45 protein-coding genes and 4 tRNA genes (1 of these 49 running past the window's edge) are annotated in these 57,671 nt (G+C 73.1%); 29 read left to right on the plus strand and 20 right to left on the minus strand.

Annotation, left to right across the window (positions count from 1 at the left end; all coding sequences use genetic code 11):
• Positions 1 to 437: 437 nt before the first annotated feature.
• A complete protein-coding gene (locus tag ACFP6A_RS10645) occupies positions 438 to 935 on the plus strand; it encodes a PKD domain-containing protein (RefSeq protein ID WP_379603506.1) in 498 nt (165 codons plus the stop codon).
• Positions 936 to 1,165: 230 nt separating this feature from the next.
• On the opposite strand, the gene ACFP6A_RS10650 is transcribed toward ACFP6A_RS10645, so the two are convergent.
• From ACFP6A_RS10650 to ACFP6A_RS10665, 4 genes are all read right to left on the minus strand, one after another.
• Positions 1,166 to 2,563 (minus strand): DUF222 domain-containing protein, encoded by a 1,398-nt coding sequence (locus ACFP6A_RS10650; protein ID WP_379603507.1) that lies wholly within the window; start codon positions 2,561 to 2,563, stop codon positions 1,166 to 1,168.
• A gap of 90 nt (positions 2,564 to 2,653) precedes the next feature.
• Positions 2,654 to 2,729 (minus strand) — tRNA-His (locus ACFP6A_RS10655).
• 68 nt (positions 2,730 to 2,797) lie between these two features.
• Entirely contained in the window at positions 2,798 to 3,412 is a 615-nt protein-coding gene (gene orn / locus ACFP6A_RS10660) for an oligoribonuclease (protein ID WP_379603508.1), read from the minus strand.
• The gene (locus ACFP6A_RS10665) at positions 3,393 to 3,623 is read right to left on the minus strand and encodes a hypothetical protein (protein ID WP_379603509.1); all 231 of its coding nucleotides are present in this window, start codon (positions 3,621 to 3,623) and stop codon (positions 3,393 to 3,395) included. The genes orn and ACFP6A_RS10665 overlap by 20 nt, the downstream gene beginning before the upstream one ends.
• A gap of 58 nt (positions 3,624 to 3,681) precedes the next feature.
• Here ACFP6A_RS10665 and ACFP6A_RS10670 point away from each other — a divergent pair, with 58 nt between their 5' ends.
• The 5 genes from ACFP6A_RS10670 to ACFP6A_RS10690 all read left to right on the plus strand — a co-directional run bounded on the left by ACFP6A_RS10670 (position 3,682) and on the right by ACFP6A_RS10690 (position 9,546).
• The gene (locus ACFP6A_RS10670; protein ID WP_379603510.1) at positions 3,682 to 4,845 is read left to right on the plus strand and encodes a PrsW family intramembrane metalloprotease; all 1,164 of its coding nucleotides are present in this window, start codon (positions 3,682 to 3,684) and stop codon (positions 4,843 to 4,845) included.
• Between the two features lie 105 nt (positions 4,846 to 4,950).
• Complete coding sequence (locus tag ACFP6A_RS10675) at positions 4,951 to 5,835, plus strand: DegV family protein (RefSeq protein ID WP_379603511.1); 885 nt, start codon at positions 4,951 to 4,953, stop codon at positions 5,833 to 5,835.
• Positions 5,832 to 7,472, plus strand: coding sequence for a DAK2 domain-containing protein (locus ACFP6A_RS10680; protein WP_379603512.1), 1,641 nt, complete (start codon positions 5,832 to 5,834; stop codon positions 7,470 to 7,472). Before ACFP6A_RS10675 ends, ACFP6A_RS10680 begins: the two co-directional genes overlap by 4 nt.
• Positions 7,417 to 8,235 carry an alpha/beta hydrolase gene (locus ACFP6A_RS10685; RefSeq protein ID WP_379603513.1) on the plus strand — a complete coding sequence of 273 codons (819 nt, stop codon included), beginning with the start codon at positions 7,417 to 7,419 and terminating at the stop codon, positions 8,233 to 8,235. Before ACFP6A_RS10680 ends, ACFP6A_RS10685 begins: the two co-directional genes overlap by 56 nt.
• A 39-nt stretch (positions 8,236 to 8,274) precedes the next feature.
• Positions 8,275 to 9,546: an MFS transporter gene (locus tag ACFP6A_RS10690; protein WP_379603514.1), complete on the plus strand. Its 1,272-nt coding sequence runs from the start codon at positions 8,275 to 8,277 to the stop codon at positions 9,544 to 9,546.
• Here the strand turns inward: ACFP6A_RS10690 and ACFP6A_RS10695 are convergent.
• Both ACFP6A_RS10695 and ACFP6A_RS10700 read right to left on the minus strand, forming a co-directional pair.
• Positions 9,427 to 10,158: a glycerol-3-phosphate acyltransferase gene (locus ACFP6A_RS10695; RefSeq protein ID WP_379603515.1), complete on the minus strand. Its 732-nt coding sequence runs from the start codon at positions 10,156 to 10,158 to the stop codon at positions 9,427 to 9,429. The genes ACFP6A_RS10690 and ACFP6A_RS10695 overlap by 120 nt on opposite strands.
• 161 nt (positions 10,159 to 10,319) lie before the next feature.
• Positions 10,320 to 10,393 (minus strand) — tRNA-Arg (locus ACFP6A_RS10700).
• Between the two features lie 65 nt (positions 10,394 to 10,458).
• On the opposite strand from ACFP6A_RS10700, the gene ACFP6A_RS10705 reads away from it, so the two are divergent.
• The 5 genes from ACFP6A_RS10705 (at position 10,459) to ACFP6A_RS10725 (ending at position 17,669) form a co-directional block, all read left to right on the plus strand.
• Entirely contained in the window at positions 10,459 to 12,207 is a 1,749-nt protein-coding gene (locus tag ACFP6A_RS10705; protein WP_379603516.1) for a dynamin family protein, read from the plus strand.
• Positions 12,204 to 13,820, plus strand: a complete 1,617-nt coding sequence (locus tag ACFP6A_RS10710; protein ID WP_379603517.1) for a YfjP family GTPase — start codon at positions 12,204 to 12,206, stop codon at positions 13,818 to 13,820. Before ACFP6A_RS10705 ends, ACFP6A_RS10710 begins: the two co-directional genes overlap by 4 nt.
• A gap of 136 nt (positions 13,821 to 13,956) precedes the next feature.
• The gene (gene ssb / locus ACFP6A_RS10715) at positions 13,957 to 14,499 is read left to right on the plus strand and encodes a single-stranded DNA-binding protein (RefSeq protein ID WP_379603518.1); all 543 of its coding nucleotides are present in this window, start codon (positions 13,957 to 13,959) and stop codon (positions 14,497 to 14,499) included.
• A gap of 76 nt (positions 14,500 to 14,575) precedes the next feature.
• The gene (gene ettA / locus ACFP6A_RS10720; protein WP_379603519.1) at positions 14,576 to 16,258 is read left to right on the plus strand and encodes an energy-dependent translational throttle protein EttA; all 1,683 of its coding nucleotides are present in this window, start codon (positions 14,576 to 14,578) and stop codon (positions 16,256 to 16,258) included.
• Positions 16,259 to 16,283: 25 nt separating this feature from the next.
• The gene (locus ACFP6A_RS10725) at positions 16,284 to 17,669 is read left to right on the plus strand and encodes a DUF2254 domain-containing protein (protein WP_379603520.1); all 1,386 of its coding nucleotides are present in this window, start codon (positions 16,284 to 16,286) and stop codon (positions 17,667 to 17,669) included.
• 637 nt (positions 17,670 to 18,306) lie between these two features.
• On the opposite strand, the gene ACFP6A_RS10730 is transcribed toward ACFP6A_RS10725, so the two are convergent.
• Together ACFP6A_RS10730 and ACFP6A_RS10735 are read right to left on the minus strand one after the other, a co-directional pair.
• Positions 18,307 to 19,203 (minus strand): acyl-CoA thioesterase, encoded by an 897-nt coding sequence (locus tag ACFP6A_RS10730; RefSeq protein WP_379603521.1) that lies wholly within the window; start codon positions 19,201 to 19,203, stop codon positions 18,307 to 18,309.
• A gap of 45 nt (positions 19,204 to 19,248) precedes the next feature.
• On the minus strand, positions 19,249 to 20,325 hold the full coding sequence (locus tag ACFP6A_RS10735) for a phosphotransferase family protein (protein ID WP_379603522.1): 1,077 nt from the start codon (positions 20,323 to 20,325) through the stop codon (positions 19,249 to 19,251).
• 129 nt (positions 20,326 to 20,454) lie between these two features.
• On the opposite strand from ACFP6A_RS10735, the gene ACFP6A_RS10740 reads away from it, so the two are divergent.
• The 3 genes from ACFP6A_RS10740 to ACFP6A_RS10750 are packed head-to-tail and all read left to right on the plus strand — an operon-like array spanning position 20,455 to position 22,155.
• A complete protein-coding gene (locus ACFP6A_RS10740) occupies positions 20,455 to 20,925 on the plus strand; it encodes an acyl-CoA thioesterase (RefSeq protein ID WP_379603523.1) in 471 nt (156 codons plus the stop codon).
• The gene (locus ACFP6A_RS10745) at positions 20,922 to 21,593 is read left to right on the plus strand and encodes a hypothetical protein (RefSeq protein WP_379603524.1); all 672 of its coding nucleotides are present in this window, start codon (positions 20,922 to 20,924) and stop codon (positions 21,591 to 21,593) included. The genes ACFP6A_RS10740 and ACFP6A_RS10745 overlap by 4 nt, the downstream gene beginning before the upstream one ends.
• Positions 21,594 to 21,633: 40 nt before the next feature.
• The gene (locus ACFP6A_RS10750; RefSeq protein WP_379603525.1) at positions 21,634 to 22,155 is read left to right on the plus strand and encodes a DinB family protein; all 522 of its coding nucleotides are present in this window, start codon (positions 21,634 to 21,636) and stop codon (positions 22,153 to 22,155) included.
• An 18-nt stretch (positions 22,156 to 22,173) separates the two neighbouring features.
• On the opposite strand, the gene ACFP6A_RS10755 is transcribed toward ACFP6A_RS10750, so the two are convergent.
• From ACFP6A_RS10755 to ACFP6A_RS10770, 4 genes are all read right to left on the minus strand, one after another.
• Positions 22,174 to 23,835: an alpha-amylase family glycosyl hydrolase gene (locus ACFP6A_RS10755; protein WP_379603526.1), complete on the minus strand. Its 1,662-nt coding sequence runs from the start codon at positions 23,833 to 23,835 to the stop codon at positions 22,174 to 22,176.
• Positions 23,836 to 23,892: 57 nt separating this feature from the next.
• On the minus strand, positions 23,893 to 24,387 hold the full coding sequence (locus ACFP6A_RS10760; RefSeq protein WP_379603527.1) for a globin: 495 nt from the start codon (positions 24,385 to 24,387) through the stop codon (positions 23,893 to 23,895).
• Positions 24,388 to 24,674: 287 nt separating this feature from the next.
• Positions 24,675 to 25,883, minus strand: coding sequence for a mechanosensitive ion channel family protein (locus tag ACFP6A_RS10765; RefSeq protein ID WP_379603528.1), 1,209 nt, complete (start codon positions 25,881 to 25,883; stop codon positions 24,675 to 24,677).
• Positions 25,884 to 25,895: 12 nt separating this feature from the next.
• Complete coding sequence (locus ACFP6A_RS10770; RefSeq protein WP_379603529.1) at positions 25,896 to 28,073, minus strand: prolyl oligopeptidase family protein; 2,178 nt, start codon at positions 28,071 to 28,073, stop codon at positions 25,896 to 25,898.
• A gap of 70 nt (positions 28,074 to 28,143) precedes the next feature.
• Between ACFP6A_RS10770 and malQ the strand changes: the two genes are divergently transcribed.
• Complete coding sequence (gene malQ / locus ACFP6A_RS10775; RefSeq protein ID WP_379603530.1) at positions 28,144 to 30,303, plus strand: 4-alpha-glucanotransferase; 2,160 nt, start codon at positions 28,144 to 28,146, stop codon at positions 30,301 to 30,303.
• Between the two features lie 19 nt (positions 30,304 to 30,322).
• Here the strand turns inward: malQ and pepN are convergent, their stop codons facing one another.
• Positions 30,323 to 32,908 (minus strand): aminopeptidase N, encoded by a 2,586-nt coding sequence (gene pepN, locus ACFP6A_RS10780; protein WP_379603531.1) that lies wholly within the window; start codon positions 32,906 to 32,908, stop codon positions 30,323 to 30,325.
• Positions 32,909 to 33,074: 166 nt separating this feature from the next.
• On the opposite strand from pepN, the gene ACFP6A_RS10785 reads away from it, so the two are divergent.
• Genes ACFP6A_RS10785 through ACFP6A_RS10795 form a run of 3 tightly spaced genes read left to right on the plus strand, consistent with a single transcriptional unit; the run spans position 33,075 to position 35,026 of the window.
• A complete protein-coding gene (locus ACFP6A_RS10785) occupies positions 33,075 to 33,731 on the plus strand; it encodes a DsbA family protein (RefSeq protein WP_379603532.1) in 657 nt (218 codons plus the stop codon).
• Positions 33,732 to 33,753: 22 nt separating this feature from the next.
• A complete protein-coding gene (locus ACFP6A_RS10790) occupies positions 33,754 to 34,224 on the plus strand; it encodes a ribose-5-phosphate isomerase (RefSeq protein WP_379603533.1) in 471 nt (156 codons plus the stop codon).
• Between the two features lies 1 nt (position 34,225).
• Positions 34,226 to 35,026 carry an Fpg/Nei family DNA glycosylase gene (locus ACFP6A_RS10795; protein WP_379603534.1) on the plus strand — a complete coding sequence of 267 codons (801 nt, stop codon included), beginning with the start codon at positions 34,226 to 34,228 and terminating at the stop codon, positions 35,024 to 35,026.
• 7 nt (positions 35,027 to 35,033) lie between these two features.
• Here ACFP6A_RS10795 and ACFP6A_RS10800 read toward each other — a convergent pair whose 3' ends face one another.
• Positions 35,034 to 36,281, minus strand: coding sequence for a GNAT family N-acetyltransferase (locus ACFP6A_RS10800; RefSeq protein ID WP_379603535.1), 1,248 nt, complete (start codon positions 36,279 to 36,281; stop codon positions 35,034 to 35,036).
• A gap of 86 nt (positions 36,282 to 36,367) precedes the next feature.
• On the opposite strand from ACFP6A_RS10800, the gene ACFP6A_RS10805 reads away from it, so the two are divergent.
• Positions 36,368 to 37,411, plus strand: coding sequence for a PP2C family protein-serine/threonine phosphatase (locus ACFP6A_RS10805; protein WP_379603536.1), 1,044 nt, complete (start codon positions 36,368 to 36,370; stop codon positions 37,409 to 37,411).
• 3 nt (positions 37,412 to 37,414) lie between these two features.
• Here the strand turns inward: ACFP6A_RS10805 and ACFP6A_RS10810 are convergent, their stop codons facing one another.
• Positions 37,415 to 38,881, minus strand: a complete 1,467-nt coding sequence (locus tag ACFP6A_RS10810) for a putative bifunctional diguanylate cyclase/phosphodiesterase (protein ID WP_379603537.1) — start codon at positions 38,879 to 38,881, stop codon at positions 37,415 to 37,417.
• Positions 38,882 to 39,092: 211 nt separating this feature from the next.
• A tRNA-Gly gene (locus ACFP6A_RS10815) sits at positions 39,093 to 39,163 on the minus strand.
• Positions 39,164 to 39,262: 99 nt separating this feature from the next.
• On the opposite strand from ACFP6A_RS10815, the gene ACFP6A_RS10820 reads away from it, so the two are divergent.
• From ACFP6A_RS10820 to clpX, 5 genes are all read left to right on the plus strand, one after another.
• A tRNA-Pro gene (locus ACFP6A_RS10820) sits at positions 39,263 to 39,339 on the plus strand.
• A 121-nt stretch (positions 39,340 to 39,460) separates the two neighbouring features.
• Complete coding sequence (tig, locus tag ACFP6A_RS10825) at positions 39,461 to 40,924, plus strand: trigger factor (RefSeq protein ID WP_379603538.1); 1,464 nt, start codon at positions 39,461 to 39,463, stop codon at positions 40,922 to 40,924.
• Positions 40,925 to 41,314: 390 nt separating this feature from the next.
• Entirely contained in the window at positions 41,315 to 41,890 is a 576-nt protein-coding gene (locus tag ACFP6A_RS10830) for an ATP-dependent Clp protease proteolytic subunit (RefSeq protein WP_379603687.1), read from the plus strand.
• A gap of 34 nt (positions 41,891 to 41,924) precedes the next feature.
• Positions 41,925 to 42,587 carry an ATP-dependent Clp protease proteolytic subunit gene (locus ACFP6A_RS10835; protein WP_379603539.1) on the plus strand — a complete coding sequence of 221 codons (663 nt, stop codon included), beginning with the start codon at positions 41,925 to 41,927 and terminating at the stop codon, positions 42,585 to 42,587.
• A gap of 147 nt (positions 42,588 to 42,734) precedes the next feature.
• A complete protein-coding gene (gene clpX / locus ACFP6A_RS10840; RefSeq protein WP_379603540.1) occupies positions 42,735 to 44,015 on the plus strand; it encodes an ATP-dependent Clp protease ATP-binding subunit ClpX in 1,281 nt (426 codons plus the stop codon).
• A gap of 63 nt (positions 44,016 to 44,078) precedes the next feature.
• Here the strand turns inward: clpX and ACFP6A_RS10845 are convergent, their stop codons facing one another.
• From ACFP6A_RS10845 to ACFP6A_RS10860, 4 genes are all read right to left on the minus strand, one after another.
• Positions 44,079 to 45,020: a type IV toxin-antitoxin system AbiEi family antitoxin gene (locus tag ACFP6A_RS10845; protein ID WP_379603541.1), complete on the minus strand. Its 942-nt coding sequence runs from the start codon at positions 45,018 to 45,020 to the stop codon at positions 44,079 to 44,081.
• 172 nt (positions 45,021 to 45,192) lie between these two features.
• Positions 45,193 to 47,775 carry a valine--tRNA ligase gene (gene valS / locus ACFP6A_RS10850; protein ID WP_379603542.1) on the minus strand — a complete coding sequence of 861 codons (2,583 nt, stop codon included), beginning with the start codon at positions 47,773 to 47,775 and terminating at the stop codon, positions 45,193 to 45,195.
• A gap of 73 nt (positions 47,776 to 47,848) precedes the next feature.
• A complete protein-coding gene (locus ACFP6A_RS10855) occupies positions 47,849 to 49,537 on the minus strand; it encodes an acyl-CoA dehydrogenase family protein (protein ID WP_379603543.1) in 1,689 nt (562 codons plus the stop codon).
• Positions 49,524 to 50,216: a TetR/AcrR family transcriptional regulator gene (locus ACFP6A_RS10860; RefSeq protein WP_379603544.1), complete on the minus strand. Its 693-nt coding sequence runs from the start codon at positions 50,214 to 50,216 to the stop codon at positions 49,524 to 49,526. The genes ACFP6A_RS10855 and ACFP6A_RS10860 overlap by 14 nt, the downstream gene beginning before the upstream one ends.
• A gap of 110 nt (positions 50,217 to 50,326) precedes the next feature.
• Here ACFP6A_RS10860 and ACFP6A_RS10865 point away from each other — a divergent pair, with 110 nt between their 5' ends.
• The 5 genes from ACFP6A_RS10865 to ACFP6A_RS10885 all read left to right on the plus strand — a co-directional run.
• A complete protein-coding gene (locus ACFP6A_RS10865) occupies positions 50,327 to 51,844 on the plus strand; it encodes a class I adenylate-forming enzyme family protein (protein ID WP_379603545.1) in 1,518 nt (505 codons plus the stop codon).
• Positions 51,845 to 51,881: 37 nt separating this feature from the next.
• Positions 51,882 to 52,637 (plus strand): SDR family oxidoreductase, encoded by a 756-nt coding sequence (locus ACFP6A_RS10870; protein ID WP_379603546.1) that lies wholly within the window; start codon positions 51,882 to 51,884, stop codon positions 52,635 to 52,637.
• Between the two features lie 262 nt (positions 52,638 to 52,899).
• On the plus strand, positions 52,900 to 56,112 hold the full coding sequence (gene ileS, locus ACFP6A_RS10875) for an isoleucine--tRNA ligase (RefSeq protein WP_379603547.1): 3,213 nt from the start codon (positions 52,900 to 52,902) through the stop codon (positions 56,110 to 56,112).
• Entirely contained in the window at positions 56,109 to 57,476 is a 1,368-nt protein-coding gene (locus tag ACFP6A_RS10880) for a bifunctional folylpolyglutamate synthase/dihydrofolate synthase (RefSeq protein WP_379603548.1), read from the plus strand. The genes ileS and ACFP6A_RS10880 overlap by 4 nt, the downstream gene beginning before the upstream one ends.
• A 5-nt stretch (positions 57,477 to 57,481) precedes the next feature.
• Positions 57,482 to 57,671: the 5' portion of a DUF4233 domain-containing protein gene (locus tag ACFP6A_RS10885; RefSeq protein WP_379603549.1), read on the plus strand. 176 nt of this gene lie beyond the right edge of the window; only the first 190 of its 366 coding nucleotides appear in the window; it begins with the start codon at positions 57,482 to 57,484; its stop codon lies off the right edge, out of view.

The raw sequence follows: 57,671 nt of genomic DNA on the forward strand, positions 1-57,671 counted from the left end.
GGACGTAGACGTCGCAATCCACATCCTCCCAGCTCAAGAGGGCATTCTCGCCCTACGCCACGCTCACACCGCCGAACCCGGTCGGTGGATCAGGGCTGATCCTAGCGTTCGGAATCGTCTCGCCGTCAGCAAGCGCTGAGCCATCGGTCGGATCGCATGGTGACCCGCGATTTTTTGCAGAAGCAGAGAACTCGACTCTTCTGCTTGAAGCCTGGCGTCAGCGAAGCCTCTCGGCATCTACCGACGCTGACAAAGCAGCCTGGGTGTCTGTTCCACAGTACTCTTACACGCACGTCCCTGCTTGTGCCGGGAACACGCCGTCCTTGGAGAACGCTGACGCCGGGTGCGTCGAAGCCGACTTGGCGTGCCCAGACCTTGAAGTCCGTTATTGGCTGTTCCGTCAAGAGCTTGGCGCAGCCGATTCGGAGTGGGGTTTTGTGGGCAGTCGATGCCTGGGGCCCGCCGAAGCCGCCGAGACCGGGCGCGAGTTCCCTGGCTTCACGCAGGCAGATTTCCAGCGGCTCCCGCTACCCGCTGGTCGTCCGGTCATCGAGCCGGGCAACGGCTACACCTTGGTCGGCGTCCCGACGAACGTGTACGCCGACGCGGAGCCGGTCACGCTCGGTACGTCGCTGCTGGGGTTTCCGGTGCAGGTGCGGGCGACGCCGTCGCGCTACGAGTGGGAGTTCGGCGACGGCAGCGGCCACGGGCCGACGTCCGACCCGGGCAGCCCGTACCCGGAGCTGTCCATCACCCACGAGTACGCGGCGGCCGGCGCGTACCCGGTGACGTTGGTGACGTACTACGTGGGGGAGTACTCGGTAGCAGGTGGACCGTGGTTGCCGATCGTGGGCGAGGCGGCTGTGCGCTCGGACCCGGTGACCGTGGAGGCGCTGGCCGGCCGCAACCAGCTCGTGGCCGGCGCCTCCGGTTGAGCCGGTGTAACACCTGCCCACGCGGCCGCGATGTAGTGCTCGGAGCCGGCGGCGTCCCCTCCCCCCTGAATGGGACGCCGCCGGGTCCTTGGATCTGACGGCCGCGCGCCGCACCCCACCGACGGCCACGCGCCGTCCCCAGCCGACAGCGCTGCACCGCGCGTGCAAGAAGCGACGCACAGCGCGCCTCTCTCTTTCACGTCTCGTCTCGGACGTCGGTGTGGTCGGGGTCACCGGGGTGGGTCCGGCCCGGTGTCGTGGTCCGGTCCAGGTGGTGGGTCGTCGATGGCGAGCTGGCGGGCGAGCCGGTGAGCCTGGTCGATGTGGTCGTGGACGTTGTTACGCAGTGGGGTGCCGTCGGGGTCGATCCACGGGGGCGGGATGAACCATGGGACACCTTCGCGCATCTCGACCCGCCAGGTCTCGCAGTGGATCTCGGTGTGGTGGCGGGGGCAGAGCAGGACGAGGTTGCCGAGCTCGGTGGTCCCGCCGCGTGACCACCACACGATGTGGTGGGCATCGCAGCCGGCTGCAGGGACGTCACAGCCGGGCCAGGCGCAGCCGCGGTCGCGGGCGGTCAGGGCCCGGCGTTGGGCTCGGGTGGCGAGTCGTTGGGGGGAGTGCAGCTCGACGACGGCGCCGTGACGATCCAGGACGACGGTGTGGAGCACCGCGTCGCAGGCGGCGCGCTGCAGCAGGCCCGGGGAGACGGCGCCGGTCTGCTGGCAGCTCGCCAGGCCGGGGTTGCCGGCGTGCGCGGCGGCGAGCTGGTCCACCGTGGTCACGATGAGAAGGTGGGCGGGTTCCCCGCCCCGGGTACCGGCGGTGTCGGCTGCCTGGGCGATGCGGAAGACGCTGGCGAGCGCGTCGGCCCGCCGTTGCGCCGGTGTCCGGTCGTCGGTGATGCCAGGGAGCGGCTCGGTGCCGTTGACGTGGTGTCCGGGTGCGGCGAAGTGGTCCAGGACGGCCTTGGCGGTAGCGGCGTCCAGTCCCTCGAGCAGGAAGCTGCCGCGCAGGACCCCGGCCCGGCTCAGCGTGTAGTCGCAGAACCGGCGCTCGCGCAGGTGCGGGTCCAGGTGGTCCTCGCTGGCGGGTGCCAGTGCGCCGACGAGGTGCTGGCACACGGTGCCCATCTGGTGGTCGTTCAGGGACGTCGCCGCGTTGGTGAGCGTCTCGTCGATGGCCTGGCGGTGCTGGGCAAGGGCACGGGCCGGGATCTTGTCCACCGCCCGACGCGCCTGGTCCAGGTGGCCCAGCGTCGTCTGCCCGGCCGCCAGGGCGCGGCCGAGCCCGCGCAGCATCCCGTCGTCCGGGTCGGCCAGCCGCGCCCCCTCGACGAGGGACCGGGCCTGCCCCGCGGTCATCCGCAGCTGGGACTGCAGCCACTGGCGGGTCTCCCGCCCGGGCACGCTGCCGTCGTTCCGGGCGACGCAGGCGCGCACCAGGTGCAGGCGGACGGCGTCCAGGGCGCGGGCCAGCTCCTCGGCCGCGCCCAGGGCGTCCCGGACCTCGACCTGGGACAGCGACCACGGGCGGGTCGACAGCACGGCCGCGACCCCTTCGGCGATGAGCGCGAGCCCGCGCTCCACCTCGTGCACCCCGCCACCCGGAGTCCGCGCCGTCACCATGAGAGGAACATACGTTCGACCACCGACAACCGGGTCGAGCAGGCGCGAGGTGCCATGGCCCCGGGCTCGAGGCTGGGTCTACGGCTTACGTGGGGTGAGTGACGGGACTTGAACCCGCGACATCCTGGACCACAACCAGGTGCTCTACCAGCTGAGCTACACCCACCACGGCCGACGTCCTGGACCTGGCCCGGCGTCGGCGGCGCCCCGTCAGCATACCGGTCCGGCGGCTGGTCACTGCCCGGCGGCAGCCAGACGCTGGGCGACGGCGCGCGCGGTGTCGCTGTCCGGGCCGGGCGGGGGGACGAACACCGTCTCCCGGTAGTACCGCAGCTCGGTGATGCTCTCCCGGATGTCCGCGAGCGCCCGGTGGCCGCCCGCCTTGACCGGGGCGGCGAAGTAGGCCCTGGGGTACCAGCGGCGGGCCAGCTCCTTGACCGACGACACGTCGATCATCCGGTAGTGCAGGTGGGCGTCCAGATCGGGCAGGTCGCGGGCGATGAACGCTCGGTCGGTGGCGATCGAGTTGCCGGCCAGTGGCGCCCTCCCAGGCTCGGGGCACCAGGTGCGGACGTAGTCCAGCACCCGGGTCTGCGCCTCCTCGAGCGTGACGCCGGCGGCGAGCTCGTCGAGCAGGCCTGAGGCGGTGTGCATCTGGCGCACGACGTCGTTCATCTGCTCGACCGCGGCGTCCGGTGGGCGGATGACGAGGTCCATGCCCTCGTCGAGGACGGTGAGCTCGGAGTCGGTGACGAGGACGGCGACCTCGACCAGGGCGTCGGCCAGCAGGTCGAGCCCCGTCATCTCGCAGTCGATCCAGACGATGCGGTCAGCGTTGGCGGCGGGCACGGGCGCTCACTCTACGCAGCCGGGACAAACCCCACACGAGAGCGAACGCGAGTGCGGTCAACGCGCCGACGGCCAGTGCCGTCGGCCAGCCCACCCCCACGAGCAGCAACGTGATCACGGTCAGCGGGACGACGAACGCCCCCCAGGCGGCGAGATCGTTCCCCGCCGGGGTCCCCGGGGGGTCCTCCGCCGGTGCCGCGTGCCGCCCCACGCCTGGCAGCGTAGAAGCCGCTCCCCTCCAGGGGTGGGACGTCGCTACCCTCGCGGCCATGTCGTCGACGCCGCCCGGCGCCACCCAGCCGTACCGCCCACCGGTGCCGCAGCACCCGGTCGTGCCCTGGCGAGTCCGGTTGGCGCGCTGGGTGGCCGTCGCCGCCGTCGTCGTCCTGCTCGGACTCGCCGGCCTGCTCACCGTCCTGGCGGTCAGCACCGCGACCGGACCGCAGGGACTCGTCGTCGGTCTCGTGCTCGCCGTCCTGCCCGTCGTGCCGGTCGTCGCGGTGTTCCTCTGGCTGGACCGCTACGAGGCCGAGCCGCCCGAGCTGCTGGTGGTCGCGTTCGGCTGGGGGGCGGCTGTCGCCACGCTCGTCGCCCTCGTGCTCAACACCGCCTCCATGGAGGTGATCGCCGCCGCCGGCGGAGACCCCACGTGGGCGGCGGTGCTCGTCGCCCCGTTCGTCGAGGAGGGCGCCAAGGGCCTCGGGGTGCTCGCGGTGTGGCTGCTGCGCCGGCGGGAGTTCGACGGCGTCGTCGACGGCATCGTCTACGCCGGCCTGGTCGGCATCGGCTTCGCCTTCATCGAGAACGTCCTGTACCTCGGGACGGCGTTCGTCGAGGGCGGCGCCAGCGGGGCCGCCACCGTCTTCGTCGTCCGGGCGGTGTTCTCCCCGTTCGCACACCCGCTGTTCACGATGGCGGTCGGCGTCGGAGTCGGGCTCGCCACCCGGCGCGGGGGTGCCTGGTGGCTCGCCGTCCCACTCGGCTGGGTCGTCGCCGTCGTGCTGCACGGCCTGTGGAACCTCGCCGCGATCAGCTCGCTGTCCGGGTTCGTCGTCGGCTACGTCCTCGTCCAGGTGCCGCTGTTCGGGGCCGCGATTCTCCTCGCCGTGCTGGCCCGCCGCCGCGAGGGTCGGCTCGTCGCCCGGCACCTCGGCGTCTACGCGGCGACCGGCTGGCTGACGCCCGGTGAGGTGCGGATGCTGGCCTCGCTCCCGGAGCGGGCGGCGGCGCGGTCCTGGGCACACCGCACCCTGGGGGACGACGCGCGGGCCGCCATGCGGGACTTCCAGGAGCTGGCGACCGAGCTGGCCTTCCTGCGCGAGCGGGTCGCGCACGGCACCGCCCCCGCGGACGCCGCCGAGACCGAGCGGCGGATCCTGCACACCCTCTGGCACACCCGGACCCGGTTCCTGCCGCAGCGGGTCACCCGCTGACAGACTGGGGTCTGCCCAGGCCCGTTGGTGGCGTGAGCCTGCCGAGCAGTTGACCCGGCCCACGCTGCGGCCGTTGCGTGGTGCGGGGCGGCTACGGTACCCGCCATGGGTACCTCGCGGGTGGGGATCGTGACGGAGAGTGTCGCGACGGTCCCAGCGGCCGACGTGCAGCGCCTCGGCATCGAGGTGGTGCCCCTGCCGGTCCGGTTCGGTACCGAGGAGTTCCTCGACGGAGCCGACCTGTCCGCCGAGGACTTCTACCGCCGCATGGTCGCTGACGAGGTGGTGCCGACCACGTCGGCGCCGTCGCCCGATGCCTACGAGCAGGCGTGCCGTCGTGCCCTCGCCGCTGGGGCCGACGAGCTCATCGTGCTCACGCTCGCGGCCAGTCTGTCAGCGGCGCACGAGGCGGCTGTGGCAGGTACCGCCGACCTCGAGGTGCCGGTGCACGTCATCGACACCGGCACCGCGGCGGCGGCGGAGGGCATCCTGGTGCGCTACTGCGCGGAGCTCGTTGCCTCCGGGGCACCGGCGGCCGAGGCAGTCGCCGCGGTGGAGCAGATCAGAGACCGTGTGGTGCTGTACGCGGTGATCCCTACGTTGACCTACCTGCGCCGGGGCGGCCGGGTGGGACGGTTGCGAGGCTTCGCCGGGGACCGGCTGGGCATCAGGCCGTTGGTCTGTCTGCGCGGAGGAGAGGTCGGCGGGAGCGGCGTCGTACGGCGGATGGACGCCGGGTTCGACCGGATGGTCGAGCTGGTACGACGCGCCGGCCAGGGAGCCGCAGGCCTCGAGGTCGTCGTCACCCACGCCAACGCCCCGGAGGATGCGGCCACCCTGGCGGCCCGCTTCGACGGGGTGGGGCTGCGCCGGCCGGTCGACGTGGTGCCGTTCACTCCGGTGATGGGCGCGCACACCGGTCCTGGTGCCGTGGGGCTCGCCTACGGCGCGTTCCCCGCCCAGGCACCTCTCCCGCCCGTGGCGCGATGACCGCGATCTCCGGCGCGGTCGTCGCAGCCGCACTCTCGACGTACCGCACGCTGCTCGCCACGTACCGCGGGCGTCTCGACGAGCTGAACGTCTTCCCGGTGCCTGACGGGGACACCGGCTCGAACCTGCTGAGCACGGTGGCTGATCTCGCCGCGATCGACGTCTCCTCCAGTGACGGCGACCTCGACGCGCTGGCATCCCGGCTCGGCGCGGCGGCGGTCCGTGGCGCTCGGGGGAACTCCGGCATCGTCCTGGCCGAGGCCCTGCGTGGGTTCACCGGTGCGCTCTCCCCCCAGCGGCACGGCGACGGCGTCGCGGCCGCGCTGCGCGAGGCGGCCCGCATGGCGCGGGAGGCCGTCAGCGACCCGGTCGAGGGCACCATCCTCACCGTCGCCGATGACGCGGCGCGTGCCGCCACCGAGCGCGCCGCGGCGGGCGGCAGCGAGCTGGACGTGGCCCGCGCGGCGGCCGACGAGGCGTGGCAGTCGCTGGCTCGCACGCCGACCCTGCTGCCGGCCCTCGACGAAGCCGGCGTGGTCGATGCTGGAGGGGCGGGTTACGCGCTGTGGCTCGATGCGCTGGTGGCCGCCCTCGGCGGAGAGCTGCCCCACCGTGCGCCGCCGCCTCCCAAGTCGTCGGCGCCGGCCGGTGCGGCCGTGAGCCCCCCACGGCGTCATGAGGACGTGGCCGGCCCGCGCTACGAGCTCGTGGTGGTGCTGGACGCCGAGGCCCCCGCCGTCGAGGAGCTTCGCCGGCTCTGGGCGGGACGGGGCGACTCGCTGGTCGTGGTCGGCGACGCCGGTCGGTGGCGTGCCCACCTGCACACCGACGACCCCGAAGCGGCGCGTGCTCTCGCCGAGGACCTCGGCACGATCCGAGACGTCGAGGTCACCGATCTGCACGGGCAGGTGGCGGCCCGACGCTCCTCGCACCGCCACGCGGCGACCGCGACCACGGCGGCGGTTGCGGTGGCAGCCACCGATGAGCTCGCCCACCTCTTCGAGGTGCTGGGTGCCAGCGCGGTCGTCGCCGGGGGGCGCGGCGCACGACCCTCGGGCGGGGAGATCATCGACGCGGTCGACCGGACCGGGGCCGAGGAGGTCGTCGTCCTGCCCGACGACGGTCCCACGATCGGCGTGGCGCGCCGAGCGGTGCTCGAGGCCCGACGCCCTGCCGTGGTGGTCCCTGCCGCCTCGATGGTGGAAGGCCTGGCAGCGATGCGTTCGTTCGACGCCGGGCGCCGGGCCGCGGAGGTGGCGGAGCGGATGAGCGAGGTCATCGGCCGCGTCTACTGGGCGGAGGTCCTGCCCGTCATCCGGTCATCGTCGGTCGACGGCCACGACGTCGTACCCGGCGACTGGGTGGCACGAGGTCACCGCCCGCCCTTCGCCCTCGCCGCACGTGATCCGCTGGACGCTGCTGTCCTCGCGATCGACGAGCTCGTGGAGTCCATCGACGGGGGGACCGGCGACCTCCTCGAGAGCGTCGCCGTGTTGCGCGGGTCATTGGGCGAGCGGCACGATGTTGAGGCGTTGCGCGACCATGTCCAGAGCCTGTTCCCCTCCGTCGTCGTGGAGACCCATGACACCGCAGAGCGAGACGTCGCGTACTCCGTCGCCGCTCGACGCCGTCCCTGACCTCGACCCGGGATGGCGCCGCGAGGTTCTCCACACCGCCGACCGGCTTCGCCTTGCCGCCTACGTGCGCCAGCCGGCCGGAGCACCACGTGCCGCCGTGGTGCTCGTGCACGGCTTCACCGCCACCGGGCAGCATCCGGAGGTCCTTGCCCAGGCTGACGTCCTGGCCGACGAGGGATTCGCGGTGGTCACCTACGACGGGCGGGGCCACGGCGCCTCGGAGGGCTGGTGCACGATGGGTGACGACGAGCGCCACGACGTGGCCGCCGCCGTCGCCCTGGCTCGGTTGCAGCATCCCCAGGTGGTCCTGGTCGGCGCGTCGATGGGTGCCGTCGCGGCGCTCCGGTACGCCGCCTCGGACGAGGCCGACGACGCCGTCCGCGGTGTCGTGGCGGTGAGCGCCCCCGCCCAGTGGCGGCTGCCGTTCACGGTGATCGGGGCGCTCAGCGCCCTGCAGGTCCGCACCCGGGTGGGGCGCTGGTTCCTCGCCCGCCACGCCTCAGTGCGGGTCTCCCCGCACTGGGCCTCGCCGGAGCCGCCCCATGTGCTGGTGTCGCGGCTCACGATGCCGGTCACGGTGCTGCACGGCATGCTCGACCACGTCATGCGTCCGAGAGCCGCTCGTCTGCTGTACGCGGCGGCTGGCGAGCCCCGCCAGCTGGTCCTCGTCGACCGGATGGGCCACGCCTTCGACCCTCAGGCCCGCACCGCGATCTCCGCCGCTGTGCGCTGGACGCTCGCGGCGGCGGCGACACCGGTGTGAGCGACCGGTCTGCGGGTCGTCACGACCACCGGTCCCGACGTGGCTGAGGCTGTAGCGGGGTCGCCGCTGCTGGGGCGTAACGACTACACGAAGCTGTTGGCCGGCCAGGCCGTCTCGGGTCTCGGGGACTGGATGGCGACCACGGCGTTCATGGCGCTGGCACTCGACCTGACCGGATCGACGACCGCCGTCGCCGGCGTCCTGGCCGTACGGCTACTGCCCGGCATCGTGGCCGGTCCGATCGCAGCGAGGGTCAGCTCGCGCTGGGCGGCCCGTCGCACGATGCTCGCCATGGACCTGCTGCGCGCCGGCGTGGTGGCGGCCATCCCGTTCGTCGGCACGCTGGGGTGGCTCTACGCCCTGGCGTTCGCGCTCGAGGTGGCCAGCCTGGTGTTCCTGCCGGCCCGCGACGCGTCCGTTCCCTACATCGTGCAGGAACATCACCTCCCTGCGGCCAACGGGCTGATCCTGGGGTCCTCCTACGCCATGATCCCGCTGGGTGCCGCCGCATTCTCCGCAGTCACCGCATTCGGCGGGGACTCGGTCCCGCTGGCAGACAGCTACTCGCTGGTGTTCTGGGTCGACGCCGCCACGTTCCTGGTGTCCTTCCTCCTCGTGTCCCAGATCAGGCATCTGCCGGACAGACGGCCCGCAGCCGAGGAGGAACCCCGGACGCGCCTGCGCGACGCCCTGGACATCGGCATCGTGCCCGCCGTGCTCCCCGCCGCCGTCGGGGCGTCCCTCGGCCTCGGTGCCCTGTTCTCGGTGGGCATCGTGCTGGTGCAGGACGTGCTCGGAGCGAGCCAGGCGGCGTTCGGCCTGCTCATTGCTGCTTTCGGCGTGGGGGCCGTCCTGGGCGTGCTGGTGGTCCAGACACGAGGCGGTTCACCGCAACTCCGCTGGGCGCGCGACGGGATCGCCGTCGCCGGACTGAGCATCATCGCCATCAGCTTCCTGCCGAGTCTGCCGCTGGCCTACCTGGCGGCCCTCGTCCTCGGCGGCAGTGTCGCCTACGGCCTGGTGGGCGGCATCAGCTTCCTGCAGTCGGCCTTGGAGGGCGACGACCGGGTCCTCGCCTTCACGGTGTTCCACGTCGCGATCCGCCTCTCCCTCGGGGTGGCGGCTCTCGCCACCGGCGCCGCCGCCGACGTCGTCCCGGACGTCGAGGTGGCCGGGGTGGGCACGGTCGCGTCAGCCCGGTTGGTGCTCGCCGGTGCCGGTACCGTCGTCGTGGCCTCCACCGCCCGGGTCGCGGTCGGCGTCCGCACCGCCCGTGGTGGCCACGGACCCACCGGGGACCACCGGCGGTGACCCGCTGGCTCTCGGTGGGTGCTCGTCCGCGTCGAACAAGAGGCGGTTCACCAGCACCCTCCCACGAGACGTGCCCGCGGGCGGCGCGTTACCGGTGAGGCGCTTGGCGAGCATGGGCACCAGCACTGCCACCCCCGCCGCCACCCCGTTCACGCCATGGGTCAACGCCAGGACCGGTACCAGCGCGAGATCCGCCAGGAACGCACCGAGACCCGTCTCGCGCGCCAGTCGGCCTGCGGCGAGCCCGACCGCCAGCACCACCGCCCCCGGCCACGCCAGCACCGCGAGGGCGCCCATCGCGGGCGAGATCCCCCGCCCGCCGGCCCCGCGCAAGAAGACCGACCAGCAGTGCCCGCACACCGCGGCGCCCCCCGCCAGCGCACCGAGACCTGGACGGCCGTCCGCGAGCGCCGCGGCCAGAGCGCCCTTGGCGACGTCGAGTCCGCCGGCTACCGCCAACGGTCCGAAGCCGGCCACCCGGTACAGCCCGGTCCCCGACACCGTGCCCGTCCCTACCGTGCGGAGGTCGACGTGGCGCAGACCCCGAGCGAACAGGTTCGAGAACGGGACGGCACCGATCAGGTACGCGGTCACCACCACGACTACCGCCACGCCTCACCGCCGTTCGCTCACCGAGCAGGTCACGACCGGAGCGGTGGTCACACGGCCACCGCAGCCAGCACGCTACCGAAGCCTTCGGAGCTCTCAGCCGCCCTCGCGGAGGTCAGGACGACGGTCGCCGGGCCGACGCCGGGCGCTGCAGGTCGGCGCGGTGCCCCCGAGAGGACTCGAACCTCCGACCGGCGGATTAGAAGTCCGCTGCTCTGTCCAGCTGAGCTACGAGGGCGTACAGGTTCACGGTACCGCCCACCCCGGCGCGCCGATTGGTGAAGATCAGTGCCGGTGGAGAGGATGGGCGCCGTGAGCGGCGGTGACGGTGCGGGCGGTCCGGACGTGCTGCTCGCCGCCCTCGAGCGCCTCCGCGACGACGTGGAGGCCCTCGACCTGCCCCTCGAGGTGCCCGACGTCGCACGGGCACGCACCGACCGCGCCCGGATGCTCGACCAGCTCGAGGACTACCTGCTCCCGCGGCTGCGGGAGATCGAGGCCCCGCTGCTGACCGTCGTCGGCGGATCAACCGGCGCCGGCAAGTCGACGCTCGTCAACTCCGTCGTGGGACGTGAGGTCAGCCGGTCCGGCGTCCTGCGCCCGACCACCCGCTCCCCGGTGCTCGTCCACCACCCCGACGACGCCGGCTGGTTCATGGCCTCCCGCGTGCTGCCCTCCCTCGCCCGGCTCACCGGCGACGAGGCCGAGCCGGACCGCTCCGGGACGACGCGGATCTCCGGCATGCGGCTCGTCCCCTCCGAGTCGTTGCCGGCGGGCCTCGCCCTGCTCGACGCCCCGGACATCGACTCCGTCGTCGAGACGAACCGGGAGCTCGCCGCTCAGCTGCTCGGCGCCGCCGACCTGTGGCTGTTCGTCACCACCGCTGCCCGCTACGCCGACGCCGTCCCGTGGGACCTGCTGCACACCGCCGCCGAGCGCGGGACCAGCGTGGCCGTCGTCCTGAACCGCGTCCCGCCCGGGGCGATGAACGAGGTGCGCACCGACCTCGCGCAGATGCTCCGGGACGGCGGGCTCGCCACCGCGCCGGTGTTCACCGTGCCGGAGACCACGACGACCGGCGGCCTGCTCCCCGACGCCGTGATCGCTCCGCTTCGGACCTGGCTCACCGGACTGGCCGCTGACGCGCGGTCCCGGCAGGTCGTCGTCCGACGAACCCTCGGCGGCGCCCTGGACTCGCTCGCGACCCGGGTGCCCGCCCTCGCGGAGGACGCCGACCGGCAGGCGACCGAGGACGCCGCGCTGCGCAAGGACCTGCGCAGCGCGTACGCCGAGGCCGACCGCGAGCTGGAGAGGGCGCTGTCCGACGGCACCCTGCTGCGCGGGGAGGTGCTCGCCCGCTGGCAGGAGTTCGTCGGCACCGGGGAGTTCTTCCGCGGACTGGAGTCGGCGGTCGGCCGCTTCCGCGACCGGGTCGTCGCCGTCGTCCGCGGCCGGCCCTCGCCCGCCGAACCGCTCGGCCGTGCCCTGCAGTCCGGGGTGCACTCCCTCGTGCGGGCCCAGGCCGAGGAGGCCGCCGAGCGCGCCGCCCTGCGCTGGCGGGCCCGCCCGGCCGGGACCGCCCTGCTCGCGACCGCCTCCACCGAGCGCGACATCACCCGCGTGCCCGCCGACGTCGACGAGCGGATCGAGCGCGCCGTCCGGGACTGGCAGCGGTTCGTCCTCGACCTGGTCCGACACGAGGGACAGGGGCGACGCACCCGGGCCCGGGTGCTCTCGGTCGGCGTGAACGCCCTCGCCGTCGTCCTCATGCTCGTCGTGTTCGCCGGCACCGGTGGCCTCACCGGCGGTGAGGTCGCCATCGCCGGCGGGAGCGCGGCACTCGCCCAGCGCCTGCTCGAGGCGATCTTCGGCGACCAGGCGGTCCGCACTCTGGCCGCGACTGCCCGCCGCGACCTCTTGGCCCGGGTCGACGCGCTGCTCGACGCCGAGCGCTCGCGCCTCGAGCGACTCCTGGACGCCGCTGGGGTCGACCCGGCGGCCGGCGACCGGCTGCGTGGCGACGGCAAGGCCGTCCAGGAGGCCCGCTCGTGAGGCAGGACAAGGGTCGGGTCGTGGACCTGGCCGGGTGCGCGGACGCCGTCCGGACCGCCGTCGACGTCGGCGGCGACCGCCTCGACCCGCGGGCGGTCGCCCGGGCGGAGGAGGTGCTCGCCCGCGCCGACCAGCGGATCCGGCTCGGGGTCGAGGAGACCGTCGTCGCGCTCGCCGGCGCCACCGGCAGCGGAAAGTCCAGCCTGTTCAACGCGCTCGCCGGTCTCGACATCGCCGCCGTCGGGGCTCGGCGCCCCACTACCGCCAGTCCCGCCGCCTGCGTGTGGGGTGACGGCGCCGACGAGCTCCTCGACTGGCTCGACGTCCCCCGCCGGCACCGCACCAGCCGGGAGAGCGAGCTGGACGCCGAGGACCAGTCCGACCTGCACGGGCTCGTCCTGCTCGACCTGCCCGACCACGACTCCACCCAGGTGGACCACCGGCTCGAGGTCGACCGCCTCGTCGGCCTCGTCGACCTCCTGGTCTGGGTCGTCGACCCGCAGAAGTACGCCGACGACGTCCTCCACCAGCGGTACCTGCGCCGGCTGACCGGCCACCAGGGCGTCATGATCGTCGTCCTCAACCAGATCGACCGCCTGGCGCCGGATGAGGTGGAGACGATCCGGCTCGACCTGGAGCGGCTGCTGGTCGCCGACGGACTTCCCGACGTCCGGGTCGTCGCGACGTCCGCACTCACCGGTGAGGGTGTCCCTGAGCTGCGCCGCCTCGTCGTCGAGGCGGTCCGGGCCCGCGACGCCGCGGTGCGCCGGCTGGCAGCAGACCTCGACCAGGTGGCGGCCGCACTCGCCGACGGCGTCGCCGCCACGGAGCCGGACCCCGAGCGTCTCCAGGGCAGTGACGGGCTCGTCACGGCGCTGGCGGCCGCGGCCGGGGTGCCGGCCGTCCTGGACGCCGTGGAGGCCGACTACCGTCGCGGCGTCCACGGCTCGGTCGGCTGGCCGTTCACCCGCTGGGCCCGCAGCTTCCGTCCGGACCCGCTGCGCCGGCTCCGGCTCGGCCAGACCGGGGAGGATCTGCACCGGTTGACCGCGTCCTCCCTGCCGGAGCCGACGCCCGCGCAGCGCGCGGACGTGGAGCTGGCTGCCCGGCGGGTCGCCGAGCGCGCAGGCGACGGGCTCCCGCCCCGGTGGGCGGACGCCGTCCGGGAGGCGACCGTCCCCGTCGGCGAGGACCTGGCCGACGCCCTCGACCAGGCGGTGACCGGCGTCGAGCTCGACCGGCGCCGGCCGCTGTGGTGGCGGGTGGTCGGTGCCGTGCAGCTGCTGCTGGCGATCGCCGCCGTGGTCGGCGGACTGTGGCTGGTCGCCCTTGCCGTCGTCGGGTACCTGCAGCTTCCCGAGCCGCCCATGGTGCGTGTCGGTGAGGTTCCGCTGCCCACCGTGCTGCTTCTCGGGGGTCTTGGCCTTGGACTCCTTCTCGCCCTCGTCGGGGGCTGGTTCGGACGACGGGGCGCGCGTCGTCGTCGCCGTCGTGCCGAGGCGAGACTGCGCGAGGCGGTCGCCGGTGTGGCACGTGAGCGGGTGCTGGAGCCGGCCGCTGCAGTGCTGCGAGACCACCGGACGGTGCGCCGGTCGCTGCGTCCCGGCGACTGACCGCCGGACCTGTCCCGCACACCCCGCGCCGGACCGTCGTCCGTCCACAGCCGGCGGCAGCGGACGACGCGGCGTCGGCGCGCCGGCGCAGCCTGTGTCCCGGACCCGCAGGGTGCGGGGGCGAGGAGGACGCAACGTGCTGGACAACACCGTGGTCATCGTGGGCAACCTCGGGGCGAACCCGGAGTACCGCAGGCTCGACAACGGGATCGAGGTGGCCAACTTCCGGGTCGGGTCGACGCGGCGCCGGTACGACCGGGCCACCGGCCAGTGGGTGGACGGGCCGACGAGCTGGTGGCGGGTCACCTGCTGGCGAGGTCTGGCCGCAAACGTCGCGCACTCGTTGCGTCGCGGCGAGCGGGTGGTCGTGGTCGGCCGACCTCAGGTCGTCCCGTGGGAGACCGAGGACGGGCGCTCGGGCACCTCCGTGGAGGTGGAGGCCCAGGCGGTCGGCCACGACCTGGCCTGGGGCACCTCGACCTTTGAGCGGGTGGTCCGCAGCGAGCGCCTGGACCTGCCCGGGGGCCGGGACCCGGAGACCGGGCTGCGGGTGTCGGCCGACGGCGAGATCCTCGACGACCGCACCGAGGACGGTACGGAGGACGGTACCGACGACGGTGCCGGCAGCGGGCTGCGCTCCTCCGGCGGACGGGAGGCCGGGGAGGCCGTCCGGGTGTGAGCGCGAGGCGGTCGGGGTGTGCCGCCGGGGCGTCGGCGCGGACGGGGCACCCCGACCCGGCCACTAGCCTGAAGGCATGGCGGAGTTCATCTACACGATGTACAAGGCGCGCAAGGCCCACGGCGACAAGGTGATCCTTGACGACGTCACGATGTCGTTCTACCCCGGCGCCAAGATCGGCATGGTCGGGCCGAACGGCGCCGGGAAGTCGACGATCCTCAAGATCATGGCGGGGATGGACCAGCCGTCGAACGGTGAGGCCAGGCTGTCGCCCGGGTACAGCGTGGGGATCCTCGAGCAGGAACCGCCGCTCAACGAGGACAAGACCGTGCTCGGAAACGTCGAGGAGGGCGTCGGGGAGATCAAGGCCAAGCTGGACCGGTTCAACGAGATCTCGCAGCTCATGACCGAGCCGGACGCCGACTACGACTCCCTGCTCGCCGAGATGGGAGAGCTGCAGGAGGCGCTCGACCACGCCGACGCGTGGGACCTGGACTCCCAGCTCGAGCAGGCGATGGACGCGCTGCGCTGCCCGCCGCCGGACGCCGACGTCACGGTCCTGTCCGGTGGCGAGCGGCGCCGTGTGGCCCTGTGCAAGCTGCTGCTCAGCAAGCCCGACCTGCTGCTGCTCGACGAGCCGACCAACCACCTGGACGCCGAGAGCGTGACCTGGCTCGAGCAGCACCTCGCCGGGTACCCCGGCGCAGTCATCGCCGTCACCCACGACCGGTACTTCCTCGACAACGTCGCCCAGTGGATCGCCGAGGTCGACCGCGGCCGGCTCTACCCGTACGAGGGCAACTACTCCACCTACCTGGAGAAGAAGAGGGAACGACTCCAGGTGCAGGGCAAGAAGGACGCCAAGCTCGCCAAGCGCCTCGCCAGCGAGCTGGAGTGGGTGCGCCAGAACGCCAAGGGCCGGCAGGCCAAGTCCAAGGCCCGCCTCCAGCGCTACGAGGAGATGGCGGCCGAGGCGGAGCGGACCCGCAAGCTCGACTTCGAGGAGATCCAGATCCCGCCGGGGCCGCGGCTCGGCAGCCTGGTGATCGAGGTGCAGGACCTGCGCAAGGGCTTCGGCGACCGGGTGCTCATCGACGGCCTGTCGTTCTCGTTGCCCCGCAACGGCATCGTCGGCGTCATCGGCCCCAACGGCGTCGGCAAGACGACTCTGTTCAAGACCATCGTCGGCCTCGAGGAGCCTGACGCCGGCACCGTGCGGATCGGCGACACCGTCAAGATCTCCTACGTCGACCAGAGCCGTGCTGGCCTCGACCCGCGCAAGACGCTCTGGGAGGTGGTTTCCGACGGCCTCGACTACATCAAGGTCGGCAACGTCGAGATCCCCTCGCGCGCCTACGTCTCCCAGTTCGGGTTCAAGGGTCCGGACCAGCAGAAGCCGGCCGGCGTCCTGTCCGGCGGCGAGCGCAACCGGCTCAATCTCGCGCTGACGCTCAAGGAGGGCGGGAACCTCCTGCTCCTGGACGAGCCGACCAACGACCTCGACATCGAGACCCTCGGTTCGCTGGAGAACGCGCTGCTGGAGTTCCCCGGCTGCGCCGTCGTCATCTCCCACGACCGGTGGTTCCTCGACCGGGTGGCCACCCACATCCTCGCCTGGGAGGGCACAGAGCAGAACCCCGGTTCGTGGTACTGGTTCGAGGGCAACTTCCAGGCCTACGAGGAGAACAAGGTCGAGCGGCTGGGGCCGGATGCGGCGCGCCCGCACCGGGTGACGTACCGCAAGCTGACGCGCGACTGAGGGGCCTATCTGCCACGCTGCCGCCGTGAACGTGCTGCAGCGCCTGCAGGAGCGCTTCTGGTTCGTGCCCACCGTCCTCTCCCTCGCGGCGTTCGTGCTCGCCCAGGGGCTGGTGGCTCTCGACCGCGTCCTCGAGGACGCCGTCATCCCCTCGTGGCTCGGCGTCCTGCTGTTTCGGGTGGGGGAGAACGGCAGCCGGGACATCCTCGGTGCGGTAGCGAGCTCCAGCCTGGCGGTCGCCGGGACGACGTTCTCCATCACGATGGCCGTGCTCGCGCTCACCTCGTCGAGCTACGGCCCACGTCTGGTGCGCAACTTCATGGCCGACCGGGGCAACCAGGTCGTGCTGGGGGTTTTCGTCGCGACGTTCCTCTACAGCCTGCTCGTGCTCCGCTCGATCCGGGTCATCGGGGACCCTGGCGACCAGGAGGCCGAGGTGTTCGTGCCGCACCTGGCCGTGAACGGGGCCGTGCTGCTCGCCGTTCTCAACGTCGGGGTGCTCGTCTACTTCATCCACCACATCAGCGACTCGATCCAGATCGCCACTCTGGCCCGGCAGGTTCGCACCGACCTGCGCAGCACCGTCGAGCGGCTCTACCCGACCGGGATCGGGCACGACCAGCGCGTCCTCGACGATGCCGACGCCGAGGCAGACCTGCCGGACCGTCTCGACGAGGAGGGCGCACCGGTCACCGCTGGGCGACCGGGCTACGTCCAGTCGGTTCGGGAAGAGGCCCTTCTCGCCGCGGCGTGCGAGCACGACGTCCTCATTGCGTTGCGGACCGAGCCCGGCCGGTACGTCCTGGACGACACCCCGCTCGCCATCGTGTACCCGCCGCAGCGGCACGGCGTGGACCTGCAAGCCGCGGTGCGCTCGGCTGTCGTCGTCGCCGATGCTCGCAGCCCCTACCAGGACGTCGCGTTCGCCGTCCAGCAGCTGACCGAGATGGCGGTGCGGGCGTTGTCTCCCGGCACGAACGATCCGTTCACCGCCGTGAACGCCCTCGACGACCTCGCCGCCGGACTGACACTGCTGGCGGCGAGGGAGCTGCCCTCCGCCGCCCGGTACGACGACGACGGCGTGCTGCGGGTGCACGCGCCGCGCTCGTCGGTGGTGGACCTGGTCAGCACTGTGCTCGACAACATGCGGTGGTACGCGGCGGACGCGCCGGCGGTCATGCACGCGGCGCTCCAGCTGGTGGAGCGGCTGGCGGGGCACGCCCGTCACCGTGAGCTGCGGGCCCGGTTGCTGACCCAGGTCGGCCTGCTGCGTGAGGCGTTCGAACGGGCCGGTCACCAGGAGCACGACGTGAAGGTGTTCGCCGACCACGCCGACCGGGTGACCCGAGTCATCACGGCCCCCAGCCAGACGTCCGTTGACCCTGGCCGGCCGACACGCCCCTCTTCGTGATCAGTCAGAACCTCTTCGTGACCAGTCGAAAACCCTCTTCGTGACCAGTCGAAAACCCTCTTCGTGATCATGCAATCCCGCCACCCACGTTGCGTGTGATCCGCCCAGCCCCCCGGCCGTGATCATGCAATCCCGCCACCCACTTGCTCACCGTCCGGCTCACAGAATGCTGGGTTGGTGGCGCGACACGCCGGCCAAGCCGTGCCGAGCGCAGCATTCTGTGGTCGGGACGCCTGACCCGACGTGGGCTGCCATGGCCACCAGCGGTGATCAGGGGTCCACGCAGTTCGCCACCCCGGCTGCCACCGTTCACGACGCGCCGCACCAAGGCGCCCACCCGCTCCTTGTCGTGCGGCGTCTCGCGGTGTCTTGCGGCGGTGGCTCGGGACGGATCAGAAGGGGCCCCGGGACGCCGCGACGGCTGCCATCGTCCGACGCGGCCTTGCAAAGGTCGTGAGAGGTTCAGGTCATCTCGTCACTCATGCGGGGTGGCGGGATTGCATGATCACGGGTGGGGCGTGCGGGGTGGCGGGATAGCATGATCACGGGTGGGGCGCGCGGGGTGGCGGGATTGCATGATCACGGGTGGGGCGCGTGGGGTGGCGGGATTGCATGATCACGACGGGGGTTCGAGTGGTCACCGGGGGACGCGGATCATGCCCTCCTGGGCGATCGAGGCGACGAGGACGCCGTCGGTGTCGAACACCCTCGCGATCCCGAGCCCGCGGGCCCCGGACGCCGAGGGCGTGCCCTGGACGAACAGCAGCCACTCGTCGGCGCGCACCGGCCGGTGCCACCACATCGCGTGGTCCAGGCTGGCCATCCGCAGTCCCGGCTGGGTCCAGGCGATCCCGTGCCGGCGCAGCACGACCTCCAGCAGCGTGTAGTCGCTCGCGTACGCCAGCACCGCGCGGTTCACCAGGTCGTCGGCGGGCAGCCGGCCGTTGGCCCGCATCCACACCGCCTGGCGCGCCTGACGGGAGCTGTCTCCCTTGAGGTACAGCGGCTGGTCCACGTGCCGGATGTCGATGGGCCGGCGCAGCGCCCAGCCCTGGGCCATCGGGTGGTCGATGTGCCCCAGCAGCTCGCGGGCCGACGGCAGTGACTCCGGGTCGGGCACGCCGGCGGGCATCTCGTCCTGGTGGTCCAGCCCTTCCGCGGGCTCCTGGAACGAGGCGATCATCGACAGGATCGGCTTGCCGAACTGGATGGCGTGCACCCGGCGGGCGCTGAACGAGCGACCGTCACGCAGCCGCTCCACGGCGAAGGTGATCGGCGCCATGGCGTCACCCGGTCGCAGGAAGTAGCCGTGCATGGAGTGCAGCTGCCGCCCTTGCGGCACGGTCCGCCCGGCGGCGACCACGGTCTGGCCGAGGACCTGCCCGCCGAACACACGGCCGTGCGGCTGCTGCTGGCTCTCGCCGACGAAGAGGTCCTGCCCGCGGTCGTCGAGACCCTCCGGGCGCAACTCGAGCACCGAGAGCAGCTCCTCAAAGGGGTCCCGGGTCTTCTGCCCACCGTCCGTCACCGTCACCGGCCTCCTCGTCGCCGTCCGTGCCCCGCGCAGTATGGCGGGGGGTCACTCACGGGGTTGCCGGGCCCCCATCTGATCCAGGGTGGTCAGGCCGGCCTCCACCACGCCCCGGACCAGGTCCGCGTCCGGGCGCCGTCCTGGCTCACCGGAGGTGCGCAGCTCCTCGAGGGCGACGGCGATGCGGAAGTACCCGCACGCTGTCGCCCAGCGCAGCGCGGCCAGGTCTCTCTCGTCGAGCCCGGTCCGGGCGGCGTACCGCTGCGCGAGCTCGTCCGCGGGCGGGAACCCGGGGGCGGCGGCGAGCCCGAACCCGTTGCCCACGACCGCCGAGCCGGTCGACGCGGTGACCCCCTCGGTGGCCGCCAGCAGGAGGCCTACGTCCGCGAGCGGGTCGCCCACGGTCGCGAGCTCCCAGTCCAGCACCGCCCGGACGGCGAGGGTCGCGTCGTCCAGGACGAGGTTGTCGAGGCGGTAGTCACCGTGGACGATGCCGTGGCGGGCAGGCGACGCGGACGGCGCCGGCACGGACCCGGCCAGTCGCACCCGCAGCACGTCGATGCCCGGCACGGCCCGGCTGCGGTGGCGGTCCAGCTGCTGCCCGAGCCGGCGCAGGTACCGGCCGAGGTGGCCGTCCCCGCGAGCCAGGTCGCCCAGCCCGACGGCGTCCGGGTCGACGGTGTGCAGGTCGGCCAGGACGTCGACCATGGCCAGGGCGACAGTGCGGCGCTCGGTAGGGGACAGCCGGGCGAGGTCCGCACGGGTTCGGACGACGAGGCCCGGAACCCGCTCGGTGAGCAGGAAAGGGGCCCCGGTCACCGTCGGGTCCGTGCACAGCGCGACGGGCCGGGGGACCGGCACCGGTCCGCCCGCCAGCGCACTGAGCACCCGGTACTCGAAGGCGACGCCGTGGGCACGCGGAGTCACGTGCCCCGGCAGCGGGCGGCGCAGCACCCACTCGTGGTCGTCGACGTCGAGCAGGAACGTGACGTGGGTGCGTCCGCCGCTGACCCGCTGGACCCGGGGCTCGCCGGAGGCAAGCCCCTGGGCGCGCAGCCAGTCGCGCAGCGCGGGCAGGTCGAGCTCGGGCGGCTGGGCGTCCGGGTGCGTCGTCGAGGGGACCACGGCGCGACGCTACCGCCGCGCGGCGTGACTCGTCGGATCAGCCAGCACGGGATGGGGCAGCACGGCATGGGGCAGCACGGGATGGGGCAGCACGGCATGGGGCAGCACGGCATGGGGCAGCATGGGGCCATGCCTCGCTTGCACTTCCCGATGGCCCTGCGCTGGTCGGACATGGACGCCTACCGCCACGTCAACAACGTCGCGTTCCTGCGGCTGCTCGAGGACGCGCGCGTCCTGGCGTTCCACGGGCACGACAGCGACGACGGCGGGAGCATGCTCGACAACGGTGTCCTCGTCGTCCGCCACGAGATCGACTACCTGGCTCCGCTGCACTGGCGACCCGAGCCGATCCGCATCGACCTGTGGGTCACCGACATCAAGGGGGCCAGCTTCGACATGGGGTATGAGGTGCTCGACGACTCCGACGGTGACGGCGCCCCGGTGGTCTACGCCCGCGCGGAGTCCACGCTCGTCGTCTACGACCTCACGCAGGGCCGGCCGCGCCGGCTCACCGACGGCGAGCGGGCCCGGTTGGAGCGGCTGCGCGACGCGCCGGTCGACCTGCGCCGTCGGCGGACCCAGGAGCGGGGCGGCCGGTGACCGACGAGCACGACCGCCCCGGGACGCTGCCCCTGGTGGACGAGGAGTCCTGGAGCGACCTGGAGACCTTCCTCGGACGGGCCAAGTTCGTCGACCCGGACGGCGCGGCCCGGCTGCGCGCCGACGGTGACGTCCTCGCCGTCTACGTGTCCCCCGTGCACGGAGGCGGCGGCGTCGACGTCCTCGGTCTTCGGGTCTTCGCCCTGTCCGAGCCTCGCGAGCTGGACGTCGTCGTCGAGCTCGCGGCTCTGACCGACCGACTCGCGCGGGAGGCCGCCGCACCCGTCCTCGCCGTGCCCCCGACCCAGCTGTCCGGGGTCGCGTGGGCCGGTGTGGCGCCGCCCCGCGGCGGGTGGGCCCCGGTGGCCGACGTGCCGGCCGCCGCCTTGCGCGAGGTCGCCCGCCAGGGAGTCACCGAGGTGGCGGCCGGTGCCCCGGACGTCGCCGGCGCGCCCGCGGTGAGCCGGCTGCGGGCGCGGGTGTGGTCGCGGCCGACCACCCTGGCCGCGCTGCCTGCCGGCGCCGATGTGCCGGCCGGTGCGGCCTTCGCCGCCGAGTCCCTGGGCTTCCTCACCGGCGAGCCGGTCGCCGTCCGCGCCGCCGGGCCCTGGCGGCGGCTGAGCACCAGCGCCGGGCACGTGCTGACCCGCCGGCCGCTCGGGACCTGAGTCCTTTCGCCTCAGCGGGCCGGTGCGGCAGGCTGGGGCGGTGGCCACCACAGCGGACCTTCTCGTCGACCTCTTCGGCCGGGTGCGCGAGCGCACCCTCGCTACGCTCGCGGACCTGACGCCCGACGAGCTCGCCCTCCGGATCGACCCCGAGGCGAACACGGTCGGCTGGCTGGTCTGGCACCTCACCCGCGTCCAGGACGACCACGTCGCCGCGGTCGCCGGCACCGAGCAGGTGTGGACGGCGCAGGGCTGGGTCGGGCGCTTCGAGCTGCCGCTCGACCCCGCCGACATCGGCTACGGGCACACTCCCGAGCAGGTGGCCGCCGTCCGGGTGAGCGACCCGGACCTCCTCGCCGGCTACCACGAGGCGGTCCACGCGGCGAGCGTGCGCTACCTCAGTGGGCTCGGCGACGCCGACCTCGACCGGGTGGTCGACACCTCCTGGGACCCGCCGGTCACCCTCGGCGTCCGGCTGGTCAGCGTCGTGGACGACGACCTCGAGCACGCCGGCCAGGCCGCGTTCCTGCGCGGTCACCTGCTGCGGCGGCGCCGGGAGTGAGACGGCTGTCGCGGGGCGTCAGGCGCGCACCCACGCGGTGACGTCGGTCGGCACCGCGGGCCGGCCGTCCGGGCCGGCGACCAGGTCTCCGGAGACGAGCAGCACCTCCGCACCTGCCGGCAGCGACACCGGCTCCTCGCCGAGGTTCGTCACGACGAGCGCGGGGGCGTTGGCGAAGGCCACGACGTCCGGACCGGCCTCGGTCCAGGTCAGGTCACCGCTACCGAGTCCGAGCTCGCGGCGCAGCCGAAGCGCGGCGCGGTACATCTCGTACGTCGACCCCGGCACACCGCGCTGGCGGTCCAGCGCGTAGCCGGCGAACTCCGGCGGCTGCGGCAGCCAGCTGCGGCCGGTCGGGGAGAAGCCGTAGGCCGGTGCGTCGTGCTGCCACGGAAGCGGCACCCGGCAGCCGTCGCGACCGATCTCCTCGCCGCCGGTGCGGTGGAAGGCCGGGTCCTGGCGGACGTCGTGCGGCATCGTCGTGTGGTCGGGCAGCCCGAGCTCCTCACCCTGGTACAGGTACGCCGACCCGGGCAGGGCGAGCATGAGCAGGGTGGCGGCGCGGGCCCGGCGCAGGCCGAGCTCGGCGTCCGGCTGAGGGTCCTGCGCGGCGATCCCGTGCGGGCGCGGCGTCCCGACCGGCAGGCCGAGGCGGGAGGCGTGCCGGACGACGTCGTGGTTGCTCAGCACCCACGTCGTCGGGGCACCGACGGACCCCATCTCGGCGAGGGACTCCGCCACCACCCGGCGCAGGTCCGCCGCGCGCCACGGGGCGACGAGGAAGTCGAAGTTGAAGGCCTGGTGCATCTCGTCCGGCCGGACGTAGCGCGCCAGTCGGTCCGCCGGTGCCACCCAGGCCTCGGCGACGAGCATCCGGTCGCCGTCGTACCCGTCGAGGACCTTGCGCCAGGAGCGGTAGACGTCGTGGACGCCGTCCTGGTCCCACATCGGCGGACGCTCGCCGTCGGCGTTCGCGCCCTCGATCATCTCCTGGTCGTGGTCCCAGTCCGGCAGGCCCGGGGCCTTGACCAGTCCGTGCGCGACGTCCACCCGGAAGCCGTCGACGCCGCGGTCCAGCCAGAACCGCAGCACGTCCTCCATCTCGGCCCACACGTCGCCGCACGTCCAGTCCAGGTCCGGCTGCTTGGTGTCGAACAGGTGCAGGTACCACTGGCCGGGTCGGCCGTCGGTCTCGATCACCCGGGTCCACGCGTCGCCGCCGAACACCGACCGCCAGTCGTTCGGCGGCAGGGCGCCGTCCGGTCCGCGCCCGTCCCGGAAGATGTACCGAGCCCGCTCGGGGCTGCCCGGTCCGGCTGCCAGCGCGGCGCGGAACCACGGGTGCTCGTCCGAGGTGTGGTTGGGCACCAGGTCGACGATGACGCGGATCCCCAGCTCGTGGGCGCGGGCCAGGAGGGCGTCGGCGTCGGAGAGCTCGCCGAACACCGGGTCGACGTCGCGGTAGTCGGCCACGTCGTAGCCGGCGTCCGCCTGGGGGGAGACGTAGAACGGGCTCAGCCACACGGCGTCCACGCCCAGCTCGGCGAGGTGACCGAGCCGGCTCGTGATCCCTGGCAGGTCCCCGACGCCGTCCCCGTCGGCGTCGGCGAAGGAGCGGGGGTAGATCTGGTAGATGACGGCGGATCGCCACCACTGGCGCGGCTCGGGGGTCACGGCCACGAGCCTAGGCAGCGGCCCCGGGGTACTCGCAACTCCTTGCGCTTCGTGGAAGGGGTTTCAGCCGAGCCGGTTGACCATGCTGTGGGCCGCACGCTCCAGGTAGTCCCACAGCATCGACTCGTACAGCGGGGGGAGTCCGAGCTCGTCAACGGCGACGCGCATGTGCCGTAGCCATCGGTCCCGTGCGTCGGCGTCGACGACGAACGGCGCGTGCCGCATCCGCAGCCGCGGGTGCCCGCGTCGTTCGCTGTACGTCGTCGGCCCGCCCCAGTACTGCTCGAGGAACATGCGCAGTCGTTCGGCGGCCGGCGCGAGGTCCTCCTCGGGATACATCGCTCGCAGCACCGGGTCGGCGGCCACGCCCTGGTAGAACCGGTCGACGAGCCGGACGAACGTCTCGTGCCCGCCGACCGCCTCGTAGAACGTCTGCTGCCGGGGGGGAGGGTCCTGGGGCCGGTGAGCAGGCTCCTCGGGCCGGACGGCGTCACTGGGCCGGTCGGTGGCCTCCTCGGGTCGGGCGGCGTCGGTGGGCCGGTGGGTGGGGTGAGTCACGGCCTCATTGTCCGCCCTCGCCGCACCCTCGTCACAGCCCCCACCCACGTCCCCCCCGTGATCAGTCAAGACTCCCCCCGTCGTGATCATGCAATCCCGCCACCCGCACCACCGTCCGTCCGTTCGCAGAATGCTGGGTTGGTGGCGCAACACGCCGGCAAAGGTGCGACGGATCCAGCATTCTGCGGCAAAGGGGGTCGGGGTGGCGGGATTGCATGATCACGGGTGGGTCATGCGGGGTGGCGGGATTGCATGATCACGGGGCGGGGGGAAAAGGGGGGAGGAGGTCAGAGGCCGGAGTCGTTGCGGGGCTCGATCTCCTGGGCGACCTTGGACTCCCCGCCAGGGGGCTGCTCGTGGCGCTCCTGCTCGCTGCCGCCACGCCGTCCGTCGTCCTGCGTCCGCATCCAGACGGTCCGCTGCGGGAACGGGATCTCGATCCCCTCCCGGTCGAAACGGGCCTTGATCCGGCGGCGTAGCTCCCGGGCGACCCCCCACTGCTGCAGCGGCGCCGTCTTGACGACGAGCCGTACCACGACGGAGTCGGCGGCCAGCGCCTCGACGCCCCAGACCTCCGGCTCCTCCAGCACGAGTGGGCCCCAGTCGGCGTCCGCGGCGAGTTCGGCACCCACCTGGCGCAGCAGGTCCTGCACCCGGCCGACGTCCTCGCCGTAGGCAACGGCCACGTCGAGGACGGCGCGGGCCCAGCCCTGGGACATGTTGCCGACCCGCAGGATCTCCCCGTTGGGCACGTACCAGACCGTGCCGGAGACGTCCCGCAGGCGGGTCACCCGAAGGCCGACGGCCTCGACGGTGCCGTTGGCCTCACCGACGTCGACGACGTCGCCGACCCCGTACTGGTCCTCGACGATCATGAACATGCCGGAGAGGAAGTCCTTGACGAGGGTCTGGGAGCCGAACCCCAGGGCGACCCCGACGATGCCGGCGCCGGCGATCAGCGGACCGACGTTGATGCTGAGCTCGGAGAGCACCATGAGCACGACGACGACTCCGACCACGCCGGTGCTGATGCTCTTGAGCACCGACCCGATCGTCTGGGCCCGCTGCACCCGGCGCTCGCCGGTCAGTGGGGACTCCAGCAGCGCCGTCGCCGAGCTCCGCCGGCCGGACCGACCCCGCTGCGGCGCGCCGCCGGGTGCCGTCGCCCCCTCCACGATCCGGTCCGTGAGCCGGGTGATGCCCCGGTGCAGCAGCCAGCGCAGCACCAGCCCGACCAGGACGATGAGCAGGATGCTCGCCAGCGTGCCGAGGATGCCGGACACCCAGCGGGACAGGTCCTGGTTGCCCGTCCAGTCGTACAGGACGCCGCAGAACGACCCGTCCTCGACCCGGCAGGGCGTGCTCTCCGGGTCGACCCGTTCGAGCAGCCCGCCCGTCTCGGTCGGCGTGGGCGACGGCTCCACGGACGGCGGGACGCTCGGCCCGGTCGCGGGCGAGGCCGACGCCGCCAGGGCAGGCGTGAACGAGGAGTGCATCGGTCCTCGACCCTAACCGGCTGCCGGGCCGCCGAGGTCCAGGCCGGTGTGGAACGCCGCGAAGGCGAGGGTGTCGGCGACGAGGTCGACGGTGCGCGACACCGCCCGGGCGCCGTGCCCGACGTCCTTCTCCCGGCGGACCAGCACCGGCGCCTCGTCCACCGGGGCGCTGGTGGCGTGCTGGAGCGCGGCCGCGAGCTTGCGGGCGTGCAGCGGGTCCACCCGGGTGTCGCCGTCGAACACGGTGAACAGCGTCGCCGGGTAGCGCACCCCGTCACGGACGTGGTGGTAGGGGGAGTACCCGAGCAGCCACCCGAGCTGCTCGGGGTCCTCGGCGTCCCCGTACTCCTCGCTCCAGGTCACCCCCAGGCCGTGCAGCTGGTAGCGCACCATGTCCAGCAGCGGGGCGGCGCACAGCACGGCCGCGTAGGCGTCCGGCCGCTGGGTGAGCGCGGCGCCGACGAGCAGGCCGCCGTTGGAGCCGCCCGAGACGGCGAGCTGGCGGGGCGTCGTCCAGCCGCCGGCGACGAGGGCGTCGGCGCAGGCGTGGAAGTCGTCGAAGGTGTGCTGCTTGGCCGCCATCATCCCGTCGCGGTGCCAGTCCTCGCCCTCCTCGGCCCCGCCCCGCAGGTTCGCCACGGCGTACACCCCGCCCGCCTCCACCCAGGCCAGTGCGGTCGCCGAGTACCCCGGCGTGAGGGAGACGCCGAAGCCGCCGTAGCCGTACAGGATCGTGGGCGCCGGCCGGCGCGGCCGGCCGTCGTCGTCGAGGAGGTCCGCTCGGGCGATGACGAACATCCGCACCGTCGTGCCGTCCGCGCTGGTCACCTCCACCTGCTGGGACACCGTCGTCGGGACGTCGCTGACCTCGCCGGGCGGGGCCGCCCACAGCGACACCTCGCCGGTGCGGGCGTCCCAGCGGTGCACGTGCGGGAGCGTCGTGTGGTCGGTCCAGGTGAACCACAGCTCGTGGCCTCCCTCGGGCCGCGAGAGCAGCCCGCCGACGGTGCCCAGTCCCGGCAGCGGGATCTCGCCGCGCCGCTCACCGGTCGCCAGGTCGTGCACGGTCAGCTCCGAGACGGCGTGCCGGGTCCACGCGGCGACGAGCAGCGGGGCGTCGCCGAGCTCCGGGCCGTCGAGCACCGCGTAGTCCTCCAGGACGGCGTCCGCGCGCTCGGGCAGTAGGTCCCGCCAGCCGTCCCGGCCGGGGCGGGTGGGGTCGGCGACGGCCAGCCGGCCTCGCGGGGCGTCCAGGTCGGTGGCGACGTACAGCCGGCCGTCGCGTCCGACGTGCGCCGAGGTCTGGGCGTCCAGGCCGACGGCGACCTCGACGAGCGCGGGCCGCTCCGCTCCGGTCGCCGTGAGGTCGGCCAGCCAGACGTCGGTGCGCGGGGCGGTGCCCTCGGAGGCGCTGACGACAAGCCAGCGGCCGTCGAGGGAGACGCTCACCCCGTAGTAGGAGGTCATCGGGCGCCCCGCGCCGAACACCTCGACGTCCTGGGCGGGGTCGGTCCCGACGGTGTGCAGCCACACCCGGCGGTGGTACTGCCGCTCCTCCGGGGGCACCAGGTCGGGGTCCACCCGGCGGACGTAGTAGAACCGTTCCCCACCCGGCAGCCACGCCACCGGCGAGTACCGGGCCCGGTCGACGGGACCGTCGAGCAGCTCGCCGGTCGCGACGTCGAGGACGTGCAGCACGCTCTCCTCCGTGCCCCCCGCCGACAGCTGGTAGGCGAGTCGGTCGCCCTCCTTGCTCGGCTGCCACGCGTCGAGGGTGGTGGCGCCGGACGGGTCGACCGCCATCGGGTCGACGAGCACCCGCTCGCGCTCGCCCCCCGCGCCGTCCGGCTCGACGACCAGCAGGACGCCGTGCTCCTGGTCGCCGCGGCGGCGCATGACGAACCGGCGCTGGCCCCGCCACACCGGCGGCCCGATGCTGCCGGCGCCGAGCAGCTCGCGGACGCGGGCCGCGACCCGCTCGCGGCCCGGCCACCGGGCGCGGTGCTCGGCGAACAGCTCGTCCTGCGCCGCGGACCAGGCGACGGTGCGCGGGTCCTGCGGGTCCTCCAGCCACCGGTAGGGGTCGGCGACCCGGTGGGTGGGGGCGGTGCGCGGAAGCGTCTCGACGAGGTCGAGCCGTTCGGCGACGGGATACCCGGTGGGCCGGGTGGACGGCGCGGCAGCGGACATGGGGCCCGAGGGTAGCCAGGCGGGGCGCTGCCACCGCGTCACCGGCCCTGGTCTGGCAGGATCCCCGCGCGTGAGCGACACACCGAGCGGCCCCGCGGTCGGCGACATCCCCTCAGCCCGGCTGGTCGAGCTGGCCCGGGCCCACGGGGTGGCCACCGAGTTCTGGGACTGGCGGGGCCAGCACGTCCCGGTGCCCGCCGCGACCATCACCGCCGTCCTGCGCGCCCTGGACGTCGACGCGTCCACCGAGCAGGCCGTCGAGGCAGCCCTCGAGGACGTCGAGCTGGCGCCCTGGCGCCGGACGCTGCCGCCGGTGGTCGTCGTCCGGCAAGGACGGCGCCCGTGGGTGCCGGTGCACGTGCCGCACGGCGAACCGGCCCGGTTGCACGTCGTCCTCGAGGACGGCCGCCGCCGTGACCTCGAGCAGCAGGACCGGTGGGTCGACCCCCGCGCGGTGGACGGCGCCCTCGTCGGCGAGGCGACCTTCGAGGTGCCCGCGGACCTCCCGCTCGGCTGGCACGTCCTGCGGGCCGAGTCGCCCACCCGGACGGCGACGTGCCCCCTGGTCGTCACCCCCGACCGGCTCGAGCTGCCGGAGGCGCTGCGAGAGCGCCGCCGCTGGGGTCTGATGGCGCAGCTGTACTCGGTGCGCTCCACGCTGTCGTGGGGGCTGGGCGACCTCGCCGACCTCGCCGAGCTCGCCGACTGGGGGGGACGCGACCTCGGGGCGGACTTCGTCCTGGTCAACCCGTTGCACGCCGCCGAGCCGGTCGGCCGGATGGAGCCGAGCCCCTACCTGCCGACCACCCGTCGCTTCGTGAACCCGGTCTACATCCGGGTGGAGGACGTGCGGGAGACCGCGTACCTGCCCTCGGCGGACCGCGCACTGGTCGAGTGGCAGGCCGAGGAGCTGCGGGCACGGAACACCGACCCCGGCGGCCTGGACCGGGACGCCGTGTGGGCCGCCAAGCGGACCGCGTTGGAGACCGTGTACCGGGCCGGGCGCAGTCCGGCCCGGCAGGCGGACTTCGAGGCGTTCTGCGCCCGGGAGGGGCAGGGTCTGGAGGACTTCGCGTTCTGGTCGGCGCTCGCCGAGCACTTCGGCCTGCCGGCGTCCACGTGGCCGCCGGAGGCGCACGACCGGGACTCGGAGCTGCTCGCCGGGCTGCGCAGCGACCTCGCCGAGCGGACGACGTTCCACAAGTGGCTGCAGTGGGTCGCGGACTCCCAGCTGGAGGCGGCCCAGCGCACGGCCCGGCGCGCCGGGATGGCCTTCGGCGTCGTCCACGACCTCGCCGTCGGGGTGCATCCCGAGGGTGCCGACGCCTGGTCGCTCAAGGGCGTCCTGGCCGAGGCCGTCACGGTCGGCGCCCCGCCGGACGCCTTCAACCAGGTAGGACAGGACTGGAGCCAGCCCCCGTGGCGGCCGGACGCGCTCGCCGAGGCCGGGTACGCCCCGTACCGGGACATGCTGCGCACCGTGCTGCGGCACGCCGGCGGCATCCGGGTCGACCACATCATCGGTCTGTTCCGGCTGTGGTGGGTGCCGGACGGTCAGGGCCCGGCGGCAGGCACGTACGTCCGCTACGACCACGAGGCCCTCGTCGGCATCCTCGCCCTGGAGGCCTACCGGGCCGGTGCCTTCGTCGTCGGCGAGGACCTCGGCACCGTCGAGCCGTGGGTGCGGGACTACCTGCGCGAGCGAGGCGTGCTGGGCACGTCGATCCTGTGGTTCGAGAAGGACGCCGAGGGCCGTCCGCTGGAGCCGGGGCAGTGGCGTGAGCTGTGCCTGGCCACGGTGACCACCCACGACCTGCCGCCGACCGCCGGGTACCTCGCCGGCGAGCACATCGAGCTGCGCGAGCGCCTGGGGCTGCTCACCCGGCCGGTGGCGGAGGAGCTGGCCGTCGACACCGCTGACCGGGAGGCGGTGATGGACCAGCTGCGCCGCCTCGGGCTGCTGCCCGAGGACGCCATCGAGCGCGAGCGGGTGGAGGCGCTGCACCGGTTCCTCACCCTCACCCCGAGCCGGCTGATCGGGGTGTCCCTGCCGGACGCCGTCGGCGACCGGCGCACCCAGAACCAGCCGGGCACCAACGAGGAGTACCCGAACTGGCGGATGCCGCTCGCCGACGGGGCCGGCTCCGTCGTCCTGCTCGAGGACCTGCGCAACCGGCCCCGGGCGCTGTCGCTGGCCGAGGTGATGAACCGGGGCCTGTCCAGCTCCTGACCCGGGCAGCGCCGACGGGTCAGCCCTGCCGCTCGCGCTCCCGGGCGCGCCGGTCGCACTCCTGGGCGCGCAGCGCACGGGCGACGCCGTCCCGGTTCTCCAGCACCAGCCGGCGCAGCGCAGGTAGGTCCTCGCCGGCCGCGGCGAGCCACTCGTCGGTGCGCCGCAGCGTCTCCTCGGTGGCGAGCCGGGTCGGGTACAGGCCGGTGACGATCTGCTGGGCGATCTCGTTCGTCCGGGTCTGCCAGACGCGGCGCAGCGCGGCGAAGTACGGCTCGACGAACGGTTCGAGCAGCGCGGTGTCGTGGACGTGCCCGAAACCGCCGATCACGGCGGCCTGGACGGCGTTCGGCAGCTCGTCGGAGTCGACGACGGAGGCCCACGCCTCCGCCTTGGCCTCCGGGGTGGGCCGCGCCGCTCGCGCGGACGCCGCCGCCCGTCGACCGGCCGCGGTGTCGTCCCGCCGCTGCTCGGCGTCGATCTCGGCGTCACCGGCCCGGCCACCGGCGACGAGGGCACCGAGCAGGTCCCAGCGCAGGTCCGTGTCGACGCTTAGCCCTTCGGGCACAGCGCTGCCGTCCAGGATCCCCGTGAGGACGTCGAGGTGCTCGTCGGTGACGGCGAGCCCGGCGAACGCCTTGAGCAGCTGCAGCTGGGCGTCGCTGCCCGGCTCGGCCGCGCGCACGTGCCGCAGCAGCCGCTCGGCCACGTCCCGCTGGACCTCCCGACGGTGCTCGGGGGCGGTGTAGAGCAGCACCGCCGAGCTGAGCTGGCGCAGCAGGACCAGGACGACGGAGGAGTCGGTCTCGGCGTCGAGGTTCGACAGCACGAGGTCGATGAAGTCACGGGCCGGCAGCTCGGCGTCCCGGGTCATGTCCCACGCCGCGGCCCACACGAGGGTCCGCGGCAGCGAGTCCTCGAACGCGCCGAGGTGACCGACCGCGGTGCGCAGCGAGGCGTCGTCGAGGCGGATCTTGGCGTAGGCGAGGTCGTCGTCGTTGAGCAGCAGCAGATCCGGCCGGGGCTGCCCGACCAGGTCCGGCACCTCGGTGCGCTGCCCCTCGACGTCCAGCTCGACGCGGTGCGTGCGCTCCAGGCGCACGCGTCCGCCGTCCTCGACGAGGTCGTAGCAGCCGATCGCCAGCCGGTGCGGCCGCAGCACGGGGTGCTCCTCGGGCGCCTCCTGCGCCACGGCGACGGCGGTCAGCACGCCGTCGGCGTCCGTCTCCAGCACCGGCCGCAGGGTGGTCACCCCGGCCCGTTCCAGCCACAGGTCCGACCACGCGGTGAGGTCCCGCCCGGAGGTGCGCTCGAGCTCGACGAGCAGGTCGCGCAGCTCGGTGTTGCCCCAGGCGTGGGTGCGGAAGTACTGCCGGACGCCGGCGACGAACTCCTCCCGGCCCACCCAGGCGACCAGCTGCTTGAGCACGCTCGCGCCCTTGGCGTAGGTGATGCCGTCGAAGTTCACCTCGACGTCCTCGAGGTCCCGGATGTCCGCCACGATCGGGTGCGTGGAGGGCAGCTGGTCCTGCCGGTAGGCCCAGGACTTCTCCATCGAGGAGAACGTCGTCCAGGCCGAGCGCCACCGGGTGGCCTCGCTCATGCACAGGGTCGAGGCGTACTCGGCGAACGACTCGTTGAGCCACAGGTCGTCCCACCAGCGCATGGTGACGAGGTCCCCGAACCACATGTGCGCCAGCTCGTGGAGGATCGTCAGCGCCCTCCGCTCGTACATCGCGTCCGGGACCCGGGAGCGGAAGACGTAGGTCTCCAGGAAGGTCACCGCGCCGGCGTTCTCCATCGCCCCGGCGTTGAACTCCGGCACGAACAGCTGGTCGTACTTCTCGAACGGGTAGGGCAGGTCGAACGTCGACTCGAAGAACTCGAACCCGCGGCGGGTGATGTCGAAGATCTCGTCGGCGTCGAGGAACTCGGCCAGTGACGCCCGGCAGAACACGCCCAGGGGCACGCTGCGTCCGTCCCGGCTGGTCAGCTCGCCCCGCACGACGTGGTACGGGCCGGCGACCAGCGCCGTGACGTAGGGCGCGAGCCGGGGGGTCGGCGCGAACCGCCAGGTGGCCCGGCCCGGTCCGGACGGCGTGGGGCTGGGTGTCGGGGAGTTCGACACCACCTGCCAGTGGTCCGGCGCGGTGACCGTGAAGGAGAACGTCGCCTTGAGGTCCGGCTGGTCGAACACGGTGAACACGCGCCGGGCGTCGGCGACCTCGAACTGGCTGTAGAGGTACGTCTCGTCGTCCACCGGGTCGACGAAGCGGTGCAGCCCCTCCCCGGTGTTCATGTACGCGCAGTCGGCGACGACCCGCAGCTCGTTGTCCGCGGCGAGGTCCGCCAGGTGGATCCGGGTGCCGTCAGCCACCTCGGCCGGGTCGAGCCGGCGGCCGTTGAGCTCCACCTCGTGCACGGTGGGGGCGACGAGGTCGACGAACGTCGACGCGCCGGGCTCCGCGCACGCGAAGCGGACGACGGTCGTCGAGCCGAACGTGCCCCCGTCGCCACCGAGGTCCAGCGTCACGTCGTAGGAGGTGACGTCGAGCAGCCGGGCGCGCTGCCGGGCCTCGTCGCGGGTGAGGTTCAGACCGGGCACGCAAGCCCCTTCCGTCGTCTCGGATCGTGGTCGGGCGGGAATCCTCGCACGACCGGGCACGCTGTCGCAGGCGACACCCGGTCGGTGCTGCGCGCCGGCCGCTTCGCCGCCGTTCCGCTCACAGACCGCCCTGAGACCCAGACCGCCCTGAGACCGAGGAGCAGCAGTGCCGCAGACAGATGTCAGCACGGATGCCAGCACGACCACGGACCAGGCCTCCGACCCGACGCCCGTGGACTTCTGGTTCGACCCGGTGTGCCCGTGGGCGTGGATGACCTCCCGGTGGATGGAGGAGGTCGAGCGGGTCCGGCCGGTGCGGGTCCGCTGGCACGTGATGAGCCTGGCCGTCCTCAACGAGGGGCAGGACGTGCCGGAGGAGTACGCCGCGCTGCTGCAGCGCGCCTGGGCCCCGGTGCGGGTGATCACCGCCGCGCGCGAGCTGCACGGCGAGCGGTACGTCAAGGAGCTGTACGACGCGATGGGCACCCGCATCCACCCCGGCGGTGACGACGACTTCGAGGGAGTCGTCGCCAAGGCCCTCGCCGAGGTGGGCCTGCCCGCCGACCTCGCCCGGTACGGCGCGCTGGACACCTTCGACGCCGCGTTGCGGGCCAGCCACGAGCGCGGCATCTCCCTCGTCGGCCAGGACGTCGGCACGCCGGTCATCGCGGTCCAGGGCGTCGCGTTCTTCGGTCCGGTCGTCACCCCGGCGCCTCGCGGACAGGACGCCGGGCGCCTCTGGGACGGCGTGCTCGCCGTCGCCTCGACCCCGGGCTTCTACGAGCTGAAGCGCAGCCGCGAGCAGGGACCGGTCTTCGACTGACCCGGTGGGTCACACTGACCCCATGCGCGTGCACATCGGCGGCGACCACGCCGCCTACGACCTCAAGGTCCACCTGCAGGAGCACCTGGCCGCCGCGGGGCACGACGTCGTCGACCACGGCCCGTTCCGCCTCGACCCGCTCGACGACTACCCGGTGTTCTGCCTGCGCGCCGCCGCCGCGGTGGCCGCTGAGCCCGGCAGTCTCGGCGTCGTCCTGGGCGGCTCCGGCAACGGCGAGCAGATCGCGGCCAACAAGGTCACCGGCGTGCGTGCCGCGCTGGCCTGGAGCACGCAGACAGCGCAGCTGGCCCGCCAGCACAACGACGCCAACGTCGTCTCGGTGGGCGCCCGGATGCACTCCCTCGAGGACGCGACCGCGATCGTCGAGGCCTTCCTCGCCGAGCCGTTCAGCGGGGACGACCGGCACCTGCGCCGGATCGACATGGTGAGGCTCTACGAGGAGCGCGGCGAGCTCCCGCCGCTGCCGCACTGACGTGCCCGAGGGGCACACCCTGCACCGGCTGGCCCGCCGCTTCCGGCGGGACCTCGCCGGGGAACCGCTGCGGGCCGCCAGCCCCCAGGGCCGCTTCGCTCAGGGGGCGGCGCTCCTCGACGGGCTGGTCCTCGAACGCACTGAGGCGCACGGCAAGCACCTGTGGCTCGGTTTCGCCGGCGACCGGTGGGTGCACGTGCACCTGGGCCTGTACGGGACGTGGACGTTCGGGGCCGGGCAGGCCCCCGAGCCGCGCGGCGCCGTCCGGCTCAGGCTGCAGGGCCAACGGTTCTGGGCCGACCTGCGCGGCGCCACCGCGTGCGAGCTCCACACCCCCGCCGAGAAGGCCGCCGTCCACGCCCGGCTCGGGCCGGACCCGCTGCGTCGCGACGGCGACCCGGGCCGGTTCGTCGCCCGGCTCACCGCCTCCCGTGCGCCGGTCGCCGGCCTGCTCATGCAGCAGGACGTGATCGCCGGCGTGGGCAACGTCTACCGGGCCGAGGCGCTCTACCGGGCGGGACTGGACCCCTACCTGCCCGGGCGCGCGGTGCCGACCCGGACCGCCGAGGACCTCTGGGCGGACCTGCGCGGCCTGCTGCGGGACGGCGTCCGCCGAGGGCGGATCGTGACGACCCTGCCGGTGGACCGCACCCGGCCCCGCGGTCGGGTCGGCGTCGAGGACGCCCACTACGTCTACCGACGCACCGGAATGCCGTGCCGGCGGTGCGCTGGGCCCGTGCGCACCGCGCAGCTGGCCGGACGCAACCTCTACTGGTGCCCGGTCTGCCAGCCGGCCGCCTGACCCGGCCTCAGAACACCCACCCGCAGTACGCCGCCACCGACCAGGCGAACGCCTGTCCGGCGCGCTCCAGCGACCCGGGCGTGTGCTCGACGACCCGGCCCGCCGCAGCCAGCTGGTGCAGCGTCTGGCCGCCGAGCCACGTCGCCCCCAGCGCCCGCACGTCGACGTCCAGGTCGGCGGTGGCCGACGTCCGGTCGCACCGCGCGCCGTCCGGGCCACCGCGCAGCCGCCACCGGCCGGTGTTCCACGGGCACAGCGGGTCCTCCACCCCGAGGACGACGTCGACGTCGACGGTGTAGCGGCGCGCCGCCAGGGCGGCCGGCAGATCCACCAGGCGCACCCACAGGCCGTCGGTGACCCGCGGGGTGGTAGCCCGCACGTCGTGCAGCAGGTGCACGAGCGGGTCGTCCACCGGACGCATGTCGGTTCGCACGCTCGCCATCAGGTCCAGGTCGCTCAGCCGTGCCCAGAGCACCCGGGTGGCGGCCGCGTCGACGGCGTGGGCCTCGCGGACGAGGACCTCGCCGCGCGGGCCGGCCTCCTCCCACTTCTCCTTGCGACGGAACAGGGCGTACCCGCGCGGCGCGCCGTCGCCGTCCCGGACGACGAGCAGCCGCAGCTGCTCGGCGCCGTCCCGCCAGGCCGGTGGGTCCAGCAGGACGCGCCGGGCCAGGTCGCCGTCCCGGGACACCATCCCGGGTCGCCGGGCCCGCACCGCGTCGTAGAGGTCGGCGACGAGACCGGTGTGCGCCTCGACGTCGGCCTTCTCCACGGACACCGTCAGCCCCTCGGTGCCGTCGACCTCGTGCAGCCCCGCCCGGCGCGGCAGGGTGAACCGCAGGCCCGCGCTCGCCTGGCCGTACCCGAACCGGCCGTAGATGGCCGGCTCGGCGGCCCACAGGGCAGACACCGGCTCGCGTCCCGCCTCGTGCACGGTGTGCAGGTGGTGGCGCACCATCGCGGTGAGCAGGCCGCGGCGGCGGTGCTGCGGGTGGACTCCGACCCAGGTGAGCCCGGCGGTCGGCACCTGGGCGCCGCCGGGCGCCGGGGTGCGCAGCGAGAACACCGAGTGGACGCCCGCGAGTCCGCCGTCGACCTCCACCCCGGCGGTGCGGTCCCACTCGAAACCGGTGAACGACGCAGCGGCGTCGCCCTGGTCCTCCACGAAGGCGAACGCCCACTGGTCGAGCTCGAGCACCTCCTCCTGCCGGTCGGCGCCGAGGGGGACGATGCGGGTGCCGGGGAAGGAGCTCATGGGAGAGCATGGTGGCAGCCGGACCTGCGCCGACTCGACCGGTTTACCGGCTGCGGGCCGGTAGGGTCCGCCAGGTGTGGCAGACCGTGCGACGACGCGTGCTGCCGACGCAGGCGTTCCTGCTGCTGCTGCTCACGGGGCTCGCGGTCGGCGTCGCGCTGCTGAGCGTCGAGCACGCTCGCTGGGTGCCGGTCACGACGATGGTCCCGGTCATGCTCATCGCCGCCTTCCTGCTGCGGGTACGGGCGATGGTGCTGCTCTACCTCGTCGTCGCCGCCGGCGTCCTCTACAGCGCCGTCGAGCGCACCGGCCAGCAGCCGATCGGTCCTGGCTCGCTTGCGGTCATCGGGGTGACCGCCGTCCTCACCCTGCTGTTCGCCCGCAGCCGTGAGCGCCTCGGCGTCCAGGGGACCCTCGGGGAGTCGATGCTCGTCGACCTGCGGGACCGGCTGCGGGCCCAGGGCAGCATCCCACCGCTGGCGCACGGCTGGGACGTCGAGACGGTGCTGCGCTCGGCGTACGGCGACTCCTTCTCCGGAGACTTCCTCGTCGCCAGCCCGGAGGGCTGCTCGGCGCTGGAGATCGTGCTCGTCGACGTGTCCGGCAAGGGCCAGGCGGCCGGCACCCGGGCGCTGCTGCTCTCCGGAGCCTTCGGCGGGCTGCTGGGCGCGCTGAGCCGGGAGACGTTCCTGCCGGCGGCCAACGCCTACCTGCTGCGCCAGCAGTGGGACGAGGGGTTCGCCACCGCCGTACACCTCGCGGTCGACTTCGCCACCGGTGACTACCGGATCGCCTCCGCCGGTCACCCTCCGGCGGCCCACTTCCACGCCGGGTCCGGCCGCTGGGAGCTGCTCGAGGGTGAGCACGGGCCGGCGCTCGGCGTCGTCGAGGGGGCCTCGTTCCCGGCGCGGACCGGCCGGCTCGACCGGGGGGACGCGTTGCTGCTCTACACCGACGGCATGGTCGAGACTCCCGGGCGCGACCTGGCGCTCGGCATCGACCGGCTCATGGGCATGGCCGAGCAGCTCGTCCGCCGCGGCGGGTTCTCCGGGGGCGCCCAGTGGCTCGTCGACGCCGCCGGCACGGGGGAGTCCGACGACCGCGCCCTGGTGCTGCTGTGGCGGTCGTGACGGTCAGTGGCTGCCGGCGCGCTCCGGCGGCTCGGCCGGCAGTCCCGGAAGCTCAGCCCGCACCTGCGGCAGCTCGGGCCGCACCCGCTCGGCGTTCCACCGGACCACCTGCGAGCCGGGGATCGGTCCGGAGAACCAGTACCCCTGGAGGTCGTCGCAGCCGAGCTCGGTGAGACGCGCTGCCACGGCCGAGTCCTCGATCCCCTCCGCGACCACCTCAAGACCCAGCCGGTGGCCGAGCTCGATGATCGAGGCGACGATCGCCTCGTCGATACCGCCACGGGTCAGCTCGGTGACGAACTGCCGGTCGACCTTCAGCTGGCGCACGTGCAGACCGCGCAGCTGGCCCAGACCGGTGAACCCGGCACCGAAGTCGTCGACGGAGACCTGGACGCCACGGGCACCCAGCGCCGCCACCACGGCCCGCGCCTCCTCCGGGTTCTGGGCGATGGCCGTCTCGGTCACCTCCAGCATGAGCAGCTCCGCGGGCCAGCGGTTCAGGGTCAGGGCCTCCTCGACGATGCCGAGGAGGCCGGGCTCGAGCATGGTGGCGCTGACGTTGACGTTCATCACCGTGAGGAGGCCTTCGGAGCGCCAGCGCGACGCCTCGCGCAGTGCGGTCAGCAGGACCCAGCGGGTCAGCGGCCGGATCAGGCTGGTGCGCTCCGCCAGCGGGACGAACTCCGACGGCGGCAGCTCGCCTCTGGTCGGGTGCCGCCAGCGCAGCAGCGCCTCGCACGCGGACAGCGCTCCGGTGCTCGCCGTCACGAGCGGCTGGTACAGCAGGGACAGCTCGCCGGAGTCCATGGCCCCCCGCAGGCGCGCGAGCGTCGCCAGGCCGTCGGTGGACACGGGGGACAGGTCGCCGGTGAAGCAGCAGACCCCGGAGCGGGTGCGCTTCGCCTCGTACATGGCGACGTCCGCGTGCCGCAGCAGGTCGGACAGGTCACGCCCGGCCTGCGGCGCCAGGGCGATGCCGACGCTCGCCCGCACGTCCAGGTCGACGCCGCCGGCCACGAAGCCGCCCGCTCCGAGGCCGGCGAGCAGGCGCTTGGCGAGTACGGTCGCCTCGGCCGTCGTCGTCGGCTCTGGCACCAGCACGGCGAACTCGTCGCCGCCCAGCCGGATCACGAGCGCGTCGTCCGCCGACACCGCCGCAAGCCGGGCCGCCACCTGGGCCAGCACCGCGTCGCCGACGGCGTGCCCGAGCGTGTCGTTGACGTCCTTGAAACCGTCGAGGTCCAGCACCATGAGCGCCGGGCCCCGGCCGTCGTCGTCCGGGGCGAGGTTGCCGAGAACTTTCTCGGCCCGCTCCGCCAGCACGAGCCGGTTGCCCAGGCCGGTGAGCGGGTCCACCCGTCCTCGCCGGGTGTGCTCGCGCTGGTGCCGGGCGAGCAGAAGCGCCAGCAGCCCCAGCACGAGGGCGGCCGACAGCACCACGAGCACCGTCGTGTGCGTCCCTGGGTCCACTGGTCGCCCTCCTCAGGCGCACCATCGGCGTGCCGACGGGCACCTTGAGGCCTCAGCGGCACGCAGCCACGAACGGTCCGGTGCCAGAGGCCCAGGTGACTGCACCCGAAAAGGCGTGAACAACCCCAAACCCGAGCAGAACGGTGGGGGGACCTGGATGGCCGGCCGGCACGCCGAGCGGGCGGCGGTACGGAGCGAGCGGGCGGTGCTGAGCGGGTGACGGGAATCGAACCCGCATGACCAGCTTGGAAGGCTGGGGCTCTGCCATTGAGCTACACCCGCACGGCCCGGGTCTGTGCGTCCAGGGCGCGGCGGTCAGCCTACCGGGACCACTAGCCTGGTGCCGCGAGCACCGCTCGCGCCGGCGCCGCAGGGACCGGCCGGGGTATGGCGCAGCTTGGTAGCGCGTCCGCTTTGGGAGCGGAAGGTCGCCAGTTCGAATCTGGCTACCCCGACCATCTAGCATGGGCCGCCGTGCCCTGCGTCGTGCCCTGCGCCGGGCCCGCCCGCCGCCGTGCCGGAGAACAGCCCGACGAACAGCCCAACGACCCACCTACCGCGACCCAGGAGTACGCCCCCGTGAAGAGCGCCGTCGAGACCCTCAACCCGACCCGGGTCAAGCTGACCGTCGAGGTGCCCTTCGACGAGCTCAAGCCGAGCATGGACAAGGCCTACCGGGAGATCGGCTCGCAGGTCCAGGTGCCGGGCTTCCGCAAGGGCAAGGTGCCGCCGCGGATCATCGACCAGCGCTTCGGGCGGGCCACCGTGCTCCAGGAGGCGGTCAACGACGCCCTGCCGCAGATGTACGCCAAGGCCGCCGAGGAGCACGAGCTGCGCCCCCTGGGGCAGCCGGAGGTCGAGGTCACCGAGGTGCCCGACCCGGCGAAGGGTGGCGACCTGAGGTTCACCGTCGAGGTCGACGTCCGGCCGACCCTCGAGCTGCCCGACTTCTCCACCCTGTCGGTCACCGTGGACGACGTCGAGGTGAGCGACGAGGACGTCCAGCAGCGGCTCGACCAGCTGCGTGAGCGGTTCGGCACCCTCACCGGTGTCGACCGCGGCGCCCAGGACGGAGACTTCGTCTCCCTCGACATCAGCGCCACCATCGACGGTGAGGAGATCGACACCGCCAAGGGTGTCTCCTACCAGCTCGGCAGCGGCACGATGCTCGACGGGATGGACGAGGCCCTGGCCGGCGCGACGGCGGGGGAGACCCGGACCTTCACCGCGCCGCTCGCCGGTGGCGAGCACGCCGGCGAGGACGCCGAGGTGACGGTCACCGTCCAGTCGGTCAAGGTGCGCGAGCTGCCCGAGGCCGACGACGAGTTCGCCCAGCTGGCCAGCGAGTTCGACACCATCGAGGATCTGCGCGCCGACCTGCGCAGCCAGGCCGAGCGCGCCAAGGCCATGGAGCAGGGGGTGCAGGCCCGGGACAAGGTCCTGGACGCGCTGCTCGAGGCCGTCGACGTCCCGGTGCCCTCCAAGCTGGTCGACGACGAGGTGCACCGTCACCTCGAGGCCGAGAACCGGCTCGACGACGACACCCACCGCGCCGAGGTCGCCGAGGAGGCGCACAAGGCGCTGCGGGTGCAGTTCCTCCTCGAGGCCATCGCCGAGCAGGAGGAGGTCCAGGTCAGCCAGCAGGAGCTGATCGAGTACCTCGTCGCCGCGGCGCCGCAGTACGGGATGGACCCGAACGCGTTCGCCAAGGCCCTCGACGAGGCCGGTCAGATCCCGGCCATGGTCTCCGAGGTGGCTCGCCGCAAGGCCCTCGCGGTCGCGCTCGAGCGGGCCACCGTCACCGACGCCTCCGGGCGGACCGTGGACCTCGACGCCCTCGTGCCGGGCGCCGAGGGCGAGGGGCAGGCGTCGGAGGAGTCGGCAGACTCCGCAGACTCTGCTGATTCTGCCGACTCTGCCGACAGTGTCGAGTCTGCTGACTCCGCGGACAGTGCTGACTCTGCTGACAGCGCCGATCGTGCCGAGTCTGCCGACTCTGCGGACAGCCCGCAGCCCACGGACCGCACCGACTCGCCGTCCTGATCGTCAGCGACGCCCCCGTCCCACCCCGCGCGGGGCCGGTGCCCCCTTCCGTGATCATGCAGTTCCGCCACCCTCCCGTCCCGCGTTGGACCGGCGCTCCTCTCGGTGATCATGCAGTTCCGCCACCCTCCTGTCCCCCGGCGTGCCGGGTCGGGGGTGTCGTCGTCCGTGACTGACGTGCGCCGACAGCGAACAGGCCCTGGTCCGGGGACTCGGCCGTCGGGCCCCCGCGTTAGGGTCGCTGAGACCGTCCGGCGCGGGCCTTCGCCGCCCGGACCCGACTGCGACACCAGATGTCCTCGACATGGATGGAGCCCCGAACCGATGGAGCGCACCAGCACGAGCGAGCCGACGACCGGCGCGCCGCAGGCCCGCGGCACCGGCCAGGCGATGGGCCTGGACGACCACATCTACCAGCGGCTGCTCAAGGAGCGGATCATCTGGCTGGGGTCCGAGGTGCGTGACGAGAACGCGAACGCCATCTGCGCGCAGATGCTGCTGCTCGCCGCGGAGGACCCCGACAAGGACATCTTCCTCTACATCAACAGCCCCGGCGGCTCGGTGACCGCCGGCATGGCCATCTACGACACCATGCAGTACGTCAAGCCCGACGTCGCCACGGTGGCGATGGGGCTGGCCGCCTCGATGGGGCAGTTCCTGCTCTCCTCGGGCGCCAAGGGCAAGCGGTACGCCACCCCGCACGCGCGGATCATGATGCACCAGCCCTCGGGCGGCATCGGCGGCACCGCCAGCGACATCCGGATCCAGGCCGAGCTCATCCTGCACATGAAGACCCAGCTCACCGAGCTCATCGCCGGGCAGACCGGGCAGACCGTCGAGCAGATCACCAAGGACGCCGACCGCGACCGCTGGTTCACCGCAGCGGAGGCCAGGGACTACGGGTTCATCGACCACGTGGTGGCCAGCGCCGGCGACGTCAGCGGCGGCGGCGGTACGAACGCCTGAGCCCACCGGACCACTTCTAGCGAGGAGCACCCCCGTGAAGATCGACCCCCGCCGCCCGGGCCACTCCGCCGCCCCGGCACCGACGAGCCGCTACATCCTGCCGCAGTTCGAGGAGCGCACGGCCTACGGGTTCAAGCGCCAGGACCCGTACACGAAGCTCTTCGAGGACCGCATCATCTTCCTCGGCGTCCAGATCGACGACGCCTCCGCGGACGACGTCATGGCCCAGCTCCTCGTGCTCGAGGCACAGGACCCCGACCGCGACATCATCATGTACATCAACTCGCCCGGCGGCTCGTTCACCGCGCTGACGGCGATCTACGACACCATGCAGTACGTCAAGCCGGAGATCCAGACCGTCTGTCTCGGGCAGGCGGCGTCCGCCGCGGCGGTCCTGCTGGCGGCCGGCGCGCCGGGCAAGCGGCTCGCGCTGCCCAACGCCCGGGTGCTCATTCACCAGCCGGCGATGGCTGGCGGCGACTACGGCCAGGCCTCCGACATCGAGATCCAGGCCAACGAGGTGCTGCGGATGCGCACGTGGCTGGAGGAGACCATCGCCCGGCACTCCAACCGGACCGCCGAGCAGGTCCGGCAGGACATCGAGCGGGACAAGATCCTCACCGCCGACGCAGCCCTCGACTACGGCCTGGTGGACCAGGTGCTGGCCAGCCGGAAGGGCCCCGTCGGCGTCAGCTGACAGCCCCGCCGGCCGGCCGGGCGGGCCCATCGAGGTGACAACACGCCGACGGACCCACCCCTGCCGCTGACACGGCGGCCCCGGTGGTGTGCAATGGGGGTACCGAGTCCGCCGGCAGGCGGACCCGCGACAGGAGGGAACTCGTCCGTGGCACGCATCGGAGACGGCGCGGATCTGCTGAAGTGCTCGTTCTGCGGCAAGAGCCAGAAGCAGGTCAAGAAGCTCATCGCCGGTCCCGGCGTGTACATCTGCGACGAGTGCATCGATCTCTGCAACGAGATCATCGAGGAGGAGCTGGCCGAGGCCAGCGAGCTCGGCCTCGTCGAGCTGCCGAAGCCGAAGGAGATCTTCGACTTCCTCGAGGAGTACATCGTCGGGCAGGACGCCGCGAAGAAGGCGCTCGCGGTGGCGGTCTACAACCACTACAAGCGCATCCAGGCCGGTGAGCCGTCCCGTCGGGGCGAGGAGCAGATCGAGCTCGCCAAGTCGAACATCCTGCTCATCGGACCCACCGGGTCGGGCAAGACCTACCTGGCCCAGACACTGGCCAAGATGCTCAACGTCCCGTTCGCGATCGCCGACGCGACGGCGCTGACCGAGGCCGGCTACGTCGGCGAGGACGTCGAGAACATCCTCCTCAAGCTGATCCAGGCGGCCGACTACGACGTCAAGAAGGCCGAGACCGGGATCATCTACATCGACGAGGTCGACAAGATCGCCCGCAAGTCGGAGAACCCGTCGATCACGCGCGACGTCTCCGGGGAGGGTGTCCAGCAGGCGCTGCTGAAGATCCTCGAGGGGACGACGGCGTCCGTCCCGCCGCAAGGAGGCCGCAAGCACCCGCACCAGGAGTTCATCCAGATCGACACGACCAACGTCCTGTTCATCGTCGGCGGGGCGTTCGCCGGTCTGGAGGACATCGTGTCGGCCCGGATCGGCAAGCGCGGCATCGGCTTCGGCGCGTCCCTGCACAACCCCGCGGAGACGCCCGACCTGTTCGCCGAGGTGATGCCGGAGGACCTGCTGAAGTTTGGACTCATCCCCGAGTTCATCGGCCGGCTGCCGGTCATCACCACCGTGTCCCACCTCGACCGCGACGCGCTCGTGCGGATCCTCACCGAGCCGCGCAACGCGCTCGTCAAGCAGTACCAGCGGATGTTCGAGATCGACGGGGTCGAGCTCGAGTTCACCCCCGACGCCCTGGGTGCTGTGGCCGACCAGGCCATCCTGCGCGGTACCGGTGCCCGTGGACTGCGGGCGATCATGGAAGAGGTCCTCCTGCCGGTCATGTTCGACGTCCCCTCCCGCGACGACGTCGCCCGCGTCGTCGTCAGCCGCGAGGTCGTCCTGGAGAACGTGCTGCCGACTCTCGTACCGCGGGAGAAGACGACCCCGCGCAAGCGCGAGCGCCGCGAGAAGTCCGCCTAACTTCGTGATCATGCAGTCCCGCCACCCCGCGTGACTCGCCCGTGATCATGCAGTCCCGCCACCTCACCAGGTCCGCCGGCTGATCTGCGGCTCCATCCCGAGCAGCTCGCCCACGCCGCGCTCGAAGGCGAGCGAGGAGCCGAGGACCTCGCCCAGCCCCACTCCGACGACGTGCCAGCCGAACCGGCGGGCCAGGTCCTCGCGCCGGCGCCGGTCGTGCTCGACGTGCTCAGGCCGGGAGTGAAACTCCCTGCCGTCGTACTCGATCGCGATGCGCCGTCTCGACCAGCCAAGGTCCAGCCGGTACACGCCGGTGCCGTTGTGGTCGCGGATCCAGACCTGTGTCTCCGGTGCCGGGAAGCCGGCGTCGACGATGCGCAACCGTGTCCACGACTCTCCTGGCGACTCGCTGCGCGGATCGCACAGTCCGACGAGCCGGCGAGCTCGTGCGACGTTGCGTCCACCGCTCCAGTCGTGCAGCCGGGACAGCATCTCCGTCGGGTGGCACAGCCCTGCGCGGGCGATCGCGTCGAGGCAGCCGAGGGCGACGAACGGCCGCAGGTACCGGGCGAGGTCGCACGCGGTCCGCAGCGGCGTGGTCACCGGAACCCCGTGCGCGAGCGCGATGTCGTCCTCCGACAGCGAGGCCTCGTACGCGCGCACTCCTGCCCGGCGCAGCGGCGTGGTCCCCGTCCGGACGACGACCTCGAGCGGGAGGGGGACGTCGAGTTCGCCCGGCCCGCGGGCATCCACTCCGTGCACCCAGGCAGCGGTGCGGCGTCCCACCGCCGCGTCCGGCGGCAGGACGAGGCTGACGGCCTGGGCGCGACGAACCGGGTCGCCCACTGCACGGGCGTCGAGGTAGACCCCGCGGACCGGCTGGACGACCATGCCCGCCGCGAGCAGTGCGTCGAGCTCGTGACGGCTCAGCAGCAGACCGGGGAGGTCACGCCGGCGAAACGGCGGCAGCACGTCGGCGGACAGCTGCGGTGTACGGATGACCATCCCTGCAGGGTGCCGCGGGTTCGCTGCAGGCGTCGGCGGTCATCCACAGGCAGGGGGCTGCTTCCAGCGCAGCCCAAGGGTGGCGGGATTGCATGATCACCGAGGGGGGCGGTGAGGGTGGCGGGATTGCATGATCACCGAGGGGGGCGGTGAGGGTGGCGGGATTGCATGATCACCGAGGGGGGGCGAGGGTGGCCTCCCGGACGGCGAGGGCGTCGCCGTCGGCGACCAGCCGCAGGTCCGCGACTCGACCTGCCGCGCGCAGGTCGGAGGCGGCCCCCTCGAGCAACGCCATGTCACCGGCCGGCCCGGCCACGACCACGCGCTCCACCTCGGTGCGCTGGGACACCTTGGCCTCGGACTTGGCCTTGCGGACGCCGGCCAGCGCCGTCCCGACGACGCCGAGCAGCCGCGGGTCGGCGTCGCCCGCCGCGGCCCGCAGACCGGCCGGGTCCGGCCAGGACGCCCGGTGCACCGAGCCCTGCCGCCACCACGACCAGACCTCCTCGGTCGCGAACGGGATGAACGGCGCCAGCAGGCGCAGCAGGACGTCGAGCGCTCGCGCCAGCGCCGCCCGCGCCGACGCCGCGGCCTGCTCGCCGTGCCCGCCGTACGCGCGGTCCTTGACCAGCTCGACGTAGTCGTCGCAGAACGTCCAGAAGAACGTCTCGGTGACCTGCAGCGCGCGGGTGTGGTCGTAGGCCTCGAACGCCGCGGTGGCCTCCTCGATGACGTCCGCGAGCGCGGCCAGCGTGGCGCGGTCCAGCGGCTCGGTGACCTCGGCGTCGGGGTCGACCGCGCCCATCGACAAGGCGAACTTGCTCACGTTGAGCACCTTGATCGCCAGCCGGCGGCCGATCTTCATCTGGCCTTCCTCGAACGCCGCGTCGGTGCCGAGGCGGGCGCTGGCCGCCCAGTACCGCACGCCGTCCGAGCCGTGCTGCTCCAGCAGGCCCATCGGGGTGACGACGTTCCCCTTGGACTTGCTCATCTTCTTGCGGTCCGGGTCCAGGATCCAGCCGCTGATCGCCGCGTGCCGCCAGGGCAGCGACCCGTGCTCCAGGTGGGCGCGCACGACGGTGGAGAACAACCAGGTGCGGATGATGTCCTGACCCTGCGGCCGCAGGTCCATCGGGAACACCCGCTCGAACAGGTCCGGGTCGCGCTCCCACCCCCCGGCGATCTGCGGCGACAGCGAGGACGTCGCCCAGGTGTCCATGACGTCCGGGTCGGCGGTGAAGCCACCCGGCACGTCGCGCTGGTCCTCGGTGTACCCGCGCGGGACGTCGCTCGTCGGGTCCACCGGCAGGTCCGCCTCGTCCGGGACGAGCGGGTCCTCGTGGACCGGCTGCCCCTCGTCGTCCAGCCGGTACCAGACCGGGATCGGGACGCCGAAGAACCGCTGCCGGCTGATCAGCCAGTCGCCGTTGAGACCGTTCACCCAGTTCTCGTAGCGGACACGCATGAAGTCGGGGTGGAACTGCAGCTCGGCGCCCCGGGCCAGCAGCTCGGCGCGCAGGTCCGCGTCGCGACCGCCGTTGCGGATGTACCACTGCCGGCTGGTGACGATCTCCAGCGGCTTGTCCCCCTTCTCGAAGAAGTTGGCCTTGCGCTGGGTGGGCTGGGGCTCCCCGTCGAGGTCGCCGGACTCCCGCAGGTGGGCGACCATCGCCTCCCGGGCCGAGAACGTCGTGCGCCCGGCGAGGTCGGCGTACGCGGTCGCGGCCGGCTCGTGCGCCAGCCACGGCGGCGTCTCGCGCAGCAGGCGGCCGTCCCGGCCGATCACCGAACGGGTCGGCAGGTCGAGCTCGCGCCACCACTGGACGTCGGTGAGGTCACCGAACGTGCAGCACATCGCGATCCCGGCGCCCTTGTCCGGCTCGGCGGCCGGGTGCGCCAGGACCGGGACCTCGACCCCGAACACCGGTGTCGTCACCGTCGTGCCGAACAGGTGCTGGTAGCGCTCGTCGTCGGGGTGGGCGACCAGGGCGACGCAGGCCGGGATCAGCTCGGGCCGGGTGGTCTCGATGTGGACGACGCCGCCGTCCGGGCGGTGGAAGGCCACCCGGTGGAAGTGGCCGGGGTAGTCCCGGGCCTCGAGCTCTGCCTGGGCCACCGCGGTCTGGAAGGTGACGTCCCACAGGCCCGGCGCCTCGGCGCTGTACGCGTCCCCGCGGGCCAGGTTGCGCAGAAAGGCTCGCTGGGAGGCGGTTCGGGCGACCGTGTCGATGGTCTGGTAGTGCTGGGTCCAGTCCACCGACAGGCCCAGGCGGCGCCACAACGCCCCGAACTGCTTCTCGTCCTCCGCGGTGAGCCGCTCGCACAGCTCGACGAAGTTGCGCCGGCTCACCGGCACCTGGTCGGCGGCCTTGACGCTCGTGGCCTCCCCGGCGTGCGGGGGCGTGAAACCGGGGTCGTACGGCAGCGACGGGTCGCAGCGGACGCCGAAGTAGTTCTGCACCCGCCGCTCGGTCGGCAGGCCGTTGTCGTCCCAGCCCATCGGGTAGAAGACCTCGCGCCCACGCATCCGCTGGTAGCGGGCGATGAGGTCGGTGTGGGTGTAGGAGAACACGTGACCGACGTGCAGGGAGCCGGAGACCGTGGGCGGCGGGGTGTCGATGGAGTAGATCTCCGCACGGCTCCGGCTCCGGTCGAACCGGTAGGTGCCCTGCTCGCGCCACACCGCGTCCCACTTGTGCTCCAGGCCCTCGAGGGACGGCTTGTCCGGGACGTTGGGGGCGCGGTACGTGCTCATGCGGGGAATCTTCCCAGACCAGCCGCCAGGTCCCCGAACCGGTTTCTGCCGGACGCGCGGGACGAGGCGCCCGCTAGTGCCGGTCCAGGATCGACTGCAGGTCCGCCCCGGCAGGAAGCACGCCGTACAGGTGACCGCGGTGCTCGCCGAGCCGGGCGCCGATGAACGTCTCCGCCACCGGGGCCGGGGCGGTGCGCACCAGCAGGGAGGCCTGCAGGGCCAGGGCCAGGTCGGCCACCAGTCGCCGGGCCAACGGCGCCGCCGCGTCGGTGCCACCTTCACGCAGCCTGGCAGTCACCTCGCCCACCAACCGGCGGGTGTCCTTCAGGTGCGCGTCCAGCAGCGGGTGGGCGCCTGCCGCCAGGGAGACCTCGGCGTCGAAGGCGTCGACAGTCTCGGGCTGGCGGACCATCGCGCGCAGGACGTCCAGGGCGATGACGTTGCCCGAGCCTTCCCAGATCGCCATCACGGGCTGCTCCCGGTAGCGGCGGGCCAGCGGGAAGTCTTCGGTGTAGCCGTTGCCACCGAGGCACTCCATCGCCTCGTAGGCGTGCTCCGGGCCGCGTTTGGTCACCCAGTACTTGGCCACCGGCGTGGCCAGTCGCCGGAACGCGACCTCCGCCTCGGAGGCGTCGGCGTCGTGGGCCCGGGCCAGGCGCAGTGCGGTGGCGGTCGCGGCCTCCGACTCCAGGGCCAGGTCGGCGACCACGGCCGTCATGGCCGGCTGGTCCACCAGGTGCGCACCGAATGCCGCACGGTGGCGGACGTGCCACAGCGCCTCGGCGACCGACTGCCGCATGCCGGCGGCTGCGCCGTACACGTTGTCGAGCCGGGTCCGGTCAACCATCTCGATGATGGTGCGCACCCCGTGGCCCTGCTCACCCACCAGCCAGGCCAGGGTGCCGGCGAACTCGACCTCGGCCGAGGCGTTCGACCGGTTGCCCAGCTTGTCCTTGAGTCGCTGGATGAGGAAGGCGTTGCGGGTGCCGTCGGGCAGCACCCGGGGCAGCAGGAAGCAGCTGAGCCCGCCGGGGGCCTGCGCGAGCACGAGGAACGCGTCGGACATCGGCGCCGAGCAGAACCACTTGTGGCCGGTCAGCTGCCACATCTGGTCCCCGACGGGGGTGGCGGCGGTGGTGTTGGCGCGGACGTCGGAGCCGCCCTGCTTCTCCGTCATGGCCATGCCGACCATCGCGGAGGGCTTGTCGGCGTGCAGGGCGGGGTCGTAGTCCCGGCGCAGCAGCCGGGGCACCCACTCGCGCGCCAGGTCGGGGGCCCGCTCGAGGCTGGGGACTGCCGCGTGCGTCATCGACACGGGGCAGGCGTGCCCGGGCTCGACCTGCGCGAACAGCATGAACTGTGCTGCCCGGGCGACGTTGGCGCCCGGCCGTGGCTGTGCCCAGGCGGACGTGTGCGCGCCGGCGGCCACGGCGGCCGCGAGGATCCGGTGGTAGGCGGGGTGGTACTCCACCTCGTCGAGGCGGTGCCCCGACCGGTCGTGGGTGCGCAGCACCGGCGGGTAGGCCTCCGCCAGCTCGCTGTCGTGCTGGACGTCGGCGGAGCCGACGAACCGCCCGGAGGCGTGGAGGTCCTCGAGGGCCCAGTCCGCCCCGTAGCGACGCACACCCTCGACCAGGGGAGTGTTGGTGGCGAACTCGTCGACGTCGACGCGAGGCGGCACCTGGTTGGTGACCTCGTGGGTCGATGTGACCGGGCCGTGGGTCGATGTGACCGGGCTGGTGGAACGGTCAAGAACTGTCATCGCAGGCCTCCAGGTGAGTCGGACGTGCCGGGTCGAGGAACGGGGCGGAGCGGTCCGCGCCGACGGCCCGCAGGCACAGCAGCCGGACCGAGGTCAGCACGTCCTCGATCCCGTGGTCCACGGGGTTCTGGCGCTCGGCCTGGCGCAGTGGCGACAGCGGGCCGATGAGTGCCTCGGCGATGGCACCCACCACGGCCGGTCCGCTCACCTGCGGGTCCTGCGCCGGCAGCTCACCGGTGGCGACCCCGCCGGCGACGATCCGCACCACGGTGTCGGCGTACGCGCGGTGGAACGCCAGCCGCTCGGCGTCGATGAGCGGGCTGACCGGCTCGGCGAGCAGGGCCCACGCGAGCCGCCCGCTACGGACCGCTCGGCCGGCGAAGGTGTCCACCAGGGCGGCCAGGCGGGCAGCGGCGCTGTCGGGAGCCTCGTCGACCGCTTCTCGGACCACCTGCAGCTCGACGGTGGCTGCCTCCCGGAACACCTCGGCGAGCAGCTCGTCGAGCGTGCCGAAGTAGCCGTACAGGGTGCCCGGGCTCACGCCTGCCCTGGTGGTGATCGCCCGGACGCTGGCCGCCCCGAAGCCCTGCTCGCTGACGATGGCTCGGGCGGCGCCGAGCAGGGTCCGCCGGCGCGCGGCGAGCGCGGCGCGCTGTGACGGCGTCTGCCGGTAGGGCACCTCCGGCTCCTTCGCTCGGTCCGCGGGCGGCGCCGACGTCGACGGCGCCCCTTCCCCACAAGCAGTAAACCATGGTTCAATCCTTCGCGTCGATCATGGGAGGTACTGACATGGACCTGACCGCCATGCTGGAGAGCACGGCCCACAAGTTCCCTCGCAAGCCCGCCGTCGTGGCCGGCGAGACGGCCTTGTCCTACGAGGAGCTGCTGGACGCCTCGAAACGGGCCGCCGCCGTGCTGCGGGACGCCGGTGTCGGTCGAGGCGACCGGGTGGGCGTCATGACGTACAACACCCCGGCCTTCGTGGTGGCCGCGTTCGGCATCTGGCGAGCCGGCGCCGTCCTGGTCCCGCTCAACCACAAGTACGCCAGTGCCGAGGTCGCCTACGTGACCAGGCACGCCGGCGTCCGGGTCGCCGTCGTGGACGCCGGGCTGGCCGCCACCGCGCAGGCCGACACGGCGGACACCCGCTGGTTGGTCACCACGGACGACGGCTCCGGGGAGTTCGACACGCTCGTGGCCGCCGCCTCACCGTGGGACGGGGTGGCAGTCGACGACACCGAGATCGCCGAGCTGCTCTACACCTCCGGCACCGTGGCAGAACCCAAGGGCTGCCTGCACTCCCACCGCGGCATCCACTCGGTGGCTGCGTACACCACCGCCACGATGGGGCTGCGCCGTACCGATCGCTTCCTGATCTCGATGCCGATCTGGCACGCCTCACCGCTGAACAACTGGTTCCTGTCGATGATGTTCGTGGGCGGGACGGTGGTCCTGCAGCGCGAGTACCAGCCGCTGGAGTTCCTGCGCACGGTCAGCGAGCGGCGAGTCACCGCGTTCTTCGGCGCCCCCATCGCCTACCTCGCGCCTCTGCAGGCCGCCCCCGCCGCCGGGGTGGACCTCGCGGACTTCGACCTGTCGAGCGTCCGCGCGTGGATCTACGGAGCGGCCCCGCTGGGCGCCGACACGGTGCGGCGACTCCAGCAGGTCTACCGGTCGGACGCCTTCTACCAGGTCTACGGCATGACCGAGATGGGCCCGGTGGGCACGGCGCTGTATCCGGAGGACCAGGTGACCAAGGCCGGGTCGGTGGGAGCCGGCGGGATGCCAGGGGTCGACGTGCGGGTGATGGGCCCGGACGGCGCACTTGTGGCGCCCGGCCAGCCCGGGGAGGTGTGGATCCGTTCCGACACCCGGATGGTCGGCTACCTCGACGACCCCGACGCGACCGCGGCCTGCTTCGAGGGCCCCTGGTACAAGACCGGCGACCTTGCCGTCGTGGACGAGGACGGCTACCTGTTCATCGTCGACCGGCTCAAGGACATCATCATCACCGGCGGCGAGAACGTGTTCTCCCCGGAGGTGGAGGAAGCCCTCCTGCAGCACCCGCACGTGCGTGACGCGGCCGTCGTCGGGCGTCCGCACCCCGAGTGGGGCGAGACCGTCGTCGCGTTCCTCGTCACGGACGGCACCCCGGTGGACGTCGAGGAGCTGCGGGAGTTCCTGGCCCCGCGGCTGGCCCGCTACAAGATCCCCCGGGAGGTCGTCGTCCGCGACGCCCTGCCCCGCAACCCGTCTGGCAAGATCACCAAGCACGTCCTGCGCCGGGACCTGCAGCCGTCGGGGTGACGCCCAGCGGGTGGATCGACACGTCACGGAGGGGATCATGAGGGACGACGTCCTGCGGGCCGTGGTCACCGGTGCCAGCTCCGGCATCGGGGCGGCGACCGTGCGCCAGCTGACGGCGCTGGGCTGGGACGTGCTGGCCGTCGCCCGCCGGGAGGACCGGCTCGCCGAGCTGGCCCGGCAGACCGGCTGCGAGTACCGCGTCGTCGACGTCACCGACCCCGCGGACGTCGAGCGTCTCGGCGTCGAGGCGTCCGCGCGCGGCCCCGTGCACGCGCTCGTCAACAACGCCGGCGGAGCGGTCGGCGCGGAGCCGGTCGCCGACGCCGACCCGCGGGACTGGCAGGCGATGTTCGAGCTGAACGTGCTCGGCACGCTGCGGGCCACCCAGGCGCTGCTGCCCGCCCTGCGTTCCTCGGGACGCGGCGACGTGGTGGTGATGTCGTCTACCGCGGGGTTCGTCGCCTACGAGGGCGGCGGCGGGTACGTGGCGGCCAAGCACGCCGAGCACGCGATGGCCGCCACGCTGCGCCTCGAGCTCGCCGGCGAGCCGGTGCGGGTGATCGAGATCGCCCCCGGGATGGTCCGCACCGAGGAGTTCTCGGTGAAGCGGTACCGCGGCGACGCGGAGCGCGCGGCCACCGTGTACGCCGGCGTCCGGGAGCCGCTCACCGCCGACGACGTCGCCGACTGCGTCGTGTGGACGCTGACGCGCCCGCACCACGTCAACGTCGACCTGCTCGTCGTCCGGCCCCGGGCCCAGGCCGCCCAGCACAAGGTGGTCCGGGACCAGTGAGCGCACGGCGGTGGACGCGGCCCCTAGACTGGGCGCACAGGCACTGACCCGGCCATCACCGGTGAGCCTCCGGAAGAACAGGGCACGTCCCGTGACGGGCCCCCAGTAGAACCGGACGGGTACGGCCCGTGACAGCCGTCGAACGAGCGGCCGGGCACGCCCCGGCAAGCGAGGTGGTACCGCGGTGCCGCCGGGACCGGCCCGGTGACGTCGTCCTCGCACCATGATCGGCACGAACTGCAAGATCACGGTGAGGGCAGAGATGACGTACCCGAAGGCCACCCACGGCGACCCGACCGACGGCGTGCCCGCCACCCCCCGGTTCCCGGAGATCGAGCGGCGGGTGCTCGACTACTGGGCCGCCGACGGCACGTTCGAGGCCTCCGTCGAGGCCCGGCCCGCCGGGGAGAACGGCAGCAACGAGTTCGTCTTCTACGACGGCCCGCCGTTCGCCAACGGCCTGCCGCACTACGGCCACCTGCTGACCGGCTACGTCAAGGACGTCGTCCCCCGCTTCCAGACGATGCGCGGGCGCCGGGTGGAGCGACGCTTCGGCTGGGACTGCCACGGCCTGCCCGCCGAGGTGGAGGCCGAGAAGCAGCTCGGGATCGCGAGCAAGGACCAGATCGAGCAGATGGGTGTGGCCGAGTTCAACGCGGCCTGCCGGACGTCGGTGCTGCGGTACACCGACGAGTGGGAGGACTACGTCACCCGCCAGGCGCGCTGGGTCGACTTCGACAACGACTACAAGACCCTCGACCTCGACTACATGGAGTCGGTCATGTGGGCCTTCAAGTCGCTGTACGACAAGGGTCTGATCTACGAGGGCTACCGGGTGCTCTGGTACTGCACCCGGTGCGAGACGCCGCTGTCCAACACCGAGACCCGGATGGACGACGTCTACCGGACGCGGCAGGACCCCGCGGTCACCGTCGGCTACCGGTTGGAGACCGGCGAGCTGGCGCTGATCTGGACGACGACGCCGTGGACGCTGCCCAGCAACCTCGCCATGGCGGTGCACCCCGACCTGGAGTACGTCGTCGTGGAGAGCGGCGGGGAGCGGTACGTCCTCGCGGCCGAGCGTGTCGCGCACTACGCCCGGGAGCTCGCCGGCCCGGACGGCGAGGAGCCGCGGGTGGTGCAGCGCCTTCGGGGCACCGACCTGCTCGGACGCCGTTACACCCCACCGATGTCGTACTTCCTCGGCCGGCAGAACGCCCACCAGGTCCTGGCCGCCGACTACGTCACCACCGACGAGGGCACCGGCATCGTGCACATCGCGCCGGCCTTCGGCGAGGAGGACAAGGTCGTCACCGACGCCGCCGGGATCGAGGCGGTCGTCCCGGTCGACGCCCAGGGCCGGTTCACCGCCGAGGTCCCCGACTACGCCGGCCGGCACGTCCTGGAGGCCAACGCCGACATCATCCGGGACCTCAAGACCGGTGGCGGGGCGGTCACCGAGGGCACCGTGCTGCTCCGGCACGAGACCTACGACCACCCGTACCCGCACTGCTGGCGCTGCGACACCCCGCTCATCCAGCGTGCGGTGTCCTCGTGGTTCGTCAAGGTCACCGCGTTCCGGGACCGCATGGTGGAGCTCAACGAGCAGATCACCTGGGTGCCCGAGCACGTCCGTGACGGCTCGTTCGGCAAGTGGCTGCAGAACGCCCGGGACTGGTCGATCAGCCGGAACCGCTACTGGGGCAGCCCCATCCCGGTGTGGGTCAGTGACGACCCCGCCTACCCGCGGGTCGACGTCTACGGCTCCCTGGAGCAGCTGGAGCGGGACTTCGGCGTCCGGGTCACCGACCTGCACCGGCCCGCGGTGGACGAGCTGACCCGCCCCAACCCTGACGACCCGACCGGCCGCTCGACGATGCGCCGCGTGCCGGAGGTGCTCGACTGCTGGTTCGAGTCCGGGTCGATGCCGTTCGCCCAGGTGCACTACCCGTTCGAGAACGCCGACTGGTTCGAGCATCACTACCCCGGCGACTTCATCGTCGAGTACATCGGCCAGACCCGCGGCTGGTTCTACACGATGCACGTGCTGGCCACCGCGCTGTTCGACCGGCCGGCGTTCCGCACCTGCGTCGCCCACGGCATCCTGCTCGGCGACGACGGCCGCAAGATGAGCAAGTCCCTGCGCAACTACCCCGACGTCAACGAGGTCTTCGACCGGGACGGCGCGGACGCGATGCGCTGGTTCCTCATGTCCTCCCCGGTGCTGCGCGGCGGCAACCTCGTGGTGACCGAGCAGGCGATCCGCGACGGCGTCCGCCAGGTGATGATCCCGTTGTGGAACGCCTGGTACTTCTTCTCCCTGTACGCCAACGCGGCTGCCGGCGGGGCGGGGTACGAGGCGCGGTGGCGCACCGACTCCGGGCACGTCCTGGACCGGTACCTGCTCGCCAAGACCCGTGATCTCGCGCAGACCGTCGGCGACCAGCTCGAGGGCCACGACATCGCCGCGGCCTGCGAGTCGGTCCGCGGGCACCTCGACGTCCTGACGAACTGGTACATCCGCCGCTCGCGGGACCGGTTCTGGCAGGAGGACGCTGACGCCTTCGACACCCTCTACACCGCCCTGGAGGTGCTGACCCGGGTGGCGGCGCCGCTGCTGCCGCTCACCACCGAGGAGATCTGGCGCGGCCTCACCGGTGGGCGCAGCGTCCACCTCACCGACTGGCCGAACCCCGAGGAGCTGCCCGCCGACGACGACCTGCTCGCCGCGATGGACGACGTGCGCGCCGTCTGCTCCACGGCCCTCGGGCTGCGCAAGAGCAGCGGGCTGCGGGTGCGCCAGCCGCTGCCCGGGCTCACCGTGGTCAGCCCGCGGGCGAAGGTCCTCACCGGTTTCCGGGACCTGGTCGCCGACGAGGTGAACGTCAAGGACGTCCGGCTCGTCGACCTCGCCGCCGCCCACGAGGAGGACTTCGGGATCCGGCACCGGCTGGTCGTCAACGCCCGGGCCGCCGGGCCGCGGCTCGGCAAGGACGTCCAGGTCGCCATCCGCGCCGCCCGCGCCGGGGACTGGAGCACCGACGAGGACGGCGTCGTCGCCGGCGGCGTCCGCCTGCTCGAGGGCGAGTACGAGGTTCAGACCGTGGTCGAGGACGACGCCGGCGGGGCCTCGCGCGCCACCGGCACCCTGCCGGGGGAGGGGTTCGTCGTCCTGGACACCACCGTGAGCCCCGAGCTGGCCGCCGAGGGCGTGGCCCGGGACGTCGTGCGCGCCGTCCAGCAGGCCCGTCGGGACGCCGGGCTGGCGATCGGTGACCGGATCCGGCTCACCGTCGCCGCGGAGCCTGCCGTGTGGGAAGCGCTGGTGGCTCACCAGGACCTCGTGGTCGGGGAGACCCTCGCCGAGTCCTTCGGTGCGGCCGGCGACCTCGACGCACTGCCGGCCGAGGACGGCGTGACGCAGACGACCGTCGGCGACGGCCTGGCCGTACGGATCCGGGTGGAGCGGTCGTGAGTGACGAGCAGAGCCCCGAGGGCCGGCTGCGGCAGGTGTTCGCCGAGCTCGTCGCCCGCACCCCCGAGGACCGGATGCAGCCGCGGCTGGACCCGGTCCGCGAGTGCCTCGCCCTGCTCGGCGACCCGCACCTGGCCTACCCGGTGATCCACGTCGCCGGCACCAACGGCAAGTCCTCCACCACCCGGATGATCGACCGGCTGCTGCGCGAGCACCACCTGCGGGTCGGCCGGTTCACCAGCCCGCACCTGGTCAGCGTGACCGAGCGGATCAGCATCGACGGCGAGCCGGTCACCCCCGAGCGGTTCGCCGAGGTGCACGAGGACGTCGCCCCGTACGTCGCCATGGTGGACGGCCGGCTGCGGGCGGCCGGGCAGCCGGCCCTGACCTACTTCGAGGTGCTCGCGGTGATGGCCTTCGCCGCGTTCGCCGACGCCCCGGTGGACGTCGCCGTCGTCGAGGTGGGCCTGGGTGGGACCTGGGACGCCACGAACGTCGTCCAGCCGCAGGTCGCGGTCATCACCCCCATCTCCCTGGACCACACCGAGGTCCTCGGGGACTCCCTGGAGGAGATCGCCGCCGAGAAGGCCGGCGTGGTCAAGCCGGGTGCGCTCGTCGTCCTGGCGCGACAGCCGGACGCCGCTCGCGACGTCGTTCTCGAGCGGTGCCGCCAGCTCGGCGTCCGGGTGGCCCGGGAGGGGGTCGAGCTCGGTGTCGCCGAGCGGACCCTGGCCGTCGGCGGCCAGCTGCTCACCCTGGCCGGGACCGCCGGGCACTACGAGGAGGTGCTGCTGCCGCTGCACGGCGAGCACCAGGCCCGCAACGCCGCGCTCGCCGTCGCCGCCGTCGAGGCGTTCCTCGGGGGAGGGCAGACCGCCCTGGAGGCGGACGTCGTGCGCGCCGCGCTCGGCGACGTGGACTCCCCGGGGCGCCTGGAGGTGCTGCGGCCCAGCCCGACGATCCTGGTCGACGCCGCGCACAACCCGGCCGGGACGGCGGCCCTCGTCGCCGCGATCGAGGAGGAGTTCGCGTTCAGCCACCTCGTCGGCGTCGTCGGGGTGCTCGCCGACAAGGACGCCGGGACGATGCTCGAGCTGCTCGAGCCGGTGCTCGACGAGATCGTCGTCAGCCGGTCGCTGTCCCCGCGCGCGGTGCCGGTGGAGGAGCTCGCGGTGCTCGCCGAGGAGATCTTCGGCGAGGACCGGGTGCACACCGCCGAGGCGCTGGACGACGCCCTGCAGCTGGCCGTGAACCTCGCCGAGGCCGGCGCGGCGGACGGTCTGGGTGCCGGCGTCCTGGTCACCGGTTCGGTGACCGTCGTGGGGGAGGCCCGGGCCCTGCTGGTGCGGGAGCGGCGGTGGTGACGCTCGTGCCCCCGCCGACCCGGACGGTGTCCCGGCTGGCGGCGACCTGCCTGGCCCTGGAGTCCCTGCTCGTCCTCTTCGGCGTCCTGGCCGCGATCGGGCTGCTCGACGTCCCGGACGCGACGGTGTGGACGGCCGGCGGCGTCCTGGCCGGGGCGTGCCTGCTCGGCGCGGGGCTGGTCCGGACCCGGGCCG

It is taken from the genome of Quadrisphaera sp. GCM10027208 (assembly GCF_042658805.1).
GTDB lineage: Bacteria > Actinomycetota > Actinomycetes > Actinomycetales > SCSIO-59966 > SCSIO-59966.

Bases quoted from the DNA above. Each gene is read 5' to 3' on its own strand.
- ACFP6A_RS10650 (WP_379603507.1), bottom strand. From the start codon at position 2,563: ATGGTGACGGCGCGGACTCCGGGTGGCGGGGTGCACGAGGTGGAGCGC.
- ACFP6A_RS10670 (WP_379603510.1), top strand. From the start codon at position 3,682: ATGTCGTCGACGCCGCCCGGCGCCACCCAGCCGTACCGCCCACCGGTG.
- ACFP6A_RS10675 (WP_379603511.1), top strand. From the start codon at position 4,951: ATGGGTACCTCGCGGGTGGGGATCGTGACGGAGAGTGTCGCGACGGTC.
- ACFP6A_RS10680 (WP_379603512.1), top strand. From the start codon at position 5,832: ATGACCGCGATCTCCGGCGCGGTCGTCGCAGCCGCACTCTCGACGTAC.
- ACFP6A_RS10685 (WP_379603513.1), top strand. From the start codon at position 7,417: ATGACACCGCAGAGCGAGACGTCGCGTACTCCGTCGCCGCTCGACGCC.
- ACFP6A_RS10705 (WP_379603516.1), top strand. From the start codon at position 10,459: ATGGGCGCCGTGAGCGGCGGTGACGGTGCGGGCGGTCCGGACGTGCTG.
- ettA (WP_379603519.1), top strand. From the start codon at position 14,576: ATGGCGGAGTTCATCTACACGATGTACAAGGCGCGCAAGGCCCACGGC.
- ACFP6A_RS10740 (WP_379603523.1), top strand. From the start codon at position 20,455: ATGCCTCGCTTGCACTTCCCGATGGCCCTGCGCTGGTCGGACATGGAC.
- ACFP6A_RS10765 (WP_379603528.1), bottom strand. From the start codon at position 25,883: ATGCACTCCTCGTTCACGCCTGCCCTGGCGGCGTCGGCCTCGCCCGCG.
- ACFP6A_RS10770 (WP_379603529.1), bottom strand. From the start codon at position 28,073: ATGTCCGCTGCCGCGCCGTCCACCCGGCCCACCGGGTATCCCGTCGCC.
- ACFP6A_RS10790 (WP_379603533.1), top strand. From the start codon at position 33,754: ATGCGCGTGCACATCGGCGGCGACCACGCCGCCTACGACCTCAAGGTC.
- ACFP6A_RS10800 (WP_379603535.1), bottom strand. From the start codon at position 36,281: ATGAGCTCCTTCCCCGGCACCCGCATCGTCCCCCTCGGCGCCGACCGG.
- ACFP6A_RS10830 (WP_379603687.1), top strand. From the start codon at position 41,315: ATGGGCCTGGACGACCACATCTACCAGCGGCTGCTCAAGGAGCGGATC.
- ACFP6A_RS10845 (WP_379603541.1), bottom strand. From the start codon at position 45,020: ATGGTCATCCGTACACCGCAGCTGTCCGCCGACGTGCTGCCGCCGTTT.
- valS (WP_379603542.1), bottom strand. From the start codon at position 47,775: ATGAGCACGTACCGCGCCCCCAACGTCCCGGACAAGCCGTCCCTCGAG.
- ACFP6A_RS10855 (WP_379603543.1), bottom strand. From the start codon at position 49,537: ATGACAGTTCTTGACCGTTCCACCAGCCCGGTCACATCGACCCACGGC.
- ACFP6A_RS10865 (WP_379603545.1), top strand. From the start codon at position 50,327: ATGGACCTGACCGCCATGCTGGAGAGCACGGCCCACAAGTTCCCTCGC.
- ACFP6A_RS10870 (WP_379603546.1), top strand. From the start codon at position 51,882: ATGAGGGACGACGTCCTGCGGGCCGTGGTCACCGGTGCCAGCTCCGGC.
- ileS (WP_379603547.1), top strand. From the start codon at position 52,900: ATGACGTACCCGAAGGCCACCCACGGCGACCCGACCGACGGCGTGCCC.